Source organism: Pseudonocardia lutea, assembly GCF_042658055.1.
Taxonomy (GTDB): Bacteria; Actinomycetota; Actinomycetes; order Mycobacteriales; family Pseudonocardiaceae; genus Pseudonocardia; species Pseudonocardia lutea.
Genome location: NZ_JBHSQK010000056.1, coordinates 1 through 49,798, shown reverse-complemented (window position 1 = coordinate 49,798; position 49,798 = coordinate 1). Strand labels below are relative to the sequence as shown.

Sequence of the window (49,798 nt, the reverse complement as noted above, 5' to 3'; positions counted from 1 at the left end):
CCGTCGCCAGAGGGTCAGCTTTCAGCCGTCGTCAGCAGGGGTGTGCGAGCCGGACGAGATCCCGGCCCGATCCGCGCCGCTCCCGTCGGAGGCACCCAGCTCTCCGTTCGACCGCCTCCTCCCAGCGGGCACACCCGGAAGCGCGCCACACACCCTGCCGTTCGCCTCGCACCCGCCGGGCCGCCGCACACCCACCAGGCCGCGGCACCCGCCCAGCTGCCGCGCATCGGCCGGGTCGCCGCACCCCGCCAGGCCGCCACACACCCAGCCGTGTCCGAGAGCACACCCTCGACGTCCGTGACACATCCCGTCGACGGCCTGTGCCGCGACGATCGGGGTGTGCGAGCCGGGCGAGATCGCGGCCCGATCCGCCCCACTGCCCGTCGCGGGCACCCGCTGTCGTTCAACCGCTCCTCCACAGCCGGCGCACCCGGAAGCGCGTCCCGCACCAGGTCGACGGGATGTGTCGCCGACGCCCGGGGTGTGTCCCGAGGTCGGAGCGGGTGTGCGAGCCGGAGAAGATCCCGGCCCACGCCGCCCCACTTCCGGCGCGGGCACCCCGCTGCGCCCCGTTCCCGTTCGACCGCTCCCTCGACAGCCGGCACACCCGGAAGCGCGTCCCACACCCCGTCGACGGGGTGCATCGCCGACGCTCCGGGGTGTGCCCCGAGGCCGGAACGGGTGTGCAAGCCGGACAAGATCCCGGCCGATCCGCCCCACTGTCCGTCGCGGGCAGCCGGTTCCCGTTCAACCGCTCCCTCGACCGCCGGCACACCCGGAAGCGCGTTCCACACCCCGTCGACGGGATGTGTCGCCGACGCCCGGGGTGTGTCCCGAGGTCGGAACGGGTGTACGAGGCCGGAACGGGTGTCCCGAGCCCGGCGCGTACGCAACCTCGGACCGCGTGCGCAACCTCGAACCGCGTGCGCAACCTCGAACCGCGTGCGCAACCTCGAACCGCGTGCGCAACCTCGAACCGCGTGCGCAACCTCGAACCGCGTGCGCAACCTCGAACCGCGTGCGCAACCTCGAACCGCGTGCGCAACCTCGAACCGCGTGCGCAACCTCGAACCGCGTGCGCAACCTCGAACCGCGTGCGCAACCTCGAACCGCGTGCGCAACCTCGAACCGCGTGCGCAACCTCGAACCGCGTGCGCAACCTCGAACCGCGTGCGCAACCTCGAACCGCGTGCGCAACCTCGAACCGCGTGCGCAACCTCGAACCGCGTGCGCAACCTCGAACCGCGTGCGCAACCTCGAACCGCGTGCGCAACCTCGAACCGCGTGCGCAACCTCGAACCGCGTGCGCAACCTCGAACCGCGTGCGCAACCTCGAACCGCGTGCGCAACCTCGAACCGCGTGCGCAACCTCGAACCGCGTGCGCAACCTCGAACCGCGTGCGCAACCTCGAACCGCGTGCGCAACCTCGAACCGCGTGCGCAACCTCGGACCGCGTGCGCAACCTCGGACCGCAGGTGCAACCTCGGACCCGGTGTGCGTCGGAGCGGGTGTGCGAGGTCGGGGCAGGTGCGAGGGCGGGCGGTGTGCGACGAGCGGGGGTCACGCTCCTGCGAGCACCGGTGCTTCCGGAACCCACTCCTCAGAAGAGCCAGTAGCCTCCGAGCACCGCGACCGCGATTCCGATCACGAGCCAGGCGGCGAGGGCGCCCGCGCGCCCGTCCCGCCGGTCCGCCACCACCTGCGCGACGACGGCGGCGGCCGCGGCCAGCCCGTGGCCCACGAGCATCCCCGTCCCCGGCCCCGCCGAGCCGGTCCGTGTGGTGAAGGCCCAGCCCGCCAGCAGCACCACGAACAGCCCGACGAGCCCGGCGGCCAGGACCCCCGAGGTCCCGCGCAGCACCCGCCCGGGCAGGCCCCGCCCCCGGTGCGCCCGGGTCCGCGCCGCCGTCACGGGACCAGGTCGTCCCACGGCGCCGCCGCCGGGCCCACGGCCTGGCCCTCGGGGCAGTGCCGGCGGACGTCGCAGGCGGCGCACCGGGAGCCGGGGCGCGGCGGGAAGAGGGCGTCGGCGCCGCCGCCCGCGGCGAGGGCGTCGGCGGCGTCGGCGGCCTCGAGGGCACCGCGCTCGGCCCGCTCGACGTGCGCGGCCAGGGACGCGTCGTCGTGCTCCCAGGCGGCGACGGTGCCGGTCGGCAGGTGGTGCAGCTCCACGCGACGGCAGTCGCGGCGCAGCGTCCGCGCGGCGCCGAGCGCGTAGAACGCGAGCGCGGCCGAGTCCCGGGCGTCGGCCGGTTCGGGCACGTGCCGCCCGGTCTTGTAGTCGACGATCACCGCCGCGTTCCCGGAGGCGTCGATCCGGTCCACCCGACCTTCGGCGACGATCGCGGCGGTCGGGGCCGACACCCAGCGCTCGACGCCCAGCGGCTCCGGTCGGCCCTCGACGTGCTCAGCCACGTAGTCCGCCGTCCAGTCCCGGGCCCGGCCGCGGTACTCCGTCTCCTGGGCCGAGTCGCGGAAGCCCTCGCCGGACCAGTTGCGGTCGACGAGCGCTGCAGCCTGCTCGGGGGTCCGCTCGCGGGCCGGGCGCAGGTAGAGGGCACGCAGCGCGAGGTGCACGACCGCGCCCAGGGTGCTCGCCGCCCGCGGGCCGCCGCGCGGCGGCGGGGGCTTCTCGACGTAGGTCAGCCGGTAGCGCCGCGGGCAGGACTCCCAGGTCGCGAGCCGAGCGGGCGTGATGCGCACCAGCGGCCGGGCCCAGCGGGCGGCCTCCCGGGCGGCCCCGGCGGGCAGGCCCGGGTCGTCGACGAGATCGTCGAGCAGGTCGTCGAAGCCGAGCTGGCCGCCGCTCCCGGCGGCGCGGGAGGAGGAACCGGGCACCGCGACACGGTACCGGCCGGGCGGGCGCGGCCCGCGATCAGGCGCCCTCCAGCACCTCCGCTCCGGTGGCCTTCGCGAGCAGCTCCTCGAGGGCCTCCGGCGCGGTCGTCTCGGCGGCGATCGGGGTCGTCTTGTTGGTGCCGTGGAAGTCGCTCGACCCGGTCGGGACCAGGCCGAGCTCGCCCGCGACGCCCCGCAGCAGCTCCCGGTCCGCGGGGTCGTGGTCGGGGTGGTCGACCTCCACGCCGGCCAGCCCGATCCGGGCCAGATCGGCCAGCACCGACGTCTCGATGACCCGCCCGCGCCGGCGTGCCAGCGGGTGCGCGAACACCGCCACGCCGCCCGCCTCGACGATCATCTCGACGGCCCGCTCGACCGGGGTGTCGGACTTCGGCACGTAGTACTTGCTGCCGGTGCGCAGGATGCTGGCGAAGGCCTCGTTCACCGACCCGACGACGCCGGCCGCCACCAGCGCCCGCCCCAGGTGCGGGCGACCGGGCGTGGTGCCCTCGGGGACCAGGTCGAACACGCGCTCGGCGTCGAGCTGCGGATGGTCGACGGCGACGTTGCGGGCCATCGCCCGCAGCCGCTCGACGCGCTCGGCCACCAGCCGGCGCTGCTCGGCGACGATCGCGGGGTGCTCCGGGTCGAACAGGTAGCCGAGCACGTGCACGGAGACGGTGGCCTTGTCGCCGGGCGTCTCCGGCCGCCCGGTCGGGCTCACGCAGGAGAACTCCGCCCCGCGGACCAGGCGCATCCCGCGCGGGAGGACCGCGGCGGCCCGCTCCCAGCCGCCGGTGGTGTCGTGGTCGGTGAGCGCGAGCGTCATGACGCCCGCGGCGGCCGCCGTCGCGACCAGCTCCTCCGGGGTCTCGGTGCCGTCCGAGACGGTCGAGTGGGTGTGCAGGTCGATCAGGGCCACGCGCCGACCCTAGATCAGGCGGGCGGGATCGGCGCCGCTCACCGCCGCCAGCGGCTCTTCGCGAGCATGCCCGTGGCCCGGGTCTTGCCCTTCTCGCCGAACACCAGCTCGGAGAGCGCCTCGTAGATCTCCTCCGGCCGCGGCATGTAGTCGATCCGGTTCAGCGCCTGGATCTGGCCGGCGGACTCCACGATCAGCGTGCCGTAGCCCAGGAACCGGCCGCCGATGCTGCGCTCGAAGGTGAGGTCGGTGACCTTGCCGAGCGGCATCATGCCGACGCTGTGCGTGATGATGCCCTGCGCGAGCATCACCCGCTTGTCCGTGATCACGATCCGCTCGATCCACCAGAGGATCGAGTTCACCACGAAGCGCAGCACGGCGACCAGCGCCAGGTAGAAGGTCAGGTTGTCGACGAGCGCCTCGCCGAACCCGCCGGGCTCGCCGACCCGCCCCTCCAGCAGCCGGTCGATCGCGATCATCGCGATGAGGAACAGCGCCGTCTGCGTGATGTGCGGGATCATGACGGCCCAGTGTTGGCGCACCCGGATGACCCGCCGCTCGGTGGGGAGCAGGTACTCGTCGATCTCCCGGGGCGCGAGCATCAGGGCGCCAGGCTGGAGAGGAAGGTCGTGATGTTCGTGCCGACGCCGTACAGCCAGTTGCCGATGCCGTTCACGGCACCCGAGGCGCCGCTGGGGTTCGTCACGATGAAGAACACAACCAGGGCGATGACGATCAACCCGGTCAGCTTCTTGACGTTCACACGACCACCGTTCCGGCAGGAGGAGCTGGCAAGATCAGAAAATACCGACATCCCCGACGTGAGGATACGGCCACGCGGGGAGCGTACCGTTCCCACCGATGACCGAGGGTAGCCGACACGTCCCCTGTGTGGGCGCTATCGCGCACGACGCGTCCGGCAGGTTACTGCTGATCAAACGGGGCACGGAGCCCGGGCGAGGGCTCTGGTCCCTGCCCGGCGGGCACGTCGAGCCGGGCGAGGACGACTCCGCAGCGCTCGTGCGCGAGATGGCGGAGGAGACCGGACTGACCGTGGAGCCCGGGCCGCACGTCGGCACGGTCCTGATCGGACCGTACCGGATCGCGGACTACCGCTGCACCGTCGTCGGCGGCGCGCTCACCCCGGGCGACGACGCCGCCGACGCCCGCTGGGTCGACGCCGCCGAGTTCGCGGCGCTCCCCCTCGTCGACGGCCTCGCCGAGACGCTCGCCGGCTGGGCGGTCCTCCCGCGCTGACCCCGGCGGCCCCGCCGAACGCGCCGCACCGTGCCGCCCCGCCGCACCCGCACCCCGATGCACGAACGGCACCCTCGCTCACCAGGGGTGCGCGAGAGTGCCGTTCGTCCCGGATCGACTCAGGAGGCCGGCACCGGGCGGCCCGGCTGCTCCCCGCCGCGGGTGTCGCCGTAGCTCCGCTTGGGAACCATCACCTTGCGCCGGAAGGTGCACACGACGGTGCCGTCCTGCTTGTAGCCGCGGGTCTCCACGTAGACCACGCCGCGGTCGTCCTTCGACTTCGACTCGGTCTTGTCGAGGACCTCGGTCTCCCCGTAGATCGTGTCGCCGTGGAAGGTCGGCTTGGTGTGCTTGAGCGACTCGACCTCGAGGTTCGCGATCGCCTTGCCCGAGACGTCCGGCACGGACATGCCCAGCAGCAGCGAGTAGATGTAGTTCCCGACGACGACGTTGCGCTTGAAGTCCGTCGTCTCCTCCGCGTAGTGCGCGTCCATGTGGAGGGGATGGTGGTTCATCGTCAGGAGGCAGAAGAGGTGGTCGTCGTACTCGGTGACCGTCTTCCCGGGCCAGTGCTTGTACACCGCCCCGACCTCGAACTCCTCGTAGTAACGGCCGAACTGCAACGTTCTCGCCTCCATCGCCGACAATCCGTACGGCCGGGTAATCTAGCCGCTGGCCCGCGCCCGGGAGGCGCGGCGCGATCACGGTCACGCACGGCCGTCGAGTGGCGGAGGAGGTGGACGCGCGATGGATCCGGCGCCAGGCAGTAGTACCGAGCGCGTCCCCGCCGCGCCCGCCGTGGGCTGAGTCACTCCCGAGTCACTCCCGAGTCACTCCCGAGTCACTCCCTCTCATTCCTGCGGCGTCCGGCGAGGCGTGCCCTCCCCCGCGTCCCCGCCCGACACTCGCCGCAGGAGGTGCGCCGTGCCGCCCCTGTCCTCCCTCCGCCCCGCCTTCAAGGCGGCGGGCTCCCGCGCCCGCCTCGGGCGCAACGCCCACACCAGCGTGCTGCCGCGGCTGCGCGTGCCGGTCTCGGCCTACGTGGTCGACTGCGGCGTCTACGTCGACGGCGAGCGGCTGCCCGGCCGCTGGACGCACGACGCGGCCATCGACGAGGTCCGCGAGCGCGGCGAGGGCTTCGTGTGGATCGGCCTGCACGAGCCCACCGAGGACCAGATCACCGGCATCGCCGAGACCTACGGGCTGCACGAGCTCGCGGTCGAGGACGCGGTGCACGCGCACAACCGGCCCAAGCTCGAGCGCTACGACGACACGCTGTTCATGGTGCTCAAGACCGTGAGCTACGTCGGGCACGCCGAGCCGACCACCAGCAACGAGATCGTCGAGACGGGCGAGGTGCAGGCCTTCGTCGGCCGGGACTTCGTCGTGACGGTCCGGCACGGCAAGCACACCGGCCTGGCCGCCGTACGGCGCAAGCTGGAGGAGGACTCCGAGCAGCTCGCGCTGGGTCCTGCCGCGGTGCTGCACGCGATCGCCGACCACGTCGTCGACACCTACCTCGAGGTCACCGAGGCGATCGAGGACGACATCGACGAGCTCGAGGCCGAGGTCTTCGCCCCCCGCACCACGATGGACCCCGAGCAGATCTACGTGATGAAGCGCGAGATCCTCGAGCTACGCCGCGCGGTCACGCCGCTGCTCAAGCCGCTCCACAAGATCACCGAGGGGTACAGCTCGCTGATCCCGCACGAGGTGCGCAGCTACTTCCGGGACATCGAGGACCACCTGTCCGGGGTCGCCGAGCGCGTCGCCGGCTTCAACGAGCTCCTGACCACGCTGGTCGACGCGGTGCTGGCCAAGGTGTCGATGCGGCAGAACTCGGACATGCGCAAGATCACCGCCTACGCCGCGCTGATCACCGTGCCCACGATGGTCGCGGGCATCTACGGGATGAACTTCGACTACATGCCCGAGCTGCACTGGCAGTTCGGCTACCCGCTGGTGATCCTCGTGATCGCGCTGGCCTGCGGCCTGCTCTACCGCAACTTCCGCAGGAACGGCTGGCTCTGACCGGGTACCGGTGCCCGGCCGCCCGTCCGACGACGGGTGGCCGGGCCCGGCGTGTCAGGCGTGGACCGCGCGCTGACCGACCGCGCCGCGGAGGCCGACGCAGCCGATGCACCCGACGCAGTCCACGCAGTCGACGCACCCGATGCAGCCCACGCACCGCGTGCAGTTCACACAGGCCAGGGTGAGCACGCACCTCCGGAGGCCGACGCCGAGGACCGTGAGCACGCTGGCCACGATCCCGACGCTCCCGGCGGTGGCGGCGCTCCCGGCCACCGCGACGCTGCCGGCGGCGGCCGCGCTCCCGGCCACGGCCACACTGCCGGCCGTCGCCACGCTCCCGGCCACCGCGGCGCTGCCGGCCGTGGCCGCGCTCCGCACCACGCCGGCACTGCCGACCGTCCCCACGCTCCCGGCCACCGCGACGCTGCCGGCCGTGTCCACGCTGCCCGCGACGGCGACGCTGTCGGCGGTCCCGACGCTGCCGGCCGAGGCGACGCCGCCGTCGGTGGAGGGCGCGCCCACCGGGTCCTGCTCGCCCTGAGCGCGGGCCTCCTTCTCGGTCATGACCGGCAGCGTGCCGGAGCCCGTCCCCGTCGTCCAGACACGACGGGGTCGGCGCTCGGGCGCCCCGGGAACCGGTGCGCGACGAGGGGTCGCTCCGGCGGCCGTCTCCACTCACGACCTCGGTGGAGCAGGCTCGGCTCGCGGATCCGCCGGGGCTGGCTAGCCTTCGACCCGTGCCGAAGCGCCGTCCCGTCACCCCCCTCCGCCTGCTGCGCACGCCCCCGTGGGCGGAGCAGGAACCGTCCTGGCGCGGCGCGAGCCCCGCGCTGATCCGGGCCGCGACCGAACGGGCCGCCGCGCGCCCGTCGGGCGGGTGGGTGGTGCTCGCCGCGAGCCGGGAGGTGGGACCGGGCAGGGCGTTCGGGCGGACCGTGGCCGGCCGGGAGCTGGTGGCCTGGCGGGACGGGTCCGGTGCGCTGCACGTCGGTCCGGGGGCCTGCCCGCACCTCGGCGCCGCCCTGTGCGACGCCCCGGTCCACGACGGACAGCTGATCTGCCGCTGGCACGGGCTCGCGCTCGGGGCCGGCGGACGGCCGGGCTGGTCGCCGCTCCCCGCGCACGACGACGGCGTGCTGGCCTGGGTCCGGCTCGACGAGCTGCTGTCGCCCGGCGAGAGCCCCACGGAGGCGCCCGTGCTGGGCCCGCGGCCGCCGGCGGAGGGCTCGTTCGCCGCGGTCGCGACGGTGATCGGGCGGTGCGAGCCGCAGGACGTGGTCGCCAACCGGCTCGACCCGTGGCACGGCGCCTGGTTCCACCCGTACTCGTTCGCCACGCTGCGGGTGCTCGACGCGCCCTCCCCCGGCGTCTCCGAGGCCGAGGACCGCTTCCTGGTGGAGGTCAGCTTCCGGGTCGCCGGGCGGATCGGGGTGCCGGTGCACGCGGCTTTCAGCTGCCCGGAGCCGCGCACGGTCACGATGGAGATCGTCGACGGCGAGGGCACCGGCAGCGTGGTCGAGACGCACGCCACCCCGCTCGGGCCCGGGCCCGACGGCGCGCCCCGGACCGCGGTGATCGAGGCTGTCGTCGCCTACTCCGACCGCACCGGGTTCGCGCACGTCGCGAAGGTGGGCGGGGCACTGCGCCCGCTGGTACGCGCCACCGCCGCCCGGCTGTGGAAGGACGACATCGCCTACGCGGAGCGCCGCTACACGGTGCGCACCCGGTAGGCCTACCGCTCCCGCTCGCGCCGCACGGCCTCGCGCTCGGACCGGCGGAGCCACGGCGACCCCGCCGGCTCGGTCGCCGCGGAGCCGCGGCGGGAGCCACGGACGAGGTTGCGGACCCGAGCCTTCGCCGGAGCGGTTCCGCCGTCCGACGGTCTCTCCCCCTCGACCGGCGCCTCAGCCTCCGTCGCGGCCGTGCCCTCCGCCGCAGCCGGGTTCTCTGACGCGGCCGTGCCCTCCGCCGTGGTCTCGCCCTCCGCCGGCTCCTCCGTCGACTCCGCAGCCGAGTCCTCAGCCGAGTCCGCAGCCGAGTCCGCAGCCGAGTCCTCCGCCGGCTCCTCGCCGTCCGGCCGCGCGTCCCTCACCTCACCCCGCCGGCGCGCGTCCACCTCCTCGCCCGCCGACCGCGCGTCCACCACCGGCAGCCCCTCGCGCGGGGTCTCGGCGTCGGGGTCGGCGTGGGTGAACAGCTCGACCTCGCGCGGGTCGTCGAGGTAGTCCGTGCCGTCGAGCTCGTGGTTGTCGGCGAACTCGTCCATGTCCGCGTAGGAGGTCGGCGCGGGATCGGCCTCGAGATCGTCGGGGTCCCCGTCGGAGCCGCGGCCCCCGCGCGACTCGTACCCGGTGTCGTCCTCCTCCTCGTCGAGGTCGAAGACCTCGTCGTCCGGCTCGTCCCGCCGCGACACCGGGCCCCACTCGGGCCGGTCCGCCGGGCTCGGCCGCGGCCCCGGGACCGGCGCGGAGGCGACGGGCGGGGTGTCCGTCCCCCCGTCGGCCGCGGAGTCGTGGGCGGACTCCGAGGCGGGATCACCGGCGTCCAGGTCGTCGAGCGGCTCGTCGCCCTCGTCCTCCGGCTTGCGCCCGAGGAAGGTGTAGAGGACGTGCTCCTGCCACCCGCCGACCGTCTGCACCCGGACGTCCGTGAACCCGCTGACCTCCATCCGCTCCTTGAAGGTCCGCGCCGAGTCGAAGCGCAGCACCGAGTGCCACAGGAAGGACGCCATGCCCGGCACCCGCCCGCGCATCCGGATCCGCGGCAGGTAGTCCAGCCAGCACGCGGCGGTCCAGCGGAGCCGCGCGGCGCGGTCGCCGCGCACCGAGTACTCGTGCACCGCGAGCGGCGCACCCGGCTCGAGCAGCTCGAGCAGGTAGTCGAGGGTGTCGTCGAGGTTGCGCTGGTGGCGCATCTGGAACACCACGAGGATCGCGTCGAACCGGGGCTCGATGCCCTCCGCGCGCAGGACCTCGTCGAGGGTGCCGAGCGTGCCGTGCAGGAACCAGTAGTCCGGCGGCCAGGGCTCGCGGCGCGCCATCCCGACGAGCTCGGCGGACTCCTCGAGGGCCACCACCTTCCACCCCGGCGCCTCGTCGACGACCCCCTGCACCGGCGCCCCGCTGCCGCAGCCCAGGACCAGCAGCGTCCGCTTGCGCCCGGTCAGGCCCATCCGGTGGATCGTGGTCCGCAGCTGCGCGCGGTAGGCGTCGCTGGTGCGGACGATCCGGTCGAAGGCCCGGGCGGGCTGGTCCAGGGCGGTGTCGGCCGCCGGCAGCACGGTCTCCGGCACGCTGGTGTCCGTTCCGCTCACGCCCCGATCCTGGCCCATCCCGGGGGCGCGCCCAAGGGGACGCGCGCCGGGCCCGGACCGAATAGGCTGGTCGGGCGATGGTGCGAACCCTGGCCGTGGCCGACGAGGAGATCCCCGGACTGCGCTGCGGCGCCGCCCGGCGGACCGGGGTGGACCTGGTCCTGGCCGCGGGCGACCTGCCCTTCGACTACCTCGCGGCGATCGCCGACGCGCTGGACCGGCCGGCCGTGATGGTCCCGGGCAACCACGACCGGGACCTGGGCGGTTTCCGGCAGCGCCGCGGGCTGTGGACCAGCGCCGGGCACCCCTGCGAGTGGCCGGGCCCGGCCGGCTTCGAGAACGCCGACGGCCGCGTCGTCGACGCGGGCGGGCTGCGGATCGCGGGCCTCGGCGGCTGCCTGCGCTACCGGCCCGGGCCCAACCAGTGGACCGAGGCCGAGCAGACGCGGCGGGCGAAGCGGCTGGTCCGGCTGGCGAAGCGGGCCCGGCGCAAGGACGGCCGGGGCGTCGACGTCCTGCTCACGCACGCCCCGCCGCGGCACTGCGGCGACCGTGAGGACGGCCCGCACCGCGGCTTCGTCTGCCTGCACGGCGTGGTCGCGCAGCTGCAGCCGCGCTTCCTGGTGCACGGCCACATCCACCCCTACGGTGAGCCCGTCCCGGACCGCATGCTCGGCACCACCCGGGTCGTCAACGTCGTCGGCCGGAAAGTGCTGGAGCTCTGAGTGGAGACCGGATTCCCGCAGGCCGACGCGGAGCACGACTTCCTGCGCCTGCGCCGCAGGCAGGTCCTCTCCCGGCTGGCCGCGTGGCTCCGCCGGGTGCCCGACGACGTCTCCGAGATCCTCCCGTTCGACGAGGTCGTGGCCGCTTTGGGGCGCACCGGCGAGCGGCGCCTGCCGGGCATCCACATCGTGGACCTCGACTCGATCGTCGGCAGCGTCGACCGCACCGCGGACTTCGACCGCTGGTTCCGCCCGCGCAGCCGGCACTCCCGGGAGCGCTGGGAGCGCCTGGCCCGCGCCCAGCGCCGCGGCGAGACCATCCCGCCGGTCGACCTGTACCGGGTCGGGGAGCTGCACTTCGTGCGCGACGGGCACCACCGCGTCTCGGTCGCGCACGCACTCGGGCTGCGGACGATCGACGCGGTCGTCACCGAGGTCACCACCAGGATCGACCCGCAGGGCATCGTGCACCGCGGCGACCTGATCACGAAGGACCTGCGGCGGGTCTTCCTCGACCGCGTCCCGCTCGGCCGCGCCCAGCTCGCGACGATCGAGGTCCGCGACGCCTGGAACTACGCCGAGCTGTCCGAGACCGTCGAGGCCTGGGGCTTCCGGCTCATGCAGAGCGAGGGCCGCTACCTCGACCGGGAGACCGTGGCCCGGCGCTGGTGGGCCGAGGAGTACCGGCCGGTCGTGCGCATGCTCGCGCAGGCCGACCTGATCGGCGGGCGCACGGAGACGGACGCCTACCTGCACCTGGCCTGCCAGCGCTACCGCCTGCTGCGCACCCACCGCTGGGACGACGAGGTGGTCGAGCGGTTGCGCGCGGACCCCGGCTGACCCGCGCCCGCGCGGGCCGACAGCGCGAGCGCGGTCGTCCTCGGGCGCGGGCGACGGCGCGAACCCGGTTGTCCTCGGGCGGGTCGCGGGCAGGATGGGGCTCGTGGGTTCCTACGAGCGGGAGATCGCCGTCGCCGCCGCGCCGGACCGGGTGTGGGCCGCCGTCGAGGACGTCGAGTCCTGGCCGGAGTGGACCCCGTCGATGACCTCGGTCCGCCGTGAGCACGAGGGCGCGCTGCGCGTCGGGGAACGGGTCCGGGTCCGCCAGCCCCGCCTGCCCGCGGCGGTCTGGACCGTGACCCGGGTCGAGCCCGGGCGGTCGTTCTCCTGGGTGTCGCACGCCCCGGGCCTGCACTCCGCGGCCGACCACGAGGTCCGCTCCGACCCGGACGGCTGCACCCTCGTCCTCCGGTTCGGCCAGACCGGCCCGCTCGGCCGGCTGGCGTGGCCGTTGATGGCGCGGACCGTGCGCCGGTACGTCGACCTCGAGGCCGAGGGGCTGAAACGGCGGGCGGAGTCCGCGTGAGACGGCCCCCGGACACGAGCCGGGTCACGAGCCCGGTCGGTCCGCGGGATCAGCCGCCGCCGAAGGCCGAGTCGAAGGCCGCGCCGGGCGGGTCGAACAGGTTGCGCCGCACGAACTGCAGCGCGTCCGGCGCGCCGACCAGCCGATCCATGCCGGCGTCCTCCCACTCGACCGACACCGGTCCGTCGTAGCCGATGGTGTTGAGCATCCGGAAGCAGGCCTCCCAGGGCACGTCGCCGTGCCCGGTGGACACGAAGTCCCAGCCGCGGCGCGGGTCCGCCCACGACAGGTGCGAGCCCATCCGGCCGTTGCGCCCGTTGCCGACCTGGCGCTTCGCGTCCTTGCAGTCGACGTGGTAGATCCGGTCCTTGAAGTCCCACAGGAACCCGACCGGGTCGAGGTCCTGCCACACGAAGTGGCTCGGGTCCCAGTTCAGCCCGAACGCCTCGCGGTGCCCGACGGCCTCCAGCGCCGCGACCGTCGTCCAGTAGTCGTAGGCGATCTCGGACGGGTGCACCTCGTGGGCGAACCGCACGCCCACCTCGTCGAACACGTCGAGGATCGGGTTCCAGCGGTCGGCGAAGTCCCGGTAGCCCGCGTCCACCATGGACTGCGGGACGGGCGGGAACATCGCCACGGTCTTCCAGATGGACGAGCCGGTGAACCCGACGACGGTGCGCACCCCGAGCTTCGCCGCGGCGCGGGCGGTCACCTTCATCGCCTCGGCCGCCCGCTGCCGGACGCCCTCGGGCTCGCCGTCGCCCCACACCCGCGCGGGCACGATCCCCTTGTGCCGCTCGTCGATCGGGTCGTCGCAGACCGCCTGGCCGGTGAGGTGGTTGGAGATCGCGAAGACCTGCAGGCCGTGCTTCTCCAGGATGTCGCGCCGCTCCTGGACGTACCCGTCGTCCTCGACGGCGGCCCACGGGTCGAAGTGGTCGCCCCAGCAGGCGATCTCCAGCCCGTCGTAGCCCCACTCCCCCGCGAGCCGGGCCACCTCGGTGAAGGGCAGGTCGGCCCACTGCCCGGTGAACAGCGTGACCGGTCTCATGACGCGTCCCCCTCGATCGTCTCCCAGCAGCTGCCGCCGGCCGCGGACCGTTCGACCGCGGCGAGCACCAGCTGCACCTGCAGCCCGTCGGCGAACGACGGCACCGGGTCCCGCCCGGAGCCGATGTCGCGCACCAGGTCCGCCACCTCGTGCACGAAGGTGTGCTCGTAGCCGAGCCCGTGCCCCGGCGGCCACCAGGCGCCCGCGTACGGGTGGGTCGGCTCGGTGACGTGGATGCGCCGGAAGCCGGCGGTGTCCGGGTCCTCGGTGCCGTCGTGGAACCAGAGCTCGTTCATGTTCTCGAAGTCGAAGGCCAGCGACCCGCTGCCGCCGTTGATCTCCAGCCGCAGCGCGTTCTTGCGCCCGGTCGCGAAGCGGGTGGCCTCGAACGAGGCGAGGGCGCCGCCGGCGAAGCGGCCGAGGAACAGCGCCGCGTCGTCGACGGTCACGGCTCCGCGCTCGGTGCCGCCCGCGCCGGACAGCCCGCCGGACGCCGCGGCGAGCGGCCGCTCCTTGACGAAGGTCTCGGTGAGCGCCGAGACGCCGGTGAGCCGGTCGCCGACGACGTACTGCGCGAGGTCGACGATGTGCGCGCCGATGTCGCCCAGCGCGCCCGATCCCGCCTTGTCCCGCTGCAGCCGCCAGACCAGCGGGAACTCCGGGTCGACGATCCAGTCCTGCAGGTAGGCCGCGCGCACGTGCCGGACGGGGCCGATCCGGCCCTGCTCGACCAGCCGCCGGGCCAGCGCGATCGCCGGCACCCGGCGGTAGTTGAACCCGACCATGGACCGCACCCCGCGGGCCTTCGCGCGCTCCGCGGCCGCGACCATCGCCCGCGCCTCGTCGACGGTGTTGGCCAGCGGCTTCTCGCAGAGCACGTGCTTGCCCGCGTCGAGGGCCGCGACGGCGATCTCGGCGTGCGTGTCGCCCGGGCTGCAGACGTCGACGAGCGCGACGTCGTCCCGGGTCAGCAGCTGCTTCCAGTCCGTCTCGACCTCGCGCCACCCGAGCTTGGTGGCCGCCGCCCGGGCCGCGTCCGGGTCCCGGCCGCACAGCACCGCCATCTGCGGGGCGAGCGGCAGGTCGAAGGCGTGCGCCGCCGTCCGCCACGCCTGCGAGTGGGCCGCGCCCATGAAGGCGTAGCCGATCATGCCGACGCCGAGCGGCGGCGTCACGACTCGAAGCCCAGCGGCAGGTAGGCGGCGACGTTCTCCTTGGTGATGGTCGCCGAGGCCAGCGTGATCGACGTCGGGACCTCCTTCTCCACCAGGTCGCCCATGCCGCGGTTCTGCGCGACGAGCCTGGCCAGCGCGATGGCCGACGACGCCATGGTCGGGCTGTAGGTCACCGTCGCCTTGAGCACCGTGTTGTCGGCCTGGATGTCCCGCATGGCGTTGGCCGAGCCGGCCCCGCCGACCATGAAGAACTCGTTGCGCCCCGCCTGGTTGATCGCGGCGAGCACGCCGATGCCCTGGTCGTCGTCGTGGTTCCAGAGGGCGTCGAGCTTGGGGGCGGCCTGCAGCAGGTTCGCCGTGACCCGCTGCCCGCCCTGCGCGGTGAAGTCCGCGGCCTGGCGCGGGCCGACCGAGTAGCCGTAGGAGGCCAGCGCGTCGGCGAAGCCCTTGCTGCGCTCCTGCGTCAGCGGCAGGTTGTCGATGCCGGCGATCTCGCCGATGACCGGGTTGGTGATGTTCGCGGCGCGCAGCCGGTCGCCGATGTAGGTGCCCGCGCTGACGCCCATGCCGTAGTTGTCGCCGCCGATCCAGGTCCGGTACGCCAGCGGCGAGTCGAAGATCCGGTCGAGGTTGATCACCGGGATGTCGGCGTCCATGGCGCGGCGGCCCAGGCTGGTCAGCTGGCTGCCGTCGTTGGGCAGGATGACCAGGGCGTCGACCTTCTGGTTGATGAGGGTCTCGACGGCGGCGATCTGCTGGGCGACGTCGTTGGTCGGGTTCACCGGCGCGAAGGTGACGTCGGGGTACTGCGCGGCCTGTGCCTTGGCGTTGTTCGCGATCGCGGCGATCCAGCCGTGGTCGGCCGCGGGCGCGGAGAAGCCGATGGTGACGGGGGCACCGGGGGTGGCGTTGTCGCCGGCGGCCGCGGCGACGTTGGCGCCGGAGCCGCCGGCCGGGGCCTCGTTGCTGGTGCAGGCGGCCACCGCGGCGGCCGCGCCGACGCCGAGCGCGGCGAGGAAGCCGCGGCGGCCGAGGCCTCCGGGCAGCAGGGATTCGGACATGGCTCTCGCACTCCTTCGTGGACAGCGACCGGACGACGACGGGGTCAGGTGGTGGACGAGCGCCGGGCGCGGGCCTGGATCAGCACCGCGATCACGATGATCGCGCCCTTGGCGATGTTCTGGACCTCGATGGCGAGGTTGTTCAGCACGAACAGGTTGGTGATCACGGTGAACACGAGGACGCCGAGGATCGAGCCGACGAGCGTGCCGCGGCCGCCGGTGAGCAGTGTGCCGCCGATGATCACCGCGGCGATGGCGTCGAGCTCGTAGAGGGTGCCGTGCGTGCTCGAGCCGGTCGTGGTGAGCGAGGCGATCATGATCGCCGCGATGCCGCAGCACAGGCCCGACACGACGTAGAGCAGGACGGTGTGTCGCCGTACGTCCACCCCCGCCAGCCGCGCGGCCTCGGGGTTGCCGCCGATCGCGAAGGTGCGGCGGCCGAAGGTGGTGCGGTTCAGCACGACCCAGCCCACCGCGATCACCACGGCGAAGAGGTAGACGAGCAGCGGGACGCCGAGGATCCGGGTGCTCGCGATGGCCGCGATCACCGGGTCGGTCACGATCTGGCTGCGCCGGCCGGAGATCAGCTCGGCCAGGCCCTGCGCCGAGATCAGCATGGCCAGCGTGGCGATGAACGGGACGATGCGCCCGTAGGCGATCAGCAGGCCGTTGACCAGCCCGGCGCCGACGCCGACCGCCAGCGCGCAGAAGATCATCACGAGCGCACCGAAGGACTGCGTCGCCACCGTCGTCGCCCACACCGACGCCAGCGCCATCACCTTGCCGACGGACAGGTCGATCCCGCCCCCGATGATCACGAAGGTGACGCCGACGGTGAGCACGCCGATGATCGAGGCCGAGGTCAGCACGGTCAGCAGGTTCGACACCGTGGGGAAGGTCTGCGGCGCCGTCACGATCCCGACCACCGCGAGCAGCACCAGCACCGCGACGAGGCCCATGTTGCGCCCGGCCCCGCCCTCGAACAGCAGCCGCACCACGCGCGAGGGTTCGGGCCTCCCGGGCAGGGGCGCAGGGGTCGACGGCGCCTGCGCCCCGGACGTCGCCCCCGACGCTGCCCCGGACGCCGCCTCGGACGTCCGGCTCTGCTCGCTCATCACTGCACCTCCGTGGGACGTCCGTAGGCGACCACGTCCGCTCCCTCCATGACCAGGTCGAGCACCCGGTGCTCGTCGAGCTCCGCGGCCGGGCCGGTGTGCACGATCCGGCCCTCCCGCACCACCAGCACCCGGTCGGCCAGGCCGAGCACCTCGGGCACCTCGCTGGAGACCAGCACCACCGCCACGCCCTCGCCCGCGAGCCGGCGCACGAGCCCGTAGATCTCGCTGCGGGCGCCGACGTCGACGCCGCGGGTGGGCTCGTCGAGCAGCAGCACGTCGCAGCCGTGCAGCAGCCAGCGGGCCAGCACGACCTTCTGCTGGTTGCCGCCGGAGAGCGTGCGCGCGGGGCGGCGCGGGTCGGCGGGCCGGACGTCGAGCTGCGCGGTGACCACGCCGGCGTCGGCCAGCTCGGCCTCGCCGCCGAGGAACCCGCCGCGGGCGAAGCGGCGCAGCGCCGGCAGGGACACGTTGCGCATCACCGGCTCGTCGAGCAGCAGCCCCTGGCTCTTGCGCTCCTCCGGCGCGAGCCCGAGCCCGGCCCGGACGGCGGCGGGCACCGAGCCGCGCTTCAGCACGCGGCCGCGCACCCGGACCTCGCCCGTGTCGGCGCGCCGGGCCCCGTAGATCGTCTCGAGGATCTCCGAGCGGCCCGAGCCCACCAGGCCGGCGAGCCCGACCACCTCGCCCGCCCGCACCGCGAACGACACGTCCGCGAACTCGCCCGCACGCCCCAGCCCCTCGACCTCGAGCACGACCTCGCCGGCCCCGCCGGCCGAGGGCGGGAACACGTACTCGATCGAGCGGCCGGTCATCAGCCGGATCACGTCGGCGGTCGGGGTGGTCCGGGCGGGGAGGTTCCGGGCGACGGTCCGGCCGTCCTTCAGCACGGTGACCCGGTCGCCGATCTCGCGGATCTCCTCGAGCCGGTGGGAGATGTAGACGACGGCCACGCCGTCCGCGGTCAGCTCGCGGATGACCCGGAAGAGGTTGCGCACCTCCTCGGGGTCGAGCACCGCCGAGGGCTCGTCCATGACGATCAACCGGGCGTCCCGGGCCAGCGCGCGGGCCATGCTGACGATCTGCTGGCCGGCGGCGGAGAGGTCGCCGAGCTCGCGGCGGGGCGGGATCTCCGGGTGGCCGAGGCGGGTGAGCAGCCGCCGGGCGGTCCGCTCGGCGTCGCGCGGGCGGGTGAAGCCGAGCCGGGCGGGTTCGTGGCCCAGGACGACGTTCTCCGCGACCGACAGCCCGGGGACGAGGTCGAGCTCCTGGTGGATGGTGGCGATGCCCGCGGCGTCGGCGGCGTGCGGCGAGCCGAAGGTGACCGGGGCGCCGTCCCACGTGATCGCGCCCGCGTCCGGCCGGTGGGCGCCGGCCAGCACCTTGATCAGCGTCGACTTGCCGGCGCCGTTCTGCCCGAGCAGGCAGTGGACCTCGCCGGGGGCGACGTCGAGGTCGACGCCGTCGAGCGCGCGCACACCGGGGAAGGTCTTCACGATCCCGCGCATCGTCAGCAGTGACGCCACGGGGGGAAAGTAGAAGCGTTGACCAGCGCCGTGCAACGACCGAATAATGCCCTTTCCGGCTATTTTTCGGATGATATCGGGGCGTGACAATGGCGTTGCCGCACTCGACGACACCCCGGGCCACGCTGCCCGGTTCCGCCCTGCTGCCGGCGCTGCGGCTGAGCGCCCCGCCGCAGTCCGGGCGCCTCGACCCGGCGCTGCTGCTCAGCACGGTCGCCCGGCTCGTCGCGTCGGGCACCGCGCTCAGCAAGGCCGACCTGGTCGCCGCGACCGGTCTGGCCAGGACCACGGTGAGCACCGCCGTCGACGAGCTGCTCGCCGGCGGGCTGCTCCGGGTCGACGGGCTGCGGCCGACGGCCGGCCGGGGCCGTCCCGCGGACCGGCTCGCCCTCGCCGCCGGGGGCGGGCGCGTCCTGGTCGCCGACGTCGGCGCGCGGGGCGCGCACCTCGCCGTGACCGACCTCGGCCAGCGGGTGCTGGCGCACACCCACATCGACCTCGACGTCACGGACGGGCCGGAGACCGTGCTCCGGATGGTGGAGACCGAGCTCACCCGGCTCCGCGGCGGCTCGACGGTGCCCGCCCGGGCGGTCGTGATCGGCCTGCCCGGGCCGGTCGACAACCACCTGGGGATCCCGGTGCGGCCGCCGATCATGCCCGGCTGGCACGCCTACCCCGTCACGGCCCGGCTCCAGCAGACGTTCGGCTGCCCGGCCGTGCTGGAGAACGACGTGAACCTGCGTGCGCTCGGCGAGGCCCGGGCGCTGCCACCGGACCAGATCCCGCTGCTGTTCGTGAAGGTGGGCACCGGGATCGGCGGGGGGCTCGTGACCGGCGGGGGCTCGCTGCACCACGGCGCGGACGGCGCGGCCGGCGACATCGGGCACGTGCGCGTGCGCGGGGCGCCCGACGACGCGTGCGTGTGCGGCAACGTCGGCTGCATCGAGGCCGTCGCCTCGGCCGGGGCCATCGCGCGCCGCCTCGGCCACCGCGACGAGGCGCCCTCGATCGCCGAGGTCCGGGCGATGCTCGGCCGCGGCGACGCCCGCGCCGTCGCCGCCGTCCGCGAGGCGGCGGGGCTGATCGGCGAGCTCGTCGCGACCCTCGTCCACCTCTACAACCCGGCCCGCGTGACGATCGGCGGCTCACTCACCGCGGCCAGCGACGAGCTGCTCGCCGGCGTCCGCAGCGTCGTCTACCAACGCGCGCTCCCCCTGGCCACCCGCAACCTCGTGCTCACCAACAGCGTGCTCGGGGAGTACGCGGGGGTCGCGGGCGCGACGGTCCTGGGGATCGAGCGGGTGCTCTCCGCGGAGTCCGTCGGCCTCCTCCTGGGCGCCTGAGCCCCCGCGAGTCGCGAGCTCCCGCACCGCGGGTCGGCAGCTCACGCACCGCGAGTCGGCGGTTTCATGCGTCCGAGTCGCACATCCCGGGAGCTCCCGGGATGTGCGACTCGGTGCACCGGAAGTGCCGACTCGCGGGTCAGACGGTGGCGGGGGCGGCCTCGCTGGTGGTGAGGTTGCGGCCCGTGCGGGGGTCGAAGACCTGCAGCTTGGAGGTGTCCACCCACACGTCGACCGACTGGCCCTCGCTGGCGTGGGAGGCGGCGGAGAGGCGGGTCACCAGCGAGCCCGCGTCGCCGCCCGGGACGTCCGCGGTGCCCGCGTCGGCGGCCAGCTCGGCGAGCTCGTCCGAGGTCGCCTGCTCCTCCACCGTGAAGTAGGCGAACTTGTCCGAGCCCATCGACTCCAGCACGTCGACCTGGGCGGTGAACGTCGAGCCCTGGTGGCGGACGCCCTCGTCGATCAGGGCGGCGTCCTCGAAGTGCTCCGGCCGGATGCCGACGATCACGTCCCGCTCCGCCCCCGACGCGGACAGCGTCCGGCGCAGCTCGTCGGTGAGCGCGAGGTCGCCGAGGGCGGTGCGGAGCGTGTCGTTCTCCAGCCGCGCGGGCAGGAAGTTCATGGCCGGCGAGCCGATGAACCCGGCGACGAACAGGTTGGCGGGGTGGTCGTAGAGGTGCTGCGGCGAGCCGATCTGCTGGACCACGCCACTGCGCATGACGACGATCCGGTCCCCCAGCGTCATGGCCTCGGTCTGGTCGTGCGTGACGTAGACCGTGGTCGTCTCCAGCCGTTGCTGCAGCTTCGACACCATCGTGCGCATCTGCACGCGCAGCTTGGCGTCGAGGTTCGACAGCGGCTCGTCCATGAGGAAGGCCTTGGGGCTGCGGACGATCGCGCGGCCCATCGCGACGCGCTGGCGCTGGCCGCCGGACATGTTGGCGGGCCTGCGGTCCAGGTGCTGGGTGAGGTCGAGGATCGTGGCGGCGTCCGTGACCTTGCGGTCGATCTCGGCCTTGTCGACCTTGGCCAGCTTGAGCGGGAAGGCCATGTTCTCCCGCACCGTCATGTGCGGGTAGAGCGCGTAGGACTGGAACACCATCGCGATGTCGCGGTCCTTCGGCGCGCGCTCGTTCATGCGCTGGCCGCCGATGCGCAGCTCGCCCTCGGAGATGTCCTCCAGCCCGGCGATCATGTTGAGGGTCGTGGACTTCCCGCAGCCGGAGGGGCCGACGAGGATGATGAACTCGCCGTCGGCGATCTCGATGTTGACGTCGTCGGCGCCGAGGGTGCCGTCGGGGTACCGCTTGTAGACGTGGTCCAGGACGATGTCGGCCATCGGGTTATCCCTTCACTGCGCCGGAGGTCAGCCCGGCGACGATCCGGCGCTGGAAGAACAGCACGAAGACGATGATCGGAATGGTGAGCAGCACGGCCGCGGCCGCGATCGACCCGGTCGGCTCGGCGAACTGCGAGGCGCCGGTGAAGTTCGCGATCGCCACCGTCGCCGTCTGCGAGCGGCTGGTCGACGTCAGCGAGATCGCGAACAGGAAGTCGTTCCAGCAGAAGATGAACACCAGGATCGCCGTGGTGAACACGCCCGGCGCGGCCAGCGGGACGATGACCGAGCGGAAGGCCTGCAGCGGTGTGGCGCCGTCCATCTTCGCCGCCTTCTCCAGCTCCCACGGGATCTCCCGGAAGAAGGCGGAGAGCGTGTAGATCGCCAGCGGCAGCGCGAAGGTGATGTACGGCAGGATCAGGCCGAGCCAGGTGTCGAAGATGCCGATCCCGCGGAAGATGTCGAACAGCGGGCTGACCAGCGAGATCTGCGGGAACATCGCGATCAGCAACGAGACGCCGACGAGGACCTTCTTGCCCGGGAAGTCCAGCCGGGCGATGGCGTAGGCCGCCATCGTGCCGATGACGACGGCGAGCACCGTCGAGATCAGCGCGATGCCGATCGAGTTGACCAGGGCGGACGTGAAGAGCCCGATCTGGAAGATCTGCGCGTAGTTGTCCAGCGTCCAGCTGCGCGGGAAGAAGTTCCCGTCCGTGATCGTGTCGGTGGTCTTGAAGCTCAGCGACAGGATCCACAGGACCGGCACCAGCGCGTAGAGCAGCACGACCAGGTCGGCGACCGCCCACCAGGTCTTCTTCTGCCCCTCGGACATGCCCGCGCCCTTGGACGAGCCCTTCGTCGGAGCGGCCGGCCGGGACTCCACTGCTGGGCTGGTCGTGCTGGCCATCAGCGCTTCCCCTCGTCGGACCCGGGCGCCGCCGCGCCGAATATCTTGATGAACAGGAACGCGATCAACGCGACGGCGATGAAGATCAGGACGCTGATCGCCGAGCCTATGCCCAGGTTGAAGGCCTTGAACAGGTTGTCGTAGCCGAGCATGGACACCGAGCCGGTGCCGTTGGACCCCTGCGTGAGGATGTAGATGTTGTCGAACACGCGGAAGGCGTCGAGCGTGCGGAACAGCAGCGCGACCAGGATGGCCGGCTTCATCATCGGCAGGATGATCCGGGTGAGCCGCTGCCACGGCCCGGCGCCGTCGACCTGGGCGGCCTTGAGCAGGTCGTCCGGCACGAGGGCGAGGCCGGCCATGAGCAGCAGCGCCATGAACGGCGTGGTCTTCCAGACCTCCGCGAGGATGATCAGCGCGATCGCCGAGACCTGGCCGGTCAGCGGCGCCGCACCCTCCGGCAGCATCGCCGCGAGGTAGCCCTTGTCCGGCGTCCAGGCGAACTGCCAGCTGAACGCCGCGACCACCGTGACGATGCCGTAGGGGATGAGCACGACCGTCCTGGTCAGGCCGCGCCCGACGATCGTGCGGTGCATGACCAGCGCCAGGGCCAGGCCGAGCACGAACTCGATCGCCACCGAGACGATCGTGATGATCATCGTGACCAGGAAGGCGCGCCACCAGTACTCCGACGTCAGCACGGCGGCGTAGTTGGCGAAGCCGGCGAACGCGCGGTCCGCCGGGAACCGCAGGTCGTAGCGCTGGAAGGACAGCCAGAGCGCGTAGACGATCGGGTACGCCGTGACCGCGACCATGATGATCGCGGCGGGCGCGCAGAGCAGGAGCCCGAGGCGACGCTCGGCCTTCTTGCCCTCCGACAGCTCCGGCTTGCCCTTGCGGTGGGAGACCGGCGCGGACCTGGTCTCCGACGACACGGTCGGTGCAGCCATCACGGCACCAGCCCTTCCGAGTTCTGCGCGCGGACGATCTGGTCGGCGAGCTCGGCCGGCACGGCGGCGGGGTCGATGTCCGCGGGCGGGTTGAGCAGATCCGAGATCACGATCGAGATGCTCTGGTAGGCGGCCGTCTTGGGCCGCACGCTCGCGTTGTCCAGCGACTCCTTGATGGCCTGCCAGGCCGGGTACTCCTGCTGGAACGCGGGGTCCGAGTACAGCGCCTCCAGCGTGGGCGGGACACCGCCGTCGACGGCGTTGCGCAGCTGGTTCTCCCTGTTGCGCAGGCACTGCACGGCCTCGAACGCCAGGTCCTTGTGCAGCGAGGTGCTGCTCACGCCGAGGTTCAGGCCACCGATCGTGACCTTGGCGGGCTCGCCCGGGTTCACCGACGGGTACGGCGCCCACTTGAACACGTCCACGACCTGGCGGCCGGTGTCCGTGGCGGCGGGCCTGCCCTGCTCGTCGATGAAGGTGCCGCCACCGCCGCCGTCCGGCGGCGGGGTGTTGATCGAGGCGTAGACGAACGGGTAGTTGATCTGGAAGGCGGCGGTGCCGGCCTCCATCGCCAGCCGGCCGTCGTTCTCCTTGGCCACCGACAGCGACGGGTCCGCCGCGGGCGACGACGCCACCCGCTTCATGATCGTCGCGGCCTCCTCCGCGTCCCCCGACCCGGGCTGCTCGGCGATGAGGACCTTGCCGCTCTCGTCGACGATCTGGCTGCCGGCGCTGTTGACGAGCGTGTTGAACCAGACCGTGAGGCCCTCGTACTGCGCGCCCTGGACCTCGATGTAGGAGGGCAGACCCTTCTGGTGCAGCGCCTCGGACATCTGGATCATCTCGTCCCACGTCTTCGGCGGGGTGGGCACGAGGTCCGACCGGTACCAGAGGATCTGGGTATTGGTGTTGAGCGGGGCGGCCCAGAGGTCGCCCTGGTAGGTGCCGGTCTCGAGCGGGCCGGCGAGCGTGCCCTGCTCGACCTGGCTCCGCACCGCGGGCGGGAACTTCTCCAGCCACCCGGCCTTCGCGAACTCGGCGGTCCAGGTGACGTCGATGCCGACGATGTCGACGGCGGTGTCACCCGCCACGAGCCGGCGGGCGAGCTGCAGCCGTTGGTCGTCCGCGCCCTTGGGCAGGGTCTGCTGGGCGATCGTGTACCGGCCGTTCGCGGCCGTGGTGCAGTCCTCGGCCGCCTGGGCGTACTGGGTGGCGCCGTCCGCCGGTGTGTAGAAGTTGAGGGTCGGCGGCCCGGCCGCCTCGGCCCCGCACCCGGCCAGCACCGCCGCGGCGAGCACGGCACTGCCGGCGGCGGCCCAGCGACGCCCGCGGCGGCGCCTCCCGCCCGGCCCGTCGGCCCTCCCGCCCCGCGCTCCCGGCGGCTGCCCCATCCCGGCCTCCCGTTCCGGCGACGCGCAGGCGCCGGTACGGACTCGGCGGCGTCGCACACGTGTGACCCCGGTCACGATGAGCGACCGGTAGAGGCAACCTATGTCGGGTTCGGGCACCCCGCAATCCGAGATCGCGGCAGTGACCAAGCCGAGACCTGATCACACCGAGATGGACGCGAACGGACGAGTCCGGCTTGCGCTCAGGCGCCGGCGGCGGTACCCATCGCCAGTTTCGCCAGCAGCTCGCGGGCCTTCTCCGCGTTGCGCGGCTGGCACAGCACGTCGTACCGGCCGGCGACCATCTGGCTGGCCGAGGTGAAGTCGCGGCGGCCGCGGGTGCCCCAGTACTGGGCCGCCGCGAAGGCCAGGCCGAACACGATGCCGCCGAGCAGGGCGACCACGATCCGGACGACGCCGCCGCCCCCGGTGCTGAACAGGCTGAGCAGCAGGCCCACGAACAGACCGAACCAGGCGCCGGAGGCCGCGCCCGAGAGGAGCACGCGCCCCCAGGTCAGCCGCCCGACGATCCGCTCGACGAGCATCAGGTCGACGCCGACGATCGTCACGTCCCGCACGGGGAAGTCGCTGTCGGCGAGATGGTCGACCGCCCGCTGCGCCTCCTCGTAGGTGGCGTACGAGCCGACCGGCCAACCGGTGGGCGGGGTGGGCAGGTTGGGCAGGCCCGGTGCGGGCTGTCCGCTGCCGCCGAACGGGGTGGTCACGGGCTCTCTCCTCGGTACGGCCGACTGGACACCTCGGACATCTCGGTGCCCATGATGTCAACGACCGGGGCCGCGCCGAAGTGCCCTCGCCCTGGTCACGATAGAGGCACGCGGCCGGAACCGCTGCGGTGCGGGCCATGGTCGTCCGGCCGCCCCGGCGGCTCCCCCGCCGCCCCGCACGGCCGCCTGCCCTCGTCCGGTTCGCCCGGCTCCCTCGGCCACCCGGTCGAGTTGCGCCGTTCGGAGGTATTGGTGCACGACCGGCGATACGTACCGTGGAATTCGGGGAGCGAGTGCGAGTACGGCCGGGGGAAATCCGACGGGGAATTCCGGGACGGCCCGAGTGTGCCCGAGAAATCGGTGCTCGGGGCGGCGATCCGCCGTACCCGCCGACGGGGGTGTGGGTCATGATCGTGTTGTCGTCGGTCGGGGAGATCCTCGTGGCGGCGCCGGACGCCACGGGTGAGGGGCCCTCCGGCCTGCTGGTCCTGCTGTGGCTGGCCGGCCTCGCCGCAGCGGGATACGTCGTCTCCGTGATCCTCCATCCGTACAAGCCGTGCCCGAGGTGCAAGGGCAATCCGCGGAAATTCGGTGCCGTGTACACCAAGTCCTTCCGATTGTGTCCCCACTGCGAAGGACGCGGCCGGGTCCGTCGTTTCGGAGCGGGCCGCGAATAGGGCCGGACCGTCCTTTCGGGTCGGGCGGTGGTCCGTCCACCCCGGCCGGTGGCTACGGTCGCGCCGTGGAGTTCGAGGGGGAGGCCCGGGAGGCGGACGGGCCGGACCGGGCGTGGGTCGACGAGGCGGTGCGCCGGGTCGAGGCGGATGCGAACCGCTCCGCGGACACCCACCTGCACGTGCTGCCGATGCCCGCGGCCTGGGGCGTCGACGTCTACCTGAAGGACGAGTCCGTGCACCCGACCGGCAGCCTCAAGCACCGGCTGGCCCGCTCGCTGTTCCTGTACGCGCTGGTCAGCGGCCGGATCGGACCGCACACCACGGTCGTCGAGGCCAGCTCGGGCTCCACCGCGGTGTCCGAGGCCTACTTCGCCCGGCTGATCGGGGTGCCGTTCGTGGCCGTCATGCCGCGCTCGACGAGCCCGGAGAAGATCGCGCTGATCGAGCGGCAGGGCGGGCGTTGCCACTTCGTGGAGCACGGGGTGCAGGTCTCAGCGGAGGCGGAGCTCGCGGAGCCGACCATCTCCGCGGAGGCGGAGCTCGCGGAGCCGACCATCTCCGCGGAGGCGGAGCTCGCGGAGCCGACCATCTATACCGAGGCCGAGCGACTCGCGGCGGAGTGCGGCGGGCACTACCTCGACCAGTTCACCCACGCCGAACGAGCAACGGACTGGCGGGGCAACAACAACATCGCCGAGTCGATCGTCGCCCAGCTGGCACAGGAGCGGTACCCGGTCCCGGACTGGGTCGTGGTGGGCGCCGGCACCGGCGGGACGTCGGCGACGATCGGCCGCTACCTGCGCTACCGCCGGCTGCCGACCCGGCTCGCCGTGGTCGACCCCGAGAACTCGGCGTTCCTGCCCGGCTGGGCCAGCGGCGCGGCGGAGTACGCCACCGGCCGGCCCGGCCGGATCGAGGGCATCGGCCGGCCGCGGATGGAACCCAGCTTCGTCCCCGGGGTGATCGACCTGATGCTCCCGGTGCCCGACGCCGCCAGCATCGCCGCCGTGCGCCACCTGCACGAGCGCACCGGGCACTTCGCGGGCGGGAGCACGGGCACGAACCTGTGGGGCGTCTACACCCTGGTCGCGCGGATGCTGGCCGAGGGCAGGCGCGGCAGCCTGGTGACCCTCATCTGCGACGGCGGCGAGCGCTACCGCCACAGCTACTACGACGACGACTGGGTCGCCGCCCAGGGCCTCGACCTCGCCCCGTACACGGAGCGGATCGAGCGGTTCCTGGAGACGGGCGTGCTGTAGGAGCCCCGAGAACGCGGAGGCCCCGCCGGGTCGCGGCGGGGCCTCACGGCGGGGACTCACGCGCTCAGCGGGAGCGGTACTCCTTGAGCAGGCCCCGGGAGATGATCGTCTTCTGGATCTCGCTGGTGCCCTCGCCGATCAGCAGGAAGGGCGCCTCGCGCATCAGCCGCTCGATCTCGTACTCCTTCGAGTAGCCGTAGCCGCCGTGGATCCGGAAGGCCTCCTGGGTGACCTCGGCGCAGTACTCGCTGGCGAGCAGCTTCGCCATGCCGGCCTCGACGTCGTTGCGCTCGCCGCGGTCCTTGAGCCGGGCCGCGTTGACCATCATCAGGTGCGCGGCCTCGACCTTCGTGCCCATCTCGGCGAGCTTGAACGCGATGGCCTGGTGCTCGGCGATCGGCTTGCCGAAGGTGCTGCGCTGCTGGGCGTACTCCACGGCCAGCTCGAAGGCGCGGATCGAGATGCCGCAGGCACGGGCGGCGACGTTGACCCGGCCGACCTCGACGCCGTCCATCATGTGCGAGAAGCCCTTGCCGGGCTCACCGCCGAGGATCTGCGCCGCCGGGATCCGGAAGCCGGAGAACACGGCCTCGGTGGTGTCGACGCCCTTGTAGCCCATCTTGTCGATCTTACCGGGAATGGTGAGGCCCGGCGCGACCTCGCCGAAGCCGGACGGCTTCTCCACCAGGAAGGTCGTCAGGTTCTGGTAGGGCTTCGGCTGCCCGAGGTCGGTCTTGACCAGCAGCGCGATCAGGTTCGACGAGCCACCGTTCGTCAGCCACATCTTGGCGCCGTCGATGACGTAGTCGTCGCCGTCCTGCTTGGCACGGGTCTTGATCGCCGCAACGTCCGAGCCGAGGTCCGGCTCGGACATCGAGAAGGCGCCCCGGGTCTCCCCCAGCGCCATCTTCGGCAGGTACTTCTGCTTCTGCTCCTCGGTGCCGTGGTGCATCAGCATGTACGCCACGATGAAGTGCGTGTTGATCACGCCGGAGACGCTCATCCACCCGCGGGCGATCTGCTCGACGACCAGGGCGTAGGTCAGCAGGGACTCGCCCAGGCCGCCGTACTCCTCCGGGATGGTGAGGCCGAACAGCCCCATCTCCTTCATCCCGTCGACGATGTCCTGCGGGTAGGCGTCCTCGTGCTCGAGGGCGGTGGCGTGCGGGATGATCTCCTTGTCCACGAACGTGCGGACGGTGGAGACGATCTCCTCCTGCACGTCCGTGAGACCGGCGGTCTGGGCCAGGCGGGCCATGGTTCCTCCTCGCTGAAGTCGTGCGCTACCGGGCCCTCACGCCTCCGGCGGGGTCCACTTGTCCGTGCGCTGCATACCCGCGGCACGGCCCTTGCCCGAGATCACCAGGGCCATCTTGCGGGAGGCCTCGTCGATCATCTCGTCGCCGAGCATCGCGGCACCCCGCTTGCCGCCGGCCTCGGAGGTGAACCACTCGTACGCGTCGAGGATGTTCTCGGCGTGGTCGTAGTCCTCCTGCGACGGGCTGAAGGTCTCGTTGGCCGCCTCGATCTGGCCGGGGTGCAGCACCCACTTGCCGTCGAAGCCCAGGGCCGCGGATCGGCCGGCGACCCGGCGGAAGCCGTCGACGTCCTTGATCTGCAGGTACGGGCCGTCGATGGCCTGCTTGTCGTGCGCGCGGGCCGCCATCAGGATCGACATGAGGATGTGGTGGTAGGCGTCGCCCACGTCGTAGCCGGGCGGCTGCTCGCCCACGACCAGGGACTTCATGTTGATCGACGCCATGAAGTCCGCCGGGCCGAAGATGATCGTCTCGACGCGCGGGCTCGCGGTGGCGATCTCGTTGACGTTGGTCAGGCCCAGGGCGTTCTCGATCTGCGCCTCGATGCCGATCTTCCCGACCTCGTAGCCCAGGGACCTCTCGATCTGCGTCATCAGCAGGTCGAGGGCGACGACCTGCTGCGGCGTCTGCACCTTCGGCAGCATGATCGCGTCGAGGTTGGCACCCGCGCCCTCGACGACCTCGACGACGTCCCGGTAGGTCCACTCGGTGGTCCAGTCGTTGACCCGGACCACGCGGGCCTTCTCGCCCCAGCCGCCCTCGTTCAGCGCGGCGACGATGGTCTTGCGGGCGCCCGGCTTGGCCAGCGGGGCGCAGGCGTCCTCGAGGTCCAGGAAGACCTGGTCGGAGTCCAGCGTCCGCGCCTTGTCGATGAACTTCTGGCTCGAGCCCGGCACCGCCAGGCAGGACCGGCGGGGGCGGAGCGGGCGGGTGCTCTCGGACGTCACTGTCGTACTCCTCGTCGCTGATCGGGGCCGCTAGGGATGCTGGCACGTCCGGGCCCCCAGCGCGCCGTCAGGTGATTGGTTTCTCACCCACACAAGGTGGCCGGGGGTTACCAGCCGGTACCACCCCTCCGACCGGACGGTCGAGGTGGGGGGTGCGGGTCGGCGCTGTCGTGCCGGTGTCCCGCATCCCCGCGGTGGGCGTGCCCACACCCGCCGGGGCCGTGTCACACCCGACGGGGTCCGGGCGGGCGGCTGGGTGTGGGCGTAGGCCGCACACCCGTGACGGACGGGCCACACCAGCCGCCGCGCGGGCGGGCCGTGTCCCCGCACACGCGCCGTTGTCGTCCCACCCCCGCGGTCGTCGTGCCACACCCGCTATGGCGCGGCCACACACCTCCAAGGACGGCGGCACACCCCGTCGACGGCGTGTACGACGCCGGAACGGGTGTGCGACACCCCCGGGCCGCCGCGACTCCCCCGACTCGCCACCCCGCCAGTCCGCCGGCCGCGAGCGGGCCCGGGAGGGGCGCGGAGTGCGGAGCGGACGGCGGCAGGACGAGCTGAACGAGCCGGCGCCGTGCAGAGGCGTCCGGCCCCGCAGGCCGGACCTCTCGGGCCCGCACACCCGCCGACGCGCCATACACCCCGTCGACGGGGTGTTCGGCGAACGCCAGGGGTGTGTGACCGCGCCGGAGCAGATGTGCGAGGGCGGGGCGGATGTGCGAGGGCGGAGCGGATGTGCGAGGGCGGAGCGGATGTGCGAGGGCGGAGCGGATGTGCGAAGGCGGAGCGGATGTGCGAAGGCGGAGCGGATGTGCGAAGGCGGAGCGGATGTGCGAAGGCGGAGCGGATGTGCGAAGGCGGAGCGGATGTGCGAAGGCGGAGCGGATGTGCGAAGGCGGAGCGGATGTGCGAAGGCGGAGCGGATGTGCGAAGGCGGAGCGGATGTGCGAAGGCGGAGCGGATGTGCGAAGGCGGAGCGGATGTGCGAAGGCGGAGCGGATGTGCGAAGGCGGAGCGGATGTGCGAAGGCGGAGCGGATGTGCGAAGGCGGAGCGGATGTGCGAAGGCGGAGCGGATGTGCGAAGGCGGAGCGGATGTGCGAAGGCGGAGCGGATGTGCGAAGGCGGAGCGGATGTGCGAAGGCGGAGCGGATGTGCGAAGGCGGAGCGGATGTGCGAAGGCGGAGCGGATGTGCGAAGGCGGAGCGGATGTGCGAAGGCGGAGCGGATGTGCGAAGGCGGAGCGGATGTGCGAAGGCGGAGCGGATGTGCGAAGGCGGAGCGGATGTGCGAAGGCGGAGCGGATGTGCTGGGCCCGAGTGGGTGGCCCGCGTCCGAGCGGATGCGAGACCGCACCGGAACCGCGATCGGACGCCCGACCGGAGGCCGCCGACCCGGTCGGCCTCGAGGCGCATCGGCACGACGCGCAGCCCAGGACGAGCGCAAGAGCGTGGAGGCAGGGATCAGGGCAGGGCGGTGAGCTCGCCCCGCGAGACCGGAACCACCCCGCCCCGCACCGTGGTGGCCACCGCGCGCCCGCCCTCGGCCCGCACCTCGACGTCGAGCCGCGAGGGGCGGCCGATCTCGGCGCCCTGGGCGATGGTGAAGGCGGAGGGTCCGTCGGGCTCGAGCAGCCCGCGGTCGGTGAGGAACACCCCGAGCGCGACGGCGGCCGACCCCGTCGCGGGGTCCTCGTCCACCCCGACTCCGGCGCCGAACATCCGCAGGTGCACCTGGCGGGCGTCGCCGGAGACGCTCGCGACCACGAGCCCGGTCAGCCCCTCGGTCTGTGCGCGGACGGCCTCGGCGTCGGGCGTCGCGCGGGCCACCGCGTCGGGCCGGACGAGCAGGAAGGCGAACGGCACGCCGGCCCCCGCGACGCCCGGGGCGGCGGCGCCGTCGACGTCGTCCGGGGTCAGCCCGGCCGCGGCGGCGAGCAGGGCGGCATCGAGGTCGTCGCCCACCTCCGGCCGTCCGCCCGCGACGCGCGCGCCGTCGGCGTCGACCGAGACCGGCAGCAGCCCGGCCCCGCACTCCTGGACGACGTCGCCGTGCCGGATCGCGCCGTCGCGCGCGAGGACCCAGGCCGCGCCGACGCTCGGGTGCCCCGCGAAGGGCAGTTCCACGGCCGGGGTGAAGATCCGCACGCGGTAGTCCGCCTCCGGGGTGGTCGGCGGCAGCGTGAACGCCGTCTCGGAGAGGTGGAACTCGGCGGCGATCGCCTGCATCGCCGCGCCCGAGGGCTCGTGCTGCTCGCAGCGGACCACGGCGAGCGGGTTGCCGGCGTAGGGGCGGTCGGTGAACACGTCGACGACGTCGAAGCGCAGGGTCGGCACGGGCCGAGCCTAGGAGACCGCCGAACGACCCGACCTGCTGCGCGACGCTCGAGGGGCACCCGCGCTGCGTTGTCGGCCTCACGGATACGCCCGGTACGAGCTGCGGCTCCGCCACCACCGGGTCACCGCTCGCGACGACCGGGTTCTACAGCTGTCTCCTCGGGCCGGCGACGGGAACCGGGCCTCCCGGAGACCGGGCCCCACCGACCCGACCGGCGGGTCCGGCGCCTCGGGTTGTCGCTCCGACCCCCGCCCCACCTGGGCCGACGGCCTACTCTGTGCCCATGGGCGCGGCGCGGATCTTCGTGGCACGGATGGCGGGCCTCGCCGTGTTCGGTCCCGACGGCGAGCGGATCGGCAAGGTGCGCGACGTCGTGACCACCCTGCGGCTCGACGCCACCCCGCCGCGGGTGCTCGGCCTCGTGGTGGAGCTGGGCAGCCGCCGGCGCATCTTCGTGCCGATGCTGCGCGTGGCCGACGTCGACCCCGCGGCCGTCACCCTGGCCAGCGGCTCGGTCAGCCTGTCCGGCTTCCACCAGCGTCCCAACGAGACGCTCGTGCTCGGGCAGATGCTCGACGCGCCGGTCGCGATCCGCGAGTCCGGCGAGCCCGCCGTGGTGGTCGACGCGGCGATCGAGCCGACCCGCAGCCGGGACTGGGTGGTGAGCCGGCTCGCCGTGCGGACCGGTCCGCGCCGGCTCGGCCGCCGCAACCCGGTGCAGGTCCTGCCGTGGAGCGCGGTGCAGGGTCTGACCCTCTCCGACCGGCAGGGCACCGAGGGCCTGCTCGCGGTGTTCGACTCGATGCGCCCGGCCGACGTCGCCGCCGCCCTGTCCGAGCTGCCCCGCAAGCGCCAGCGCGAGGTCGTGGACGCGCTCGACGACGAGCGGCTGGCCGACGTGTTCGAGGAGCTGTCGGAGAACGACCAGCGCGTGCTGTTCGCGCACCTGGACTCCGAGCGGGCCGCGGACGTCCTGGAGGCCATGTCGCCGGACGACGCCGCCGACTTCCTGGGCGAGCTCGACGCCGAGGAGGCCAAACGGCTGCTCGCGCTGATGGAGCCCGAGGAGTCCGAGCCCGTCCGGCGGCTGTTGACGTACGAGACGCGCACCGCCGGTGGCCTCATGACGCCCGAGCCGATCGTGCTGCGGCCCGACGCGACCGTCGCCGAGGCGCTCGCGCACGTCCGCAACCCGGACGTGCCGCCCGCGCTGGCGAGCATGGTGTTCGTGTGCCGCCCGCCCTCGGCCACGCCGACCGGGCGCTACCTGGGGTGCGTGCACAGCCAGCGGCTGCTGCGCGAGGCGCCGTTCGAACTGGTCGCGGGGCTGGTCGACAGCGAGCTCGCCCGGCTCGAGCCGGACGCCTCGATCGAGGAGATCACCCGCTACTTCGCCACCTACAACCTGGTGGCGGGCCCGGTCGTCGACCCGGAGGACCACCTGCTCGGCGCGGTCACCGTCGACGACCTGCTCGACCACCTGCTGCCGGAGGGCTGGCGGGACCAGCCGGCCCTCGGGCACGTCGAGCCCGGGGTCGCCGAGCTCGCGCGCAACGGGACGGGACCCGCGAGGTCCGGACGGACGGGAGGCTCGCATGCCTGAGCTGCAGACGGGCCGCCGCCTCGACCAGCCGCTGCTCGGCCGTCGTCGGCTGGAGTTCGACCCGGACGGCTTCGCCAGCGCCGCGGAGCGCATCGCGCGCTTCCTCGGCACCGGCCGCTACCTGGCGATCCAGACCGTCATCGTGATCGTCTGGATCGGGCTGAACCTGGTCAGCTGGCACCTGCAGTGGGACCCGTACCCGTTCATCCTGCTCAACCTGGCCTTCTCCACCCAGGCGGCGTACGCGGCGCCGCTGATCCTGCTCGCGCAGAACCGGCAGGACGACCGGGACCGGATCGCCCTCGAGGAGGACCGTCGCCGCGCCGAGCGCACGAAGGCCGACACCGAGTACCTCGCCCGCGAGCTCGCGGCGCTGCGGCTGGCGGTCGGCGAGGTCGCCACCCGCGACTACCTGCGCGGCGAGCTGGAGCGGCTGGGCCAGAACCTCGAGGCCACCGTGGAGGCCGCGGTGCGCGGCGAGGACACGGACAAGCGCCCGGAGAAGCGGGAGGCCAAGCCCGCCCGCCGCCGCTGATCAGCTGACGACCAGCCGGGAGCAGATCCGTTCGAGCGCGGCCAGGTCGTCGGCGTCGAGGCGGCGGGCGAAGTGGCTCGTCACCCCGCGCAGGTGGGTGCGCGAGGCGGTCCGCAGCCGGTCCAGGCCGGCCGGGGTGAGCCCCGCGGTGACCCCCCGGCCGTCGGACGCGACCCGTGCGCGGCGCACGAGCCCGGCCCGCTCCAGCCGGTCGACGAGCCGCGTGACCCCGGACCGGGAGAGCAGCACGGCGTCGGCCAGCTCCGTCATCCGCAGTCTTCGCCCGGGTGCCTCCGCGAGCTGGACCAGCACGTCGTAGGCCGCCAGCGAGAGCTCCTGCTCCGCGACGAGTTCGGTCTCCAGCGCCCGGGTGATCGTGGCGTGCGCCCTGAGGAACGCCCGCCACGCCGCCATCTCCTCCGGCCTGGGCACGACGTGCGCCGACCGGTCCTTCCCCCCGTGCGCGGACCGCGTGGTGCGCAGGCTGTCGGATCCAGCCCGCCCTTCGGCGATGTCCGTCACGTCCGTAGATGCTACGGACGCGAGAGCGCGGACGGCACCGCACGTAGCATGGGAAGCGACAGGCCGTGAACCCTCTCGCGGCACTCGTCGACGAGGAAGGTTCAGCGGAGACCCAGATGTCCCTCATGGGAAACACCAGCACCGAGGCCGTCGAGCAGGCGATCCGCGCCGCGCTGAGCAAGGTCGAGGACCCCGAGATCCGCAAACCGATCACCGAGATCGGCATGGTCAAGGGCGTCACGGTGTCCCCGGACGGCGTCGCGCAGGTGGGCGTCTACCTCACGGTCGCCGGCTGCCCGATGCGGGACACCATCAACCGCCGGGTGACCGAGGCGGTGTCCGCCGTCCCCGGTGTGAGCGAGGTCCGCGTCGAGCTGGACGTGATGAGCGACGAGCAGCGGACGGCCCTGCGCCGCCAGCTGCGCGGCGACTCCGACGAGCCGGAGATCCCCTTCGCCCAGCCCGGCTCGTTGACCCGCGTCTACTGCGTGGCCTCCGGCAAGGGCGGCGTCGGCAAGTCCTCGGTCACCGTGAACCTGGCCGCGGCGATGGCCGCGAAGGGCCTGCACGTCGGCGTGGTCGACGCGGACATCTACGGGCACTCGATCCCGCGGATGCTCGGCGCGGCGGACCGGCCGACCAAGGTCGACAACATGATCATGCCGCCGCAGGCGCACGGCGTGAAGGTCATCTCGATCGGCATGTTCGTCGCCGACAACACTCCGGTCGTGTGGCGCGGCCCGATGCTGCACCGCGCGCTGCAGCAGTTCCTGGCGGACGTGTTCTGGGGCGACCTGGACGTCCTGCTGCTGGACCTGCCCCCCGGCACCGGCGACATCGCGATCTCCACCGCGCAGCTCATCCCGAACGCCGAGCTGCTCGTGGTCACCACCCCGCAGCAGGCCGCGGCCGAGGTGGCCGAGCGGGCGGGCTCGATCGCCCTGCAGACCCGGCAGCGGATCGCCGGCGTGGTCGAGAACATGTCGTGGCTGGAGATGCCCGACGGCTCGCGGATGGAGGTCTTCGGGTCGGGCGGCGGCCAGACCGTCGTCGACCGGCTGACCCGGGCGCTCGGCGCGCAGGTCCCGCTGCTCGGCCAGGTGCCGCTCGAGCCGGGCGTGCGCGAGTGCGGCGACTCCGGCACCCCGATCGTGCTGCGCAGCCCGGACACGGCCGCGGCGCAGGTGCTCACCGGGATCGCCGACACGCTCACGGTCCGCTCCCGCGGGCTGGCCGGGATGAGCCTGGGCCTCTCCCCCGTCCGCAGGTGATCTCGCGAGCCGGGCGCTGAACGCGGGTCGGCGAGTTCGTCGGTCGGTCACGAGCCGTCCGGGACCCGTACTGCCGACCGGCCGGGCAGGGCGACCGCGCACACCAGGGCGGCCAGCAGTGCGGCGGCGAACACACCGAGGACGTTCCGGTGCTCGCCGAGGACGGCGGAGCGGTCGCCGGTGAGGTCGACCAGGCGCCCGAGCAGGGCGACGCCGACGACCCCGCCGAGGTAGCGCATCGTCGACCCGATGCCGGCGGCGGCGCCGCTGCGCTCGCGCGGGACGGCGGCCAGCGACGCGGTCTGCGCGGCGGGGGTGGCCAGCCCGATGCCGAGACCGAGCAGGGCGAGCGGAAGCACCAGTTGCCGCAGGGAGGACAGGTCCCCCGCCGCCAGCAGGCCCACCGCAGCGAGGCAGGCGACGGCCCCGCCGACCGCGACCGGCCGCGGCCCGACACGGTCGGTGAGCCGCCCGGCGACCAGGGAGGCGAGGACGACCGCGGCCATCATCGCGACGAGGAGCCGACCGGTCGCGGCCGCGTCGGTCGCGAGCAGCGCGGCGAGCACCTGCGGCAGCTCGAACAGCAGCGTGTACATCACCAGGTTCTGCAGCGCGACGAGCAGCGACCCGGCGGTGAAGGCCGCCGAGCGGAACAGCCCGAAGGCCAGGACCGGGTCGGTGGCCCGCCGCTCCCACCACACGAACGGCACGAGAAGTGCCACGCAGGTGACCAGGAGGGCGACGCCGGCCGTTCCGGTCGCCTCCAGGCCCACGACCAGCGCAGCCAGTGTCGCCGTGAGCAGGATGCTTCCGAGCACGTCGAACCGCGCGCGGTCCTGCGGTTCCGCCTCCCGCCGGCGGGCGGTGGCCACGAGCAGGGCGACGATCCCGATCACGGGCAGGTTGACCGCGAAGATGCTGGGCCACCCGAAGGCGCGCACGAGTTCGCCACCGACCACGGGCCCGATACCGGCTGCCAGCGACATCATGGCCCCGAACAGGCCGAACGCGCGGCCGCGCCGCTGCGCGGGCAGCTCGATCCGCAGCAGGGCCACGGTCGCCGGGACGATCGCGGCCCCGCCCGCCGCCATCAGCACACGGGCCACCGCGAGCACGCCGAGTGCTCCGGCGATCAGTCCGAGTACGGCGCCGGCTGCCACCAGCACCTGGCCGAGGGCGAGCATCCGCCAGTGGCCCAGGCGGTCGCCGAGCTTGCCGCCCGGACTCTGCAGCACGATCGCGGCGACGAGGTAGCTGGCCACGACGGCCTGCGCCACCGTCCCGGGCGGTCGGGCGAACTCGCGGGCGATCTCCGGCAGGGCCACCGCGATCATGGTGGAGTTGAGCGGCATCAGTGACGAGGCGAGCAGGGCCGCGCCGAGCGACCGCCCGACGTGGGGATCAGCCACCGGTGATCGGCCGTCGTTGCAGGAGGAACACGGCACCGCCGGAGAAGGCGAACTCGATGTCGTGCTCCGTCGTGCCGTAGACCGCGTCGCACGCGCCGGCCAGCGCGTGCAGCGCGGCGAGCTGCGAGTCGTCCAGACAGGGCGCGTGCACCGCCTGCCCGGCGACCACCACCTCCTCGGTACCCGCCGGACCGGCGCGGAGCGCCACGTCCTTCTCCCCCGTCGCCCGCTCGAGCACCCGGCCCTCGGCGTCGAGCCGGTACCGGTCCGGCACCACCAGACCGGCGACGACGGCCTCGCCGAGGCCCCAGCTCGCCTCGATCACCCGCTCCGCGGCACCGGTGACGGGGTTGCGGGTGAACAGCACCCCCGCGACGTCCGCCGGAACGAGCTCCTGGATCACCACGCCCATCCGGCAGGGGCCGAGGCCCAGCCGACCGCGATAGGCGCGGGCGACTGCCGCATCGCCGGAGGCGTGCACCCGCCGGACGGCCGCCACCACGGCCTCGGGCCGGCTCACGCCCAGGACGGTGCTGTGCGCGCCCGCGAAGCTGGCCGCACCGGAGTCCTCGCCCACGGCGCTGGACCGGACCGCGCGCGGGCCGCCGTCCGTGCAGGCGGCGGCCAGCGCCGCCAGCGCCTCCGGGTCCTCGCGTACCACCGCCTCGACGGCGTCGACGGACAGCGCGAAGCCCGCCGGCACGGGGAGCCGGGCCCGGGCGGCCACCCCGAGCGCCACCGCCTTGCCCCCGAACACGGCCTGGTCGGTGGCCTCGGGGAGCGGAATCAACAGGAGCATGCCGCCCTCACCTCAACAGCCGCACCTCGCCCGTGGTCCCGTCGACCCGCACGCGCGCGCCGTCCGGGATCAGCCGGGTGGCTTCGCGGGTCCCGACCACGCCCGGGATCCCGTACTCCCGGGCCACGATCGCGGCGTGGCTGAGCTGGCCGCCCCGGTCGGTGACGACCGCTCCGAGCAGCGGCAGGACGACGGTGAAGTACGGAGAGGTCATCCGGGTGACGAGAACGTCACCGGGCTGGACGCGGTCGAAGTCGGTGCCGTCGGCGACCAGCCGGGCCGGACCCTCGTGGACACCCGTGTTGACCGCGAGCCCGTGGAGCACGGTCGCCGAGTTGGCGGTGTCCGGCACCCCGAACAAGTTGGACATCGCGGCGTCGACCGCGAGCGCGGCGCGCCGGGCCGGCTCGGGGAGCTCCTCCAGCGGGGGAGGTGGTGGCGGCGGCGGCCCGATGGTCGGCGGAGCGTCGTCGACGGTCCGCGTCGTCCGCCGCCGGAACCGTTCGGCGACCTCCTGCGTGGCCGGACCCGGCTCGCCCCGCAGCAGCGCCGTCAGTTCGGCGGCGTCCGCGTCGACGGCGTGCTCCGGATCGGCGAGCGCGCCCCGGGCGGCGAGCCGTCGCCCGGCCTCGAGCACGGCGCGGCGGGCGAGGCCGACGGCCCACCCGTCGGAATAGGTGGCCCGCTCGTCCCGCAGCCGGTTGGCCAGTCGCGCCTCGTGCAGGCGGTCGTCGAACTCGGCCAGGTGCTCGGCGGGGACCCGCGCGCGGATCGCGGTCAGGGCGGCGTCCCCGTCGTCGACCCCGGTCTTCCGCGCCAGGACGGCCGCCCGGATCGCGCCGACCAGCATCGCGGGCAGCTCGCCCGCGCACGGGTCGCCGACGTCGTAACCGATCGACCGGTAGCGGACCGCGTCCAGGTACGCCCGCGCGGCCGGACCCGCATCGGGATCGGCGGTGAGGGCGTCGAGCGTCGCCTGCGGGCCGGCGGGCGTCGCGAGGACCGCCCGTACGGTGTCGGAGGCCGCGACGACCTCCGCCAGCGCCTCCAGCTCGGCGGTGGCGAAACCGGTGGAGATGGCCGAGGTCCCGCGGAGCAGTCCCATCAGTTCGCCGGCGGTGGCGCCGGTCCACTCCAGCGCGCCGGCCAGGAAGTCCCCGGTCGCCATCAGCGACGGCGCGCTGTAGCGGTGGTGCAGCTCGATCATCGACTCGAGGTGGTCCCGGCAGCGCCCGACGTGCGCGGCCAGCTCCTCGTCCGACAACTCCGCGGGCTCGACCGCCTGCACGGCCAGGTGAGCCGCCACGGCGCCGGGCTTGACCACCTCGTCCCACCGGGCCAGGTCCTCCCGCCAGAACCGCTCGGCGAACGCCCGGGCCGAGGTGGCGACCCGGGCCTGCATCTGCTCGGGTGTCGCCGTTCCGCCGGCGCCGAAGGGGACGACCTGCGCGTACATGAAACCACCGATCACCGCGACCTCGTAGCGGCCGAGCAGCAGCCCGTACCGCGACAGGCCGTCGGCGAACCCGCGCGGGAATCCGGAGACCAGCGGCGATCTGATGAACCAGCTCAGCGGTCTGCTGAGGTGGGTCGTGTCCAGCTCCCACGTGCCGCCGTTCGGTGGCACGAACGCCTCGTCGTCCACGGGGCTCCCCTCCGCCGCTCCCGGCCCGAACCCGTCATGGGTCTCGACACCGGACACGGGTATGAGGGACTCGCACCGCGACGCGATGCGTTACCTCGGCGATCTCACCCGTTCATCGGAACGCCACCACCCGTTCGCCGCGTCAGGCTGCGCTGGTGAGGGCCTTGCTCCAGAGCGCCAGGGCCTCGTCGACCTGCTCGGCGGTGGCGATCAGCGGGGGGATGAACCGGACGACGTTGCCGAACGGGCCGCAGGTCAGCAGGAGCAGGCCCTGCTCGGCCGCGGCCGCGTGGGCCTTGACCGCGGTGGCGGCGTCCGGCGAGCCGTCCGGCGCCGTGAACTCGACGGCGACCATCATGCCGAGGCCGCGGACGTCGCCGACCTGCTTGACGTCGGCCGAGGCGCCGCGCAGCCCGTCGAGCAGCCGGCGGCCCTGCGCGGCGGCGTTCTCGACCAGGCCCTCCTCCTGGATCACGTCGAGGGTGGCGAGCGCGGCGGCGCAGGCCACGGCGTTGCCGCCGTAGGTGCCGCCCTGCGAGCCCGGGCGCGCCTTGCTCATCAGCTCCCGGGACGCCGCGATGCCGGACAGCGGGAAGCCGCTGGCCAACCCCTTGGCGGTGATGAGGATGTCCGGGGTGAGGTCCTCGGTGTGCTGGTGGCCCCAGAACTTCCCGGTGCGGCCGAAGCCGGTCTGCACCTCGTCGGCGATCAGCAGGATGCCGTGCCGGTCGGCGCGCTCGCGCAGACCCCGCAGGAAGGCCGGCGGGGTGGGCACGTAGCCGCCCTCGCCGAGCACCGGCTCGATGAGGAACGCGGCGACGTCGGCCGCGGGGGCGGTGCTGACCAGCTGCCGGTCGAGCTCGGCGAGCGCGAACTCGACGGCCTGCTCCTCGCTCCAGCCGTAGCGGTAGGCGTAGGGGAACGGCGCGAACACCGTGCCGCCCATCATGGGGCCGATCCCGGAGCGGATCTTGGCGCCCGACGTCGTCAGCGCGGCGGCGCCCATCGTGCGGCCGTGGAAGCCGCCGTCGAAGGCCAGGATCAGCGGCCGGCCGGTGGCGTGCCGGGCCAGCCGCACCGACGCCTCGACCGCCTCGGAGCCGGAGTTGAGGAAGAAGACGCTGTCGAGCGCGGGCGGCAGCACGTCGCCGAGGCGGTCCGCGAGCTTCAGCAGCGGCTGGTGCATCACGGTCGTGTACTGGCCGTGGATCAGTGTGCCGACCTGCTCCTGCGCGGCCGCGACCACCTTCGGGTGGCAGTGCCCGGTCGAGGTGACGCCGATCCCGGCGGTGAAGTCCAGGTAGCGGCGGCCCTCGGTGTCGTAGAGGTGGACCCCCTCCCCGCGCGCGGCCTGGACGGGCGTGGCCTGGGTCAGGACCGGGGACAGCTGTGCCATGGAACTCCGCTCCACGAGTCGATGATTGTCGGGTTGTCGACAATCTCAGGGAACCATGCCGCACCGTACCCCGGCAAGGGGGCGTCATGCCGGTTCGGCCGACCTGCCACCGGCCCGACGAGCCGTTCCTAGACCGACAGGAGTCCGACGACCGCGACCAGCACGGGGACGCTGACGATCGTCGTCGTCAACGCCGCGTCGCGGCCCAACCGCACGCCCTGGTCGAACCGCACCGCGTAACCGAAGACGTTCTGCGCGGTGGGCAGCGCCGCGCACACGACGACCGCGGTCAGCGCGGGCCCCGACATCCCCAGGACCACACCCCCGAGCACGAGCGCGAGCAGCGGGTGGACCACGTTCTTCAGCGCCACCACGCACCACAGCGAGGGCCCGACCTCCCCGGTGCCGGGCCGCGCGGCCCCGCGCAGCGAGATCCCGAAGGCCAGCAGCATCCCGGGCACCGCGAGGTCGGCGATGAGCTGCAGCGGCGCCATGACGGGCTCGGGCGGCAGCCACCCGGTGCCCGAGACGATCAGTCCGGCCGCGGTCGCCATCGCGATCGGGTTGCGCAGCGGCGCGGTCAGCGTCCGGACCCAGGAGGTGCGTTCACCGGACACCACGTCGAGCACGGTCGTGTAGAGCGGGGTGAGCACGGCGAGCTGGAACAGCAGGACCGGCGCGACGGCGGCGGCGTCGCCCAGCGCGTAGGTGGCGATCGGCAGGCCGAGGTTGCCGGCGTTGACGTAGCCGCTGGCCATCGACCCGATCGCCGTCTCCCCGGCCGGGCGCCGCCGCGCGAGCCCCACCGGCAGGTACAGCAGGCAGGCGAGCGTGCTGGTGACGGCGGTGACGACCAGCGCCGAGGAGAACACCGCCCCGACGTCCGCGCGGGCGAGGGTGACGAACAGCAGCGCGGGCGAGGCGACGAAGAAGGCGGTGCGGGAGAGCACCTGGGTGGCCGACGGGCCCAGCACCCCGGTCCGGCCGATGCCGTAGCCGACGGCGATGACCACGCCGATGACGAGGAAGCCTTCGAGGATGCCCGTCACGAGCGCGCGGGGAGTCCGGTCACGTGTGCCGACCCTACGACCCGGGCGGCCGCGGCGGCAGGTCTCCCGCCGCAGCTCACAGGCGCGCCGAGCGGGGTGCGGGGATCAGGCGGGCAGGGCCGGGGGCGGGGCGACGTCGAGGATGCGGGAGACCGCGTCGGCCATGTGGGCCTCGAGGACCCGGGTCATCAGCTCGGCGTCGCCGGCCGCGAGGGCGTCCCGCAGCGTGCGGTGCTCCGCGAGCAGGTCCTCCGACGGCGGCGCGGTCTGCTGCAGCGCGGCCAGGCACATCCGCGTCTCCACCAGCAGCGTCCGGGCCATCCGGTGCAGCCGCGGGCTGCCCGACGCGGCCACCAGCTCGGCGTGGAAGTCGTGGTCGGCGTCGGCCAGCGCGACTGCGTCGCCCGCGGCCGCCGCGGCCTCCATCGCCGAGATCGCGGCCGTGAGCCGGGCGACGGCCGGACCCCGGTCGGGCTCGGCGAGCAGGAGCAGCGCGGCGGCCCGCTCGACGGCCGTGCGGGCGGTGTAGACGTCCCGGACGTCGGCCGCGTCGAGGTCGCGGACGAACAGCCCGCGGTGCCGCTCGCTGCGCAGCAGTCCCTCGGCGACCAGCCGCTGCATGGCCTCGCGCAGCGGCCCGCGGCTCACCCCGAGCCGCGCCGCCAGGTCGACCTCGCCCAGCTGGGTGCCGGGCGGGAACGTGCCGCGCATGATCGCCGCGCGGATGCGGTCGGCCACGATCGCGGCCGTCGACCGGCGGTCGATCGGCTCGAGGTCCCCCATCCGGGCTCCGGGCCCGCCGGCCGCTGTGCCTGCCGCTCCGAGTGCCATGGCCTCAGCCCGCCTCCGGGCCGGCGGCGAAGAGCGCACCCAGGCCCGGGCGGGCGCGGTCGGCCCCGGCGAGCCGCAGCCCCTGCCACACGCTGACCTGGTTGGCGGTGAGCACCGGCCGGCCCACCCGCTCGTCGAGCCGGTCGAGCACGTCGATCGTGTGCAGTGCGGTGTCGGGCATGAGGATCGCCTGCGCCCCGTCGGCCGCCGGGTCGGCGGCGACGCCCGCGGCGAAGTCCAGCACGACGTCGTCGGTCAGGGTCCCGACCTCCGCCGCGGTGATGATCCCGCGCGAGGTCAGGGTGAGGACCCGGATCCCGGCCTTGCCGAGGAACTCGACGAACCGCTCGGCCACGTCGCCCGGGTAGGTGGCGCCGACGGCGACGGTGTCGATCCCGAGCCGGCGGCAGGCGTCGACGAAGGCGAACGACGTGCTCGACGCCGGCACCTGCGCCACCTCCTGCAGCGCCTTGACCTGCGCCGCAGCCCCGTCCCAGCCGAACACGAAGGAGCCGGAGGTGCAGGCCCACACGATCGAGTCCAGCGGCCCCGCCTGCGCGGCCACGGCCTTCGCCCCGTCGGCGAGGATGTCCTCGGAGCCGACGTCGAGCAGGGCGTCGACCCGGTGCGCGTCCTCCCGCATCAGCGTGTGCACGAGCGGCAGCCGGCTGCCGTCGCCGAGCCGACGTTCGGCGCGCGGGTAGTCGTCCTCGGCGGAGTACCCCGGGTAGAGGATCCCGACGGTCGGGGGCACGGAGGCGGTGGGGGTCACGGGCGTTCCTCGCGGGTCGGGTCGGGCAGGTTTGTCGACAATCGTACAAGCCCGACCCGGTCGGGTCACGCCACCGAGCGCTGCAGGGGGATCTCGAGCAGCCGTCCGCCGCCCACGGCCTGCCGGCCGATGGCGCGCAGCGAGGCCCACATGGTGACCTGGTTCGCCGTGATCACCGGCTTGCCGAGGGCCGCCTCGAGGGGCTCGATGATGTCGTAGGTGGGCAGGTTGGTGCAGCTGATGAACAGTGCGTCGGCCTCCGGCCGGTCGACCGCCTTGACGATCGACACGACCTGCTCGTAGCCGACCCGCCAGATGTTGCCGAGCAGCCCGAGGCCCTCGCTCGCCACGGTGGCGATCCCGCTGTCGGCGAGGTAGCCGACCAGCCGGTCGGTCACGGCCGCGATGTAGGGCGTGGCGATCGCGAGGTTCTGCACCCCGAGCAGGTGCAGCGCGTCGACCAGGGCGCCGCTCGTCGTCGTCGCCTCGGGGGCACCGGCCTCGAGCATCGTCCGGCGGAGCACGAACTCCCCCGTCACACCGCTGACGAAGCTGCCGGACGTGCACGCGAAGGTGACCACGCCGGGCCGCGGGGTGAGCACGTCCCGGGTCGCCCGGCGCACCGCCCTGCGGTCGCCGACCGCCACGGCCATCTCGACCGTGACCGGCGTGGTGAAGAACGGCAGCCGGGTCAGGTAGAGCGAGACGTCGTCCGGCGCCCAGCGCCAGAGCTCGCGGTCCAGGGCGAAGTCGAACGGAGCGACGACACCGACGCCCGGTGCGTCGTCGGACGACTCGTCCGTGCCGGAGGCCGAACCGTGTGCGACGTCCGGGTCGACGAGACCGACGGAGAGTTCAGCGGGCATGGTGCCTCTCCACTCGACCGCTCCGAGCAGGTCGTCCTACTCGGAGGAACCCTCGGGCAGCCGCTCGTACACGAGCCGCTCCCCCACGCTGCCGGAACGCCACACGTCGTGGCACGCCTCCGCCATCGCCGGCAGATTCTCCACGATCGTGGCGTAGACGTTGCCGGGGACCCAGCCCACGTCACCGTTGAGCAGCAGGTTGTTCCGGCCGTAGAAGATGGCCAGGTCGATGCCGCCCTCGGCCTGGTCGATGTCCTGGTCCTCCTTGAAGGAGGCGTCGAGCATCCCGCCGTGGAAGTCGAAGTAGCAGACGTCGCCCGGGATCGGGGTGACCGTCGGGTTCTCCTGGCCGATGGTCGGGCCGAACCGCGGGACGATCGAGTAGACCTCGTTGCGGGCGTACTTCGCGTGCTGCGCCGGTCCGCCCAGCGGACCGTCCGCCAGCGCCTCCCACACCGCCGCGGTGGTCCGCGGGGCCTCCTTCTCGAGCAGCTCGGCCACGCAGGACACGCCGCGGCGCTCGAGGCTGATCCGGATGAACTTGGGCAACGCACACACCTCATACGGCGTCGGGGGCAGATCTCGGCTCCACGCAGAGGCGCGGATTGTTGACAATCATACGAGCGCTTCCTAGCGTGTCAATCGCCTCCCCCGCTTCCGGAAGGATCTTCGGCGTGCCCGTTCCCGCAGGTCAGCCCGTCATCGCCGTGCTGACCGGAGACGACCCACCGGCCGGCCTCGAGGAGCGCGCGGGGGGCGCCGAGATCCGCCTCGCCGGGCCGTCCGACCTGGCCGGGGCGCTGTCGGGGGCCGACGTCCTGCTCGTGTGGGACTTCCTCTCCCCCGCCGTCCCGGCGGCCTGGCGGGCCGCGGACACCGACGCCGTCCGCTGGGTGCACACGGCCAGCGCGGGCGTGGACAAGGTGACGTTCCCGGAGATCCTCGAGCACCCCGCCCGGATCACCAACGCCCGCGGGGTCTTCGACCGGCCGATCGCGGAGTACGTCACCGGTGTGGTGCTGGCCTTCGCCAAGGACCTGCCGACCACGCTGCGGCTGCAGGCCCGCCGCGAGTGGCGGCACCGCGAGACGTCCACCGTGCACGGCCGCACCGCCGTGGTCGTCGGCAGCGGGCCGATCGGCCGGGCGATCGCGGACATGCTCGGGGCGGTCGGGCTGCGCACCGAGCTGGTCGGGCGCCGCGCCGCGGACGGAGTGCACCCCTTCGAGGCGCTGCACGGCCTCCTGCCGCGGGCGGACGTCCTCGTCCTCGCCGCCCCGCTCACCGAGGCCACCCGCGGCATGCTCGATAAGGCCGCGCTGGACCTGCTGCCGGACACCGCCCAGGTGGTCAACGTCGGCCGCGGCAGCCTCGTCGTCGAGCCGGACCTGGTCGCGGCGCTGCAGGACGGCCGGATCGCCGGCGCCGCGCTCGACGTGTTCGAGACCGAACCGCTGCCCGCCGACTCGCCGCTGTGGGACATGCAGGACGTGATCGTCTCCCCGCACATGTCCGGCGACGTCGTCGGCTGGCGGGGCATGCTGGTGGACCAGTTCCTGGACAACCTCGCCCGCTACCGGGCGGGCGAGCCGCTGCAGAACGTCGTCGACAAGTCCCTCGGCTATGTGAAGGGTGCCCCGTGACCACAGCTGATCTCTCCGCCACCGAGCTGCTGGCCGGCTACGAGAAGGGGGAGATCTCCCCGGTGCAGGCCACGCAGGACGCGCTGGACCGGATCGAGGAGCACGACGCGGCGGTCAACGCCTACACGCTGGTCGACGCGGACTCGGCGCTCGTCTCGGCCCGGGAGTCGGCGGAACGGTGGAAGGCCGGGAAGCCGATCGGCCCGCTGGACGGGGTCCCGACCTCGATCAAGGACATCCTGCTCACCAAGGGCTGGCCGACCACCCGCGGCTCCTGGGTCGCCGCGCAGCCCGAGCCGTACGACGTCGACGGCCCGCCGGTCGCGCGGGTCCGCGAGGCCGGGGCCGTACTGCTCGGCAAGGTGACCACGCCGGAGTACGCGTGGAAAGGGGTCACGGACTCGCCGCGGTGGGGCGTGACCACCAACCCGTGGGACGCGTCGCTGACCGCCGGTGGCTCGTCGGGTGGGTCGTCGGCGGCCGTCGGGCTCGGGATGGGGGCGCTCTCGCTCGGGACGGACGCGGGCGGCTCGGTGCGGATCCCGGCGGCGTTCACCGGGACGGTCGCGCACAAGTCGACCTACGGCCGGGTGGCGCACCACCCCGGCAGCCCGTTCGGCACGTTGGCGCACGTCGGCCCGATGACCCGCACCGCGCTCGACGCCGCCCTGCTGCTCGACGTGATCGCCGGATTCGACGCCCGCGACCCCTGGCTGCTCGACGCGCCCCCGCGGTCCTTCGCGGAGCAGGCGGTGGAGGGCGTCGCGGGCCTGCGGATCGCGATCAGCCCGACCCTCGGGTACGTCGACGTGCACCCGGACGTCAGGTCCGCCTTCGAGAACGCCGCCGAGGTGTTCACGCGGCTCGGCGCGACCGTGGAGCGCGCGGACCCCGGGTTCGCGGACTGCGTGGAGCCCTTCCACGTCCTGTGGTTCTCGGGCGCGGCCAAGTGCCTGGAGCCGTACTCCGCCGACCAGCGGGCCCGGATGGACCCGGCGCTCGTGGAGATCGCCGAGCTGGGGGCGACGTACTCGGCCACGGACTTCCTCGGCGCCATGGCGGTGCGCAACGACATGGGCTCGCTGATGGGCGGCTTCCATCGCGAGTACGACCTGCTGCTCACCCCGACGCTGCCGATCCCCGCGTTCGAGGGCGGCCGCGAGACGCCGTCCGGTTCGGGCCGGTGGACGAGCTGGACCCCGTTCACCTACCCGTTCAACATGACCCAGCAGCCCGCCGCGAGCGTGCCCTGCGGCTTCACGTCCGACGGGCTCCCGGTAGGCCTGCAGATCGTCGGCCCGCGGCACGCTGACGGCCGGGTGCTGGCCGCCGCACACGCCTTCGAGCAGGCCACGGACCACCACAAGCAGGTGCCGACCCTGCTGCGATGACCGGTTCCGTACTGCGCGGATGCCGGTGCGTCAGGTGGCGTCGGGGTCGATCGGGGGGCGCTCGTCGGGGGCGAGGCGCTCGACCGGCTTCGCCGCCGGTGGAGCCGCGGGCGCGGTCTCGCTCGTGCCGCCGCTGCTTCCGTTGCTGCCGTTCGTGCCGTTGGACCGCAGGGCGTTCATGCCCAGCGGGTCCGGGTCGTTGTCGAACAGGGTGCGACGCACGGCGGTGCGGGGGTTGAAGTTGCGCAGCCCGCGCAGGTCCTCGAGCGGCTTGCGCAGCTCGTCGAACTCCGGGCCCAGCTCGTCCCGCAGCTTGGTCTGCGCCCCGGTGGCGTACTCGCGGACCTGGCGGATCGTGCGGCCGAGCCACGCCGCCGCACTCGGCAGCCGCTCGGGACCGAGGATGAACAGCCCGGCCACGACGAGGACCAGGATCTCTCCCCAGCCGATGCTGTCGAACACGGGGCCAGAGTACGCGGTGTCAGTCCGACGCCAGCGTCGCGTTGACCGTGAGCGGGCGCCCGTCGCGCACGAGCTCGATCGGCACGACGTCGCCCGGGTTCTTCTCGCGCACCGCCACGATCAGCTCGTCCGCGCCCGCGATGTCCCGGTCCCCGACCTTGACGATGACGTCCCCCTCGAGGATCCCGGCACCCGCGGCCGCCCCGCCGGCCACGACGTTCTGCACCTGCGCGCCGTCGGCCTGCCCGTCCGTGACCGACCGGACGTTGACGCCCAGGTCGGCGTGCGTGACGACGCCGGTGCGGATGAGCTCCTCGGCGATGCCGCGGGCGGTCTCGATGGGGATGGCGAAGCCGAGGCCGATCGAGCCGCCCTCGGACTGCCCCGACCCGCCGAGGCTGCGGATCGCCGTGTTGATCCCGACGACGGCGCCGGTCGAGTCCACGAGCGCGCCGCCGGAGTTGCCGGGGTTGATCGCGGCGTCGGTCTGCACGGCGTCGATGACGGCGACGTCGTTGCCCTCGCCGTCGAGCCGGACCGGGCGGTCGAGCGCGCTGACGATGCCGGTGGTGACCGTCCCGGCCAGCCCGAGCGGCGAGCCGATCGCGATCACCGCGTCACCGACCGCGAGCGCGCCCGACGACCCGAACTGGGCCACCGTCGGGTTGGTGACCTGCACCTTCACCACGGCGAGATCGGTCTTGGGGTCGCGGCCGACGATCGCGGCCGGCGCCCGGCTGCCGTCGCTGAAGACGGCCTGGACGGTCGAACCCTGCGCCTCGGCCGCCGGGGCGACGACGTGGTTGTTGGTGAGGATGTAGCCCGCCGGGTCGATGACGACGCCGGAACCGGTGCCGCCCTGCTGGCCGACCTTGATGTCCAGCGAGACGACGGCGGGCAGCACCCGGGCCGCGAGGTCCGCGACCGAGCCGGGCGGGCGCTCCTTGCCCTCGGTGGTCGTGCTGAGCGTGGCGCCGGGTTCGGTGAGCGAGTTCGCGCCCTCCGCGGTGTACCGGCCGACCAGCCCGCCGACCGTGCCGATCAGCAGCGCGAGCACGCCGAGGATCGCGAGCGCCTTCGGCTCGACGCGGCGGCCGAACAGGACCTCCCGCACGCTGAGCCGTGGTCCGCGCCCGCGCTCGGGCGCCGGCTCCGCCTCGCCGGGGGGCGGGGGGCCGAGCTCGACGGGACTCTCCGGGCGGCGCCAGGGGTCCTCGCGCCCGTCGACGCCGGCGGGGTCGCCGGTCGGCCAGAACGCGTCGTCGTCCGCGGGGCGCTCGGCGCGGCCGGTGGGTGGGCGCTGCAGGGTGGGTGCGCCGGCCGTGGGGCGGCCGAACGCGCTGGCCAGCGCGGCGGTCGGGGCCGGGGCGAGGGTGGAGCGCACGTGCCCGTTGGTGGCGCCGTGGTCGGCGAAGGCACCCTCGACCCCGCTGGGACGCCCGAAGACCGCGGCGCTGGCGGGGTCGACGGCGGGCCGGTCCAGGCCGCGCGACTGCAGCCGGGGCGGGGACTCCCGCGGCGGCTCGGCGGTGTCCGGCCCCGAGGTGTCCGGCCCCGAGGTGTCCGGCCCTGCGGTGTCCGGCTCGGCGGTGCCCGGCCCGCCGGAACCCCGTCCCGTGCGGTCCGCCGCCGGCTCGGCCGGGCTCCCGCCCTCCGTCCCGCGCTCGTCGGCGGGGTCCTGCGCGTCGCTCATGGTGCGGACCAGCCTGCCCGACCGGCGGTGAAGTCCGCGTAGCCGAGGCAGGAACGCGGCGGGCTCAGCGCTCCGTGCGGGGCTCGGTCCGCGGCTCGCCCGCGGGCGCCGGGGTGGGGGTCGGTGTCGTGGTCGGCGCGGCCGACGGGGCGGTGCCGTTCCGGATCGCCGCGGGCTGGAAGGTCGAACCCGTGTCGAGCCGCGCCGCGCCCTCCGAGCCGCCGCCCAGCACGCTGCCGCCGAGCACGCCGCGCTCCGGCTGGGCCGGCGCGCCGGGCGCCACGGTGGCCGAGGGCAGCACGCCGAAGGCGAGCGCGCCCAGCGCGAGGCCGGACGC

At 73.7% G+C, this 49,798-nt stretch carries 47 protein-coding genes and 1 pseudogene; 14 read left to right on the top strand and 34 right to left on the bottom strand.

All coding sequences use genetic code 11. From position 1 onward, the window contains the following. Positions 1-1,601: 1,601 nt before the first annotated feature. Genes ACFQH9_RS21525 through ACFQH9_RS21505 form a run of 5 tightly spaced genes read right to left on the bottom strand, consistent with a single transcriptional unit; the run spans position 1,602 to position 4,524 of the window. Positions 1,602-1,913 (bottom strand): hypothetical protein, encoded by a 312-nt coding sequence (locus ACFQH9_RS21525; protein WP_379568243.1) that lies wholly within the window; start codon positions 1,911-1,913, stop codon positions 1,602-1,604. After that, on the bottom strand, positions 1,910-2,839 hold the full coding sequence (locus tag ACFQH9_RS21520) for a RecB family exonuclease (protein WP_379568241.1): 930 nt from the start codon (positions 2,837-2,839) through the stop codon (positions 1,910-1,912). The genes ACFQH9_RS21525 and ACFQH9_RS21520 overlap by 4 nt, the downstream gene beginning before the upstream one ends. 37 nt (positions 2,840-2,876) lie before the next feature. Further along, positions 2,877-3,761, bottom strand: a complete 885-nt coding sequence (locus ACFQH9_RS21515) for a PHP domain-containing protein (protein WP_379568239.1) — start codon at positions 3,759-3,761, stop codon at positions 2,877-2,879. 38 nt (positions 3,762-3,799) lie between these two features. Continuing rightward, on the bottom strand, positions 3,800-4,363 hold the full coding sequence (locus ACFQH9_RS21510; RefSeq protein ID WP_379568236.1) for a PH domain-containing protein: 564 nt from the start codon (positions 4,361-4,363) through the stop codon (positions 3,800-3,802). Then, positions 4,363-4,524, bottom strand: a complete 162-nt coding sequence (locus tag ACFQH9_RS21505) for a hypothetical protein (protein ID WP_379568234.1) — start codon at positions 4,522-4,524, stop codon at positions 4,363-4,365. Before ACFQH9_RS21505 ends, ACFQH9_RS21510 begins: the two co-directional genes overlap by 1 nt. 98 nt (positions 4,525-4,622) lie before the next feature. On the opposite strand from ACFQH9_RS21505, the gene ACFQH9_RS21500 reads away from it, so the two are divergent. After that, a complete protein-coding gene (locus ACFQH9_RS21500; RefSeq protein ID WP_379568232.1) occupies positions 4,623-5,018 on the top strand; it encodes an NUDIX hydrolase in 396 nt (131 codons plus the stop codon). A 119-nt stretch (positions 5,019-5,137) separates the two neighbouring features. On the opposite strand, the gene ACFQH9_RS21495 is transcribed toward ACFQH9_RS21500, so the two are convergent. After that, positions 5,138-5,641 carry a MaoC family dehydratase gene (locus ACFQH9_RS21495; protein ID WP_379568230.1) on the bottom strand — a complete coding sequence of 168 codons (504 nt, stop codon included), beginning with the start codon at positions 5,639-5,641 and terminating at the stop codon, positions 5,138-5,140. A 382-nt stretch (positions 5,642-6,023) separates the two neighbouring features. On the opposite strand from ACFQH9_RS21495, the gene corA reads away from it, so the two are divergent. Then, positions 6,024-7,049, top strand: a complete 1,026-nt coding sequence (corA, locus tag ACFQH9_RS21490; protein WP_379568256.1) for a magnesium/cobalt transporter CorA — start codon at positions 6,024-6,026, stop codon at positions 7,047-7,049. A 54-nt stretch (positions 7,050-7,103) separates the two neighbouring features. On the opposite strand, the gene ACFQH9_RS21485 is transcribed toward corA, so the two are convergent. Further along, complete coding sequence (locus tag ACFQH9_RS21485) at positions 7,104-7,613, bottom strand: hypothetical protein (protein WP_379568228.1); 510 nt, start codon at positions 7,611-7,613, stop codon at positions 7,104-7,106. Between the two features lie 173 nt (positions 7,614-7,786). Between ACFQH9_RS21485 and ACFQH9_RS21480 the strand changes: the two genes are divergently transcribed. Next, positions 7,787-8,779, top strand: coding sequence for a DUF5914 domain-containing protein (locus ACFQH9_RS21480; RefSeq protein WP_379568226.1), 993 nt, complete (start codon positions 7,787-7,789; stop codon positions 8,777-8,779). Between the two features lie 2 nt (positions 8,780-8,781). Here ACFQH9_RS21480 and ACFQH9_RS21475 read toward each other — a convergent pair whose 3' ends face one another. Continuing rightward, positions 8,782-10,362, bottom strand: a complete 1,581-nt coding sequence (locus tag ACFQH9_RS21475) for a class I SAM-dependent methyltransferase (RefSeq protein ID WP_379568224.1) — start codon at positions 10,360-10,362, stop codon at positions 8,782-8,784. Between the two features lie 77 nt (positions 10,363-10,439). On the opposite strand from ACFQH9_RS21475, the gene ACFQH9_RS21470 reads away from it, so the two are divergent. The 3 genes from ACFQH9_RS21470 to ACFQH9_RS21460 all read left to right on the top strand — a co-directional run bounded on the left by ACFQH9_RS21470 (position 10,440) and on the right by ACFQH9_RS21460 (position 12,453). Then, positions 10,440-11,087, top strand: coding sequence for a metallophosphoesterase family protein (locus ACFQH9_RS21470; RefSeq protein ID WP_379568222.1), 648 nt, complete (start codon positions 10,440-10,442; stop codon positions 11,085-11,087). Further along, positions 11,088-11,927, top strand: a complete 840-nt coding sequence (locus ACFQH9_RS21465) for a ParB N-terminal domain-containing protein (RefSeq protein WP_379568220.1) — start codon at positions 11,088-11,090, stop codon at positions 11,925-11,927. 103 nt (positions 11,928-12,030) lie between these two features. Then, on the top strand, positions 12,031-12,453 hold the full coding sequence (locus ACFQH9_RS21460) for an SRPBCC family protein (protein ID WP_379568218.1): 423 nt from the start codon (positions 12,031-12,033) through the stop codon (positions 12,451-12,453). A gap of 49 nt (positions 12,454-12,502) precedes the next feature. Here the strand turns inward: ACFQH9_RS21460 and ACFQH9_RS21455 are convergent, their stop codons facing one another. From ACFQH9_RS21455 to ACFQH9_RS21435, 5 genes are all read right to left on the bottom strand, one after another. Then, entirely contained in the window at positions 12,503-13,504 is a 1,002-nt protein-coding gene (locus ACFQH9_RS21455; protein ID WP_379568216.1) for a sugar phosphate isomerase/epimerase family protein, read from the bottom strand. After that, positions 13,501-14,655 carry a Gfo/Idh/MocA family protein gene (locus ACFQH9_RS21450; protein WP_379568253.1) on the bottom strand — a complete coding sequence of 385 codons (1,155 nt, stop codon included), beginning with the start codon at positions 14,653-14,655 and terminating at the stop codon, positions 13,501-13,503. The genes ACFQH9_RS21455 and ACFQH9_RS21450 overlap by 4 nt, the downstream gene beginning before the upstream one ends. A 20-nt stretch (positions 14,656-14,675) precedes the next feature. Further along, complete coding sequence (locus tag ACFQH9_RS21445) at positions 14,676-15,740, bottom strand: substrate-binding domain-containing protein (protein WP_379568214.1); 1,065 nt, start codon at positions 15,738-15,740, stop codon at positions 14,676-14,678. Between the two features lie 44 nt (positions 15,741-15,784). Then, positions 15,785-16,699 (bottom strand): ABC transporter permease, encoded by a 915-nt coding sequence (locus tag ACFQH9_RS21440; RefSeq protein ID WP_379568251.1) that lies wholly within the window; start codon positions 16,697-16,699, stop codon positions 15,785-15,787. 155 nt (positions 16,700-16,854) lie between these two features. Further along, positions 16,855-18,363, bottom strand: a complete 1,509-nt coding sequence (locus tag ACFQH9_RS21435) for a sugar ABC transporter ATP-binding protein (protein WP_379568249.1) — start codon at positions 18,361-18,363, stop codon at positions 16,855-16,857. A gap of 107 nt (positions 18,364-18,470) precedes the next feature. On the opposite strand from ACFQH9_RS21435, the gene ACFQH9_RS21430 reads away from it, so the two are divergent. Continuing rightward, positions 18,471-19,724 (top strand): ROK family transcriptional regulator, encoded by a 1,254-nt coding sequence (locus tag ACFQH9_RS21430; protein WP_379568247.1) that lies wholly within the window; start codon positions 18,471-18,473, stop codon positions 19,722-19,724. Positions 19,725-19,863: 139 nt separating this feature from the next. On the opposite strand, the gene ACFQH9_RS21425 is transcribed toward ACFQH9_RS21430, so the two are convergent. The 5 genes from ACFQH9_RS21425 to ACFQH9_RS21405 all read right to left on the bottom strand — a co-directional run bounded on the left by ACFQH9_RS21425 (position 19,864) and on the right by ACFQH9_RS21405 (position 25,033). Next, on the bottom strand, positions 19,864-21,063 hold the full coding sequence (locus ACFQH9_RS21425) for an ABC transporter ATP-binding protein (protein WP_379568212.1): 1,200 nt from the start codon (positions 21,061-21,063) through the stop codon (positions 19,864-19,866). Between the two features lie 4 nt (positions 21,064-21,067). Beyond that, positions 21,068-21,895 carry a carbohydrate ABC transporter permease gene (locus tag ACFQH9_RS21420; protein ID WP_345381016.1) on the bottom strand — a complete coding sequence of 276 codons (828 nt, stop codon included), beginning with the start codon at positions 21,893-21,895 and terminating at the stop codon, positions 21,068-21,070. Between the two features lie 74 nt (positions 21,896-21,969). Continuing rightward, positions 21,970-22,920, bottom strand: coding sequence for a carbohydrate ABC transporter permease (locus ACFQH9_RS21415; RefSeq protein ID WP_379568210.1), 951 nt, complete (start codon positions 22,918-22,920; stop codon positions 21,970-21,972). Next, on the bottom strand, positions 22,920-24,311 hold the full coding sequence (locus tag ACFQH9_RS21410) for an ABC transporter substrate-binding protein (protein WP_379568208.1): 1,392 nt from the start codon (positions 24,309-24,311) through the stop codon (positions 22,920-22,922). Before ACFQH9_RS21410 ends, ACFQH9_RS21415 begins: the two co-directional genes overlap by 1 nt. A 200-nt stretch (positions 24,312-24,511) precedes the next feature. Further along, positions 24,512-25,033: a YflT domain-containing protein gene (locus ACFQH9_RS21405; protein ID WP_037042874.1), complete on the bottom strand. Its 522-nt coding sequence runs from the start codon at positions 25,031-25,033 to the stop codon at positions 24,512-24,514. Between the two features lie 407 nt (positions 25,034-25,440). Between ACFQH9_RS21405 and ACFQH9_RS21400 the strand changes: the two genes are divergently transcribed. Both ACFQH9_RS21400 and ACFQH9_RS21395 read left to right on the top strand, forming a co-directional pair. Further along, complete coding sequence (locus tag ACFQH9_RS21400; protein WP_379568205.1) at positions 25,441-25,710, top strand: hypothetical protein; 270 nt, start codon at positions 25,441-25,443, stop codon at positions 25,708-25,710. Positions 25,711-25,775: 65 nt separating this feature from the next. Next, positions 25,776-26,969 carry a PLP-dependent cysteine synthase family protein gene (locus tag ACFQH9_RS21395; RefSeq protein ID WP_379568203.1) on the top strand — a complete coding sequence of 398 codons (1,194 nt, stop codon included), beginning with the start codon at positions 25,776-25,778 and terminating at the stop codon, positions 26,967-26,969. 64 nt (positions 26,970-27,033) lie between these two features. Here ACFQH9_RS21395 and ACFQH9_RS21390 read toward each other — a convergent pair whose 3' ends face one another. The 3 genes from ACFQH9_RS21390 to ACFQH9_RS21380 all read right to left on the bottom strand — a co-directional run bounded on the left by ACFQH9_RS21390 (position 27,034) and on the right by ACFQH9_RS21380 (position 31,573). After that, the gene (locus ACFQH9_RS21390; protein WP_379568201.1) at positions 27,034-28,227 is read right to left on the bottom strand and encodes an acyl-CoA dehydrogenase family protein; all 1,194 of its coding nucleotides are present in this window, start codon (positions 28,225-28,227) and stop codon (positions 27,034-27,036) included. Between the two features lie 36 nt (positions 28,228-28,263). Beyond that, the gene (locus ACFQH9_RS21385; RefSeq protein ID WP_379568199.1) at positions 28,264-29,235 is read right to left on the bottom strand and encodes an HpcH/HpaI aldolase/citrate lyase family protein; all 972 of its coding nucleotides are present in this window, start codon (positions 29,233-29,235) and stop codon (positions 28,264-28,266) included. A gap of 1,465 nt (positions 29,236-30,700) precedes the next feature. Beyond that, entirely contained in the window at positions 30,701-31,573 is an 873-nt protein-coding gene (locus ACFQH9_RS21380) for a PhzF family phenazine biosynthesis protein (protein ID WP_379568197.1), read from the bottom strand. Positions 31,574-31,857: 284 nt separating this feature from the next. Between ACFQH9_RS21380 and ACFQH9_RS21375 the strand changes: the two genes are divergently transcribed. Further along, positions 31,858-33,177 carry a magnesium transporter MgtE N-terminal domain-containing protein gene (locus ACFQH9_RS21375; RefSeq protein WP_379568195.1) on the top strand — a complete coding sequence of 440 codons (1,320 nt, stop codon included), beginning with the start codon at positions 31,858-31,860 and terminating at the stop codon, positions 33,175-33,177. Further along, a complete protein-coding gene (locus ACFQH9_RS21370) occupies positions 33,170-33,712 on the top strand; it encodes a DUF1003 domain-containing protein (protein ID WP_379568193.1) in 543 nt (180 codons plus the stop codon). The genes ACFQH9_RS21375 and ACFQH9_RS21370 overlap by 8 nt, the downstream gene beginning before the upstream one ends. Here the strand turns inward: ACFQH9_RS21370 and ACFQH9_RS21365 are convergent, their stop codons facing one another. Continuing rightward, entirely contained in the window at positions 33,713-34,126 is a 414-nt protein-coding gene (locus ACFQH9_RS21365; protein ID WP_379568245.1) for a MarR family winged helix-turn-helix transcriptional regulator, read from the bottom strand. It abuts the gene before it with no gap. Between the two features lie 224 nt (positions 34,127-34,350). Here ACFQH9_RS21365 and ACFQH9_RS21360 point away from each other — a divergent pair, with 224 nt between their 5' ends. After that, positions 34,351-35,505: an Mrp/NBP35 family ATP-binding protein gene (locus ACFQH9_RS21360; protein WP_379568191.1), complete on the top strand. Its 1,155-nt coding sequence runs from the start codon at positions 34,351-34,353 to the stop codon at positions 35,503-35,505. A gap of 47 nt (positions 35,506-35,552) precedes the next feature. Here ACFQH9_RS21360 and ACFQH9_RS21355 read toward each other — a convergent pair whose 3' ends face one another. The 9 genes from ACFQH9_RS21355 to ACFQH9_RS21315 form a co-directional block, all read right to left on the bottom strand. Beyond that, positions 35,553-36,914, bottom strand: a complete 1,362-nt coding sequence (locus tag ACFQH9_RS21355) for an MFS transporter (protein WP_379568189.1) — start codon at positions 36,912-36,914, stop codon at positions 35,553-35,555. Beyond that, a complete protein-coding gene (locus ACFQH9_RS21350) occupies positions 36,907-37,713 on the bottom strand; it encodes a PEP/pyruvate-binding domain-containing protein (protein ID WP_379568187.1) in 807 nt (268 codons plus the stop codon). Before ACFQH9_RS21350 ends, ACFQH9_RS21355 begins: the two co-directional genes overlap by 8 nt. Before the next feature lie 7 nt (positions 37,714-37,720). After that, on the bottom strand, positions 37,721-39,358 hold the full coding sequence (locus tag ACFQH9_RS21345) for a PEP-utilizing enzyme (RefSeq protein WP_379568185.1): 1,638 nt from the start codon (positions 39,356-39,358) through the stop codon (positions 37,721-37,723). Between the two features lie 142 nt (positions 39,359-39,500). Further along, positions 39,501-40,754, bottom strand: a complete 1,254-nt coding sequence (locus tag ACFQH9_RS21340; RefSeq protein WP_379568183.1) for an aspartate aminotransferase family protein — start codon at positions 40,752-40,754, stop codon at positions 39,501-39,503. A gap of 128 nt (positions 40,755-40,882) precedes the next feature. Further along, positions 40,883-41,803: an AEC family transporter gene (locus ACFQH9_RS21335; protein WP_379568181.1), complete on the bottom strand. Its 921-nt coding sequence runs from the start codon at positions 41,801-41,803 to the stop codon at positions 40,883-40,885. A gap of 105 nt (positions 41,804-41,908) precedes the next feature. Next, positions 41,909-42,586 (bottom strand): GntR family transcriptional regulator, encoded by a 678-nt coding sequence (locus tag ACFQH9_RS21330; protein ID WP_379568179.1) that lies wholly within the window; start codon positions 42,584-42,586, stop codon positions 41,909-41,911. Positions 42,587-42,638: 52 nt separating this feature from the next. Next, on the bottom strand, positions 42,639-43,388 hold the full coding sequence (locus ACFQH9_RS21325) for a maleate cis-trans isomerase family protein (protein WP_465269539.1): 750 nt from the start codon (positions 43,386-43,388) through the stop codon (positions 42,639-42,641). Positions 43,389-43,471: 83 nt separating this feature from the next. After that, complete coding sequence (locus ACFQH9_RS21320) at positions 43,472-44,272, bottom strand: maleate cis-trans isomerase family protein (protein WP_379568175.1); 801 nt, start codon at positions 44,270-44,272, stop codon at positions 43,472-43,474. A 36-nt stretch (positions 44,273-44,308) separates the two neighbouring features. Continuing rightward, positions 44,309-44,821, bottom strand: coding sequence for a DUF3830 family protein (locus tag ACFQH9_RS21315; protein ID WP_345380938.1), 513 nt, complete (start codon positions 44,819-44,821; stop codon positions 44,309-44,311). Positions 44,822-44,946: 125 nt separating this feature from the next. Between ACFQH9_RS21315 and ACFQH9_RS21310 the strand changes: the two genes are divergently transcribed. Both ACFQH9_RS21310 and ACFQH9_RS21305 read left to right on the top strand, forming a co-directional pair. Further along, positions 44,947-45,915: a D-2-hydroxyacid dehydrogenase gene (locus tag ACFQH9_RS21310; protein WP_379568173.1), complete on the top strand. Its 969-nt coding sequence runs from the start codon at positions 44,947-44,949 to the stop codon at positions 45,913-45,915. Continuing rightward, positions 45,912-47,306 (top strand): amidase, encoded by a 1,395-nt coding sequence (locus tag ACFQH9_RS21305; protein ID WP_379568171.1) that lies wholly within the window; start codon positions 45,912-45,914, stop codon positions 47,304-47,306. Before ACFQH9_RS21310 ends, ACFQH9_RS21305 begins: the two co-directional genes overlap by 4 nt. Positions 47,307-47,336: 30 nt before the next feature. Here the strand turns inward: ACFQH9_RS21305 and tatB are convergent, their stop codons facing one another. From tatB to ACFQH9_RS21290, 3 genes and pseudogenes are all read right to left on the bottom strand, one after another. After that, complete coding sequence (gene tatB / locus ACFQH9_RS21300; protein ID WP_379568169.1) at positions 47,337-47,768, bottom strand: Sec-independent protein translocase protein TatB; 432 nt, start codon at positions 47,766-47,768, stop codon at positions 47,337-47,339. Positions 47,769-47,787: 19 nt separating this feature from the next. Continuing rightward, positions 47,788-49,461 carry a S1C family serine protease gene (locus tag ACFQH9_RS21295; RefSeq protein ID WP_379568167.1) on the bottom strand — a complete coding sequence of 558 codons (1,674 nt, stop codon included), beginning with the start codon at positions 49,459-49,461 and terminating at the stop codon, positions 47,788-47,790. A 64-nt stretch (positions 49,462-49,525) separates the two neighbouring features. Continuing rightward, positions 49,526-49,798, bottom strand: a pseudogene (locus ACFQH9_RS21290) (hypothetical protein); the annotation flags it as partial.

What these genes read in the sequence shown, in the direction of transcription:
- ACFQH9_RS21400 (WP_379568205.1), top strand. Translation starts at nt 25,441, where the DNA reads ATGATCGTGTTGTCGTCGGTCGGGGAGATCCTCGTGGCGGCGCCGGAC.
- ACFQH9_RS21420 (WP_345381016.1), bottom strand. Translation starts at nt 21,895, where the DNA reads ATGTCCGAGGGGCAGAAGAAGACCTGGTGGGCGGTCGCCGACCTGGTC.
- ACFQH9_RS21415 (WP_379568210.1), bottom strand. Translation starts at nt 22,920, where the DNA reads ATGGCTGCACCGACCGTGTCGTCGGAGACCAGGTCCGCGCCGGTCTCC.
- ACFQH9_RS21330 (WP_379568179.1), bottom strand. Translation starts at nt 42,586, where the DNA reads ATGGGGGACCTCGAGCCGATCGACCGCCGGTCGACGGCCGCGATCGTG.
- ACFQH9_RS21425 (WP_379568212.1), bottom strand. Translation starts at nt 21,063, where the DNA reads ATGGCCGACATCGTCCTGGACCACGTCTACAAGCGGTACCCCGACGGC.
- ACFQH9_RS21440 (WP_379568251.1), bottom strand. Translation starts at nt 16,699, where the DNA reads ATGGGCCTCGTCGCGGTGCTGGTGCTGCTCGCGGTGGTCGGGATCGTG.
- ACFQH9_RS21470 (WP_379568222.1), top strand. Translation starts at nt 10,440, where the DNA reads ATGGTGCGAACCCTGGCCGTGGCCGACGAGGAGATCCCCGGACTGCGC.
- ACFQH9_RS21450 (WP_379568253.1), bottom strand. Translation starts at nt 14,655, where the DNA reads ATGATCGGCTACGCCTTCATGGGCGCGGCCCACTCGCAGGCGTGGCGG.
- ACFQH9_RS21340 (WP_379568183.1), bottom strand. Translation starts at nt 40,754, where the DNA reads ATGGCACAGCTGTCCCCGGTCCTGACCCAGGCCACGCCCGTCCAGGCC.
- ACFQH9_RS21500 (WP_379568232.1), top strand. Translation starts at nt 4,623, where the DNA reads ATGACCGAGGGTAGCCGACACGTCCCCTGTGTGGGCGCTATCGCGCAC.
- ACFQH9_RS21430 (WP_379568247.1), top strand. Translation starts at nt 18,471, where the DNA reads ATGGCGTTGCCGCACTCGACGACACCCCGGGCCACGCTGCCCGGTTCC.
- ACFQH9_RS21350 (WP_379568187.1), bottom strand. Translation starts at nt 37,713, where the DNA reads ATGCTCCTGTTGATTCCGCTCCCCGAGGCCACCGACCAGGCCGTGTTC.
- ACFQH9_RS21320 (WP_379568175.1), bottom strand. Translation starts at nt 44,272, where the DNA reads ATGCCCGCTGAACTCTCCGTCGGTCTCGTCGACCCGGACGTCGCACAC.
- ACFQH9_RS21365 (WP_379568245.1), bottom strand. Translation starts at nt 34,126, where the DNA reads ATGGCGGCGTGGCGGGCGTTCCTCAGGGCGCACGCCACGATCACCCGG.
- ACFQH9_RS21510 (WP_379568236.1), bottom strand. Translation starts at nt 4,363, where the DNA reads ATGCTCGCGCCCCGGGAGATCGACGAGTACCTGCTCCCCACCGAGCGG.
- ACFQH9_RS21410 (WP_379568208.1), bottom strand. Translation starts at nt 24,311, where the DNA reads ATGGGGCAGCCGCCGGGAGCGCGGGGCGGGAGGGCCGACGGGCCGGGC.
- ACFQH9_RS21435 (WP_379568249.1), bottom strand. Translation starts at nt 18,363, where the DNA reads ATGCGCGGGATCGTGAAGACCTTCCCCGGTGTGCGCGCGCTCGACGGC.
- ACFQH9_RS21390 (WP_379568201.1), bottom strand. Translation starts at nt 28,227, where the DNA reads ATGGCCCGCCTGGCCCAGACCGCCGGTCTCACGGACGTGCAGGAGGAG.
- ACFQH9_RS21445 (WP_379568214.1), bottom strand. Translation starts at nt 15,740, where the DNA reads ATGTCCGAATCCCTGCTGCCCGGAGGCCTCGGCCGCCGCGGCTTCCTC.
- ACFQH9_RS21360 (WP_379568191.1), top strand. Translation starts at nt 34,351, where the DNA reads ATGTCCCTCATGGGAAACACCAGCACCGAGGCCGTCGAGCAGGCGATC.
- ACFQH9_RS21295 (WP_379568167.1), bottom strand. Translation starts at nt 49,461, where the DNA reads ATGAGCGACGCGCAGGACCCCGCCGACGAGCGCGGGACGGAGGGCGGG.
- ACFQH9_RS21485 (WP_379568228.1), bottom strand. Translation starts at nt 7,613, where the DNA reads ATGACCGAGAAGGAGGCCCGCGCTCAGGGCGAGCAGGACCCGGTGGGC.
- ACFQH9_RS21370 (WP_379568193.1), top strand. Translation starts at nt 33,170, where the DNA reads ATGCCTGAGCTGCAGACGGGCCGCCGCCTCGACCAGCCGCTGCTCGGC.
- ACFQH9_RS21455 (WP_379568216.1), bottom strand. Translation starts at nt 13,504, where the DNA reads ATGAGACCGGTCACGCTGTTCACCGGGCAGTGGGCCGACCTGCCCTTC.
- ACFQH9_RS21375 (WP_379568195.1), top strand. Translation starts at nt 31,858, where the DNA reads ATGGGCGCGGCGCGGATCTTCGTGGCACGGATGGCGGGCCTCGCCGTG.